Origin of the sequence: Luteolibacter flavescens, from assembly GCF_025950085.1 — a bacterium.
GTDB classification, from domain to species: domain Bacteria; phylum Verrucomicrobiota; class Verrucomicrobiia; order Verrucomicrobiales; family Akkermansiaceae; genus Haloferula; species Haloferula flavescens.
In genome coordinates this window covers 171,703-228,893 of sequence record NZ_JAPDDS010000007.1, presented here as the reverse complement: position 1 = coordinate 228,893, position 57,191 = coordinate 171,703, and the positions used below count along the sequence as shown (strand labels likewise).

At 62.7% G+C, this 57,191-nt stretch carries 52 protein-coding genes and 1 tRNA gene (2 of these 53 only partly in view); 25 read left to right on the top strand and 28 right to left on the bottom strand.

Features of this window, described 5'->3' with window-relative positions; genetic code table 11:
- Positions 1-545 carry the 5' portion of a sensor histidine kinase gene (locus OKA04_RS14465; RefSeq protein WP_264501894.1) on the bottom strand. It extends 412 nt beyond the left edge of the window, so 545 of the gene's 957 nt are visible here — the first part of the coding sequence; the start codon lies at positions 543-545; the stop codon falls past the left edge of the window.
- Positions 546-938: 393 nt separating this feature from the next.
- Here OKA04_RS14465 and OKA04_RS14460 point away from each other — a divergent pair, with 393 nt between their 5' ends.
- The gene (locus OKA04_RS14460) at positions 939-1,670 is read left to right on the top strand and encodes a CAP domain-containing protein (RefSeq protein WP_264501893.1); all 732 of its coding nucleotides are present in this window, start codon (positions 939-941) and stop codon (positions 1,668-1,670) included.
- A gap of 110 nt (positions 1,671-1,780) precedes the next feature.
- Here OKA04_RS14460 and OKA04_RS14455 read toward each other — a convergent pair whose 3' ends face one another.
- The 4 genes from OKA04_RS14455 to OKA04_RS14440 all read right to left on the bottom strand — a co-directional run bounded on the left by OKA04_RS14455 (position 1,781) and on the right by OKA04_RS14440 (position 6,164).
- Complete coding sequence (locus tag OKA04_RS14455; RefSeq protein WP_264501892.1) at positions 1,781-2,305, bottom strand: GNAT family N-acetyltransferase; 525 nt, start codon at positions 2,303-2,305, stop codon at positions 1,781-1,783.
- Between the two features lie 92 nt (positions 2,306-2,397).
- Positions 2,398-2,931, bottom strand: a complete 534-nt coding sequence (locus OKA04_RS14450; protein ID WP_264501891.1) for a hypothetical protein — start codon at positions 2,929-2,931, stop codon at positions 2,398-2,400.
- Between the two features lie 82 nt (positions 2,932-3,013).
- Positions 3,014-3,544: a hypothetical protein gene (locus tag OKA04_RS14445; protein ID WP_264501890.1), complete on the bottom strand. Its 531-nt coding sequence runs from the start codon at positions 3,542-3,544 to the stop codon at positions 3,014-3,016.
- Between the two features lie 289 nt (positions 3,545-3,833).
- Positions 3,834-6,164: a Tex family protein gene (locus tag OKA04_RS14440; protein WP_264501889.1), complete on the bottom strand. Its 2,331-nt coding sequence runs from the start codon at positions 6,162-6,164 to the stop codon at positions 3,834-3,836.
- A 129-nt stretch (positions 6,165-6,293) separates the two neighbouring features.
- On the opposite strand from OKA04_RS14440, the gene OKA04_RS14435 reads away from it, so the two are divergent.
- Entirely contained in the window at positions 6,294-7,094 is an 801-nt protein-coding gene (locus OKA04_RS14435) for an ABC transporter ATP-binding protein (protein ID WP_264501888.1), read from the top strand.
- Positions 7,095-7,121: 27 nt separating this feature from the next.
- On the opposite strand, the gene OKA04_RS14430 is transcribed toward OKA04_RS14435, so the two are convergent.
- Positions 7,122-8,102 (bottom strand): hypothetical protein, encoded by a 981-nt coding sequence (locus OKA04_RS14430; protein WP_264501887.1) that lies wholly within the window; start codon positions 8,100-8,102, stop codon positions 7,122-7,124.
- 133 nt (positions 8,103-8,235) lie between these two features.
- Between OKA04_RS14430 and OKA04_RS14425 the strand changes: the two genes are divergently transcribed.
- From OKA04_RS14425 to OKA04_RS14405, 5 genes are all read left to right on the top strand, one after another.
- Positions 8,236-8,592: a hypothetical protein gene (locus OKA04_RS14425; RefSeq protein WP_264501886.1), complete on the top strand. Its 357-nt coding sequence runs from the start codon at positions 8,236-8,238 to the stop codon at positions 8,590-8,592.
- A gap of 113 nt (positions 8,593-8,705) precedes the next feature.
- Positions 8,706-9,410, top strand: a complete 705-nt coding sequence (locus tag OKA04_RS14420; protein ID WP_264501885.1) for a succinate dehydrogenase cytochrome b subunit — start codon at positions 8,706-8,708, stop codon at positions 9,408-9,410.
- Positions 9,411-9,446: 36 nt separating this feature from the next.
- Entirely contained in the window at positions 9,447-11,417 is a 1,971-nt protein-coding gene (locus OKA04_RS14415; RefSeq protein ID WP_264501884.1) for a fumarate reductase/succinate dehydrogenase flavoprotein subunit, read from the top strand.
- Positions 11,418-11,467: 50 nt separating this feature from the next.
- A complete protein-coding gene (locus OKA04_RS14410; RefSeq protein ID WP_264501883.1) occupies positions 11,468-11,695 on the top strand; it encodes an addiction module protein in 228 nt (75 codons plus the stop codon).
- Positions 11,692-11,991, top strand: a complete 300-nt coding sequence (locus OKA04_RS14405) for a type II toxin-antitoxin system RelE/ParE family toxin (RefSeq protein ID WP_264501882.1) — start codon at positions 11,692-11,694, stop codon at positions 11,989-11,991. The genes OKA04_RS14410 and OKA04_RS14405 overlap by 4 nt, the downstream gene beginning before the upstream one ends.
- Positions 11,992-11,997: 6 nt before the next feature.
- On the opposite strand, the gene hemB is transcribed toward OKA04_RS14405, so the two are convergent.
- Positions 11,998-12,981, bottom strand: a complete 984-nt coding sequence (gene hemB, locus OKA04_RS14400) for a porphobilinogen synthase (protein WP_264501881.1) — start codon at positions 12,979-12,981, stop codon at positions 11,998-12,000.
- A gap of 134 nt (positions 12,982-13,115) precedes the next feature.
- On the opposite strand from hemB, the gene hemW reads away from it, so the two are divergent.
- Entirely contained in the window at positions 13,116-14,201 is a 1,086-nt protein-coding gene (hemW, locus tag OKA04_RS14395; protein WP_264501880.1) for a radical SAM family heme chaperone HemW, read from the top strand.
- 2 nt (positions 14,202-14,203) lie between these two features.
- Here hemW and OKA04_RS14390 read toward each other — a convergent pair whose 3' ends face one another.
- The 11 genes from OKA04_RS14390 to OKA04_RS14340 all read right to left on the bottom strand — a co-directional run bounded on the left by OKA04_RS14390 (position 14,204) and on the right by OKA04_RS14340 (position 24,223).
- Positions 14,204-15,691 (bottom strand): glycoside hydrolase family 75 protein, encoded by a 1,488-nt coding sequence (locus OKA04_RS14390; protein WP_264501879.1) that lies wholly within the window; start codon positions 15,689-15,691, stop codon positions 14,204-14,206.
- Positions 15,692-16,153: 462 nt separating this feature from the next.
- Positions 16,154-16,230 (bottom strand) — tRNA-Asp (locus OKA04_RS14385).
- 98 nt (positions 16,231-16,328) lie between these two features.
- Positions 16,329-17,255 carry an ACP S-malonyltransferase gene (fabD, locus tag OKA04_RS14380; protein WP_264501878.1) on the bottom strand — a complete coding sequence of 309 codons (927 nt, stop codon included), beginning with the start codon at positions 17,253-17,255 and terminating at the stop codon, positions 16,329-16,331.
- Positions 17,256-17,268: 13 nt separating this feature from the next.
- Positions 17,269-18,378, bottom strand: coding sequence for a glycerate kinase (locus tag OKA04_RS14375; protein WP_264501877.1), 1,110 nt, complete (start codon positions 18,376-18,378; stop codon positions 17,269-17,271).
- A gap of 19 nt (positions 18,379-18,397) precedes the next feature.
- Entirely contained in the window at positions 18,398-19,108 is a 711-nt protein-coding gene (locus OKA04_RS14370) for a YebC/PmpR family DNA-binding transcriptional regulator (RefSeq protein ID WP_264501876.1), read from the bottom strand.
- 48 nt (positions 19,109-19,156) lie between these two features.
- Entirely contained in the window at positions 19,157-19,585 is a 429-nt protein-coding gene (locus OKA04_RS14365) for a hypothetical protein (protein WP_264501875.1), read from the bottom strand.
- Positions 19,586-19,592: 7 nt separating this feature from the next.
- Positions 19,593-21,641 (bottom strand): xanthine dehydrogenase family protein molybdopterin-binding subunit, encoded by a 2,049-nt coding sequence (locus OKA04_RS14360; protein WP_264501874.1) that lies wholly within the window; start codon positions 21,639-21,641, stop codon positions 19,593-19,595.
- Complete coding sequence (locus tag OKA04_RS14355) at positions 21,638-22,111, bottom strand: (2Fe-2S)-binding protein (protein WP_264501873.1); 474 nt, start codon at positions 22,109-22,111, stop codon at positions 21,638-21,640. Before OKA04_RS14355 ends, OKA04_RS14360 begins: the two co-directional genes overlap by 4 nt.
- A gap of 164 nt (positions 22,112-22,275) precedes the next feature.
- On the bottom strand, positions 22,276-22,725 hold the full coding sequence (locus OKA04_RS14350; RefSeq protein ID WP_264501872.1) for an Hsp20/alpha crystallin family protein: 450 nt from the start codon (positions 22,723-22,725) through the stop codon (positions 22,276-22,278).
- Between the two features lie 277 nt (positions 22,726-23,002).
- Positions 23,003-23,263 (bottom strand): hypothetical protein, encoded by a 261-nt coding sequence (locus OKA04_RS14345; RefSeq protein ID WP_264501871.1) that lies wholly within the window; start codon positions 23,261-23,263, stop codon positions 23,003-23,005.
- A 60-nt stretch (positions 23,264-23,323) separates the two neighbouring features.
- Positions 23,324-24,223, bottom strand: a complete 900-nt coding sequence (locus OKA04_RS14340; RefSeq protein WP_264501870.1) for a TIGR01777 family oxidoreductase — start codon at positions 24,221-24,223, stop codon at positions 23,324-23,326.
- 93 nt (positions 24,224-24,316) lie between these two features.
- Here OKA04_RS14340 and OKA04_RS14335 point away from each other — a divergent pair, with 93 nt between their 5' ends.
- From OKA04_RS14335 to OKA04_RS14305, 7 genes are all read left to right on the top strand, one after another.
- Positions 24,317-26,881 carry an LPS-assembly protein LptD gene (locus OKA04_RS14335; protein WP_264501869.1) on the top strand — a complete coding sequence of 855 codons (2,565 nt, stop codon included), beginning with the start codon at positions 24,317-24,319 and terminating at the stop codon, positions 26,879-26,881.
- 43 nt (positions 26,882-26,924) lie between these two features.
- Entirely contained in the window at positions 26,925-27,563 is a 639-nt protein-coding gene (locus OKA04_RS14330; RefSeq protein ID WP_264501868.1) for an NAD(P)H-dependent oxidoreductase, read from the top strand.
- A gap of 46 nt (positions 27,564-27,609) precedes the next feature.
- Positions 27,610-28,017, top strand: coding sequence for an ester cyclase (locus OKA04_RS14325; RefSeq protein WP_264501867.1), 408 nt, complete (start codon positions 27,610-27,612; stop codon positions 28,015-28,017).
- A 172-nt stretch (positions 28,018-28,189) separates the two neighbouring features.
- Positions 28,190-29,203 (top strand): 2-hydroxyacid dehydrogenase, encoded by a 1,014-nt coding sequence (locus OKA04_RS14320; protein ID WP_425503684.1) that lies wholly within the window; start codon positions 28,190-28,192, stop codon positions 29,201-29,203.
- On the top strand, positions 29,203-31,326 hold the full coding sequence (gene glgX / locus OKA04_RS14315; protein ID WP_264501865.1) for a glycogen debranching protein GlgX: 2,124 nt from the start codon (positions 29,203-29,205) through the stop codon (positions 31,324-31,326). The genes OKA04_RS14320 and glgX overlap by 1 nt, the downstream gene beginning before the upstream one ends.
- Before the next feature lie 51 nt (positions 31,327-31,377).
- On the top strand, positions 31,378-34,485 hold the full coding sequence (locus tag OKA04_RS14310) for a discoidin domain-containing protein (protein ID WP_264501864.1): 3,108 nt from the start codon (positions 31,378-31,380) through the stop codon (positions 34,483-34,485).
- An 11-nt stretch (positions 34,486-34,496) separates the two neighbouring features.
- Positions 34,497-38,255 carry a GH36-type glycosyl hydrolase domain-containing protein gene (locus OKA04_RS14305; RefSeq protein WP_264501863.1) on the top strand — a complete coding sequence of 1,253 codons (3,759 nt, stop codon included), beginning with the start codon at positions 34,497-34,499 and terminating at the stop codon, positions 38,253-38,255.
- 4 nt (positions 38,256-38,259) lie between these two features.
- Here the strand turns inward: OKA04_RS14305 and lnt are convergent, their stop codons facing one another.
- Both lnt and OKA04_RS14295 read right to left on the bottom strand, forming a co-directional pair.
- Positions 38,260-39,996, bottom strand: a complete 1,737-nt coding sequence (lnt, locus tag OKA04_RS14300) for an apolipoprotein N-acyltransferase (RefSeq protein ID WP_264501862.1) — start codon at positions 39,994-39,996, stop codon at positions 38,260-38,262.
- Positions 39,997-40,008: 12 nt separating this feature from the next.
- Positions 40,009-41,937: a phospho-sugar mutase gene (locus OKA04_RS14295; RefSeq protein ID WP_264501861.1), complete on the bottom strand. Its 1,929-nt coding sequence runs from the start codon at positions 41,935-41,937 to the stop codon at positions 40,009-40,011.
- Positions 41,938-41,983: 46 nt separating this feature from the next.
- Between OKA04_RS14295 and OKA04_RS14290 the strand changes: the two genes are divergently transcribed.
- Positions 41,984-42,877, top strand: coding sequence for a class I SAM-dependent rRNA methyltransferase (locus OKA04_RS14290; RefSeq protein WP_264501860.1), 894 nt, complete (start codon positions 41,984-41,986; stop codon positions 42,875-42,877).
- A 10-nt stretch (positions 42,878-42,887) separates the two neighbouring features.
- On the opposite strand, the gene OKA04_RS14285 is transcribed toward OKA04_RS14290, so the two are convergent.
- The 3 genes from OKA04_RS14285 to OKA04_RS14275 are packed head-to-tail and all read right to left on the bottom strand — an operon-like array spanning position 42,888 to position 44,691.
- Positions 42,888-43,451 carry a sugar O-acetyltransferase gene (locus OKA04_RS14285; protein ID WP_264501859.1) on the bottom strand — a complete coding sequence of 188 codons (564 nt, stop codon included), beginning with the start codon at positions 43,449-43,451 and terminating at the stop codon, positions 42,888-42,890.
- A 53-nt stretch (positions 43,452-43,504) separates the two neighbouring features.
- Positions 43,505-44,509, bottom strand: coding sequence for a glycosyltransferase (locus OKA04_RS14280; RefSeq protein WP_264501858.1), 1,005 nt, complete (start codon positions 44,507-44,509; stop codon positions 43,505-43,507).
- Positions 44,510-44,520: 11 nt separating this feature from the next.
- Entirely contained in the window at positions 44,521-44,691 is a 171-nt protein-coding gene (locus OKA04_RS14275) for a zinc ribbon domain-containing protein (RefSeq protein WP_264501857.1), read from the bottom strand.
- A gap of 127 nt (positions 44,692-44,818) precedes the next feature.
- On the opposite strand from OKA04_RS14275, the gene OKA04_RS14270 reads away from it, so the two are divergent.
- From OKA04_RS14270 to OKA04_RS14255, 4 genes are all read left to right on the top strand, one after another.
- On the top strand, positions 44,819-45,142 hold the full coding sequence (locus tag OKA04_RS14270; RefSeq protein WP_264501856.1) for a hypothetical protein: 324 nt from the start codon (positions 44,819-44,821) through the stop codon (positions 45,140-45,142).
- Between the two features lie 149 nt (positions 45,143-45,291).
- On the top strand, positions 45,292-46,314 hold the full coding sequence (locus tag OKA04_RS14265) for a peptidyl-prolyl cis-trans isomerase (RefSeq protein WP_264501855.1): 1,023 nt from the start codon (positions 45,292-45,294) through the stop codon (positions 46,312-46,314).
- A 21-nt stretch (positions 46,315-46,335) separates the two neighbouring features.
- Positions 46,336-47,193: a 4-hydroxythreonine-4-phosphate dehydrogenase PdxA gene (pdxA, locus tag OKA04_RS14260; RefSeq protein WP_264501854.1), complete on the top strand. Its 858-nt coding sequence runs from the start codon at positions 46,336-46,338 to the stop codon at positions 47,191-47,193.
- A gap of 4 nt (positions 47,194-47,197) precedes the next feature.
- On the top strand, positions 47,198-47,986 hold the full coding sequence (locus tag OKA04_RS14255; protein ID WP_264501853.1) for an MBL fold metallo-hydrolase: 789 nt from the start codon (positions 47,198-47,200) through the stop codon (positions 47,984-47,986).
- Positions 47,987-48,035: 49 nt separating this feature from the next.
- Here OKA04_RS14255 and OKA04_RS14250 read toward each other — a convergent pair whose 3' ends face one another.
- The 5 genes from OKA04_RS14250 to galE form a co-directional block, all read right to left on the bottom strand.
- Entirely contained in the window at positions 48,036-48,731 is a 696-nt protein-coding gene (locus OKA04_RS14250; RefSeq protein WP_264501852.1) for a hypothetical protein, read from the bottom strand.
- 252 nt (positions 48,732-48,983) lie between these two features.
- Positions 48,984-49,928: a PulJ/GspJ family protein gene (locus OKA04_RS14245; RefSeq protein ID WP_264501851.1), complete on the bottom strand. Its 945-nt coding sequence runs from the start codon at positions 49,926-49,928 to the stop codon at positions 48,984-48,986.
- A 14-nt stretch (positions 49,929-49,942) separates the two neighbouring features.
- Complete coding sequence (locus OKA04_RS14240) at positions 49,943-50,668, bottom strand: prepilin-type N-terminal cleavage/methylation domain-containing protein (protein WP_264501850.1); 726 nt, start codon at positions 50,666-50,668, stop codon at positions 49,943-49,945.
- Positions 50,669-50,678: 10 nt separating this feature from the next.
- Entirely contained in the window at positions 50,679-51,347 is a 669-nt protein-coding gene (locus tag OKA04_RS14235; protein ID WP_264501849.1) for a pilus assembly FimT family protein, read from the bottom strand.
- Positions 51,348-51,439: 92 nt separating this feature from the next.
- On the bottom strand, positions 51,440-52,441 hold the full coding sequence (gene galE / locus OKA04_RS14230) for a UDP-glucose 4-epimerase GalE (RefSeq protein ID WP_264501848.1): 1,002 nt from the start codon (positions 52,439-52,441) through the stop codon (positions 51,440-51,442).
- 122 nt (positions 52,442-52,563) lie between these two features.
- Here galE and OKA04_RS14225 point away from each other — a divergent pair, with 122 nt between their 5' ends.
- From OKA04_RS14225 to OKA04_RS14205, 5 genes are all read left to right on the top strand, one after another.
- Positions 52,564-53,472: a hypothetical protein gene (locus OKA04_RS14225; RefSeq protein WP_264501847.1), complete on the top strand. Its 909-nt coding sequence runs from the start codon at positions 52,564-52,566 to the stop codon at positions 53,470-53,472.
- A gap of 136 nt (positions 53,473-53,608) precedes the next feature.
- On the top strand, positions 53,609-55,003 hold the full coding sequence (locus tag OKA04_RS14220; RefSeq protein ID WP_264501846.1) for an efflux transporter outer membrane subunit: 1,395 nt from the start codon (positions 53,609-53,611) through the stop codon (positions 55,001-55,003).
- A gap of 21 nt (positions 55,004-55,024) precedes the next feature.
- A complete protein-coding gene (locus OKA04_RS14215; protein ID WP_264501845.1) occupies positions 55,025-56,326 on the top strand; it encodes an efflux RND transporter periplasmic adaptor subunit in 1,302 nt (433 codons plus the stop codon).
- A complete protein-coding gene (locus OKA04_RS14210) occupies positions 56,323-57,033 on the top strand; it encodes an ABC transporter ATP-binding protein (RefSeq protein ID WP_264501844.1) in 711 nt (236 codons plus the stop codon). The genes OKA04_RS14215 and OKA04_RS14210 overlap by 4 nt, the downstream gene beginning before the upstream one ends.
- Positions 57,030-57,191, top strand: the 5' end (the start) of a protein-coding gene (locus tag OKA04_RS14205) for an ABC transporter permease (protein ID WP_264501843.1). The gene runs 1,050 nt beyond the window's last position; the window shows 162 of its 1,212 coding nt (coding positions 1-162); its start codon is at positions 57,030-57,032; its stop codon lies off the right edge, out of view. The genes OKA04_RS14210 and OKA04_RS14205 overlap by 4 nt, the downstream gene beginning before the upstream one ends.

Below are 57,191 nucleotides of genomic sequence, written 5' to 3'. Positions count from 1 at the left end.
GGCCGCAGATCAGCGGAGATGGACTGGACGGCAGCGAGCAACTGCTGCACCTGCCCCTCCATGTCCACGAGGCGGTCGATCAGCGGATTCACCGGCGCGGCATCATTCAGCTTTTCCAGCCGCCCTTCCATCCAGCGAAGATCGAGTGCGAGCACGGTGAGGGATTGCCCCAGTTGATCATGCAGCTCCCGGGAAAGGCGCGTGCGCTCCTCCTCGCGCAAGCGCTCCGAGCGCCCGGAAAGCTGGCGAAAGCAATCGCTCATCTCCACGACCAGATTGCGATTCCGCCGCTCCGCTCGACGCCAGCCCCGGTAGGCGCGTCGCAGCACGAAAAACAGTAGCAGCGAGGTGGTGGCGATGAAGTTCAGGCCTTTCAGCGCCTGCACCCATGCCGATCCATCTGGCCAGACCGAGCAGACCAGGTAGTCCGACAACACGACCCACAGGCCCGCGGCCAGAAGGTATGCGGCGGTGATCCGCCACTCGGGCCGCGGCATCACATCCGGCCACTCGGCGTGGATGTTTGCTAGAATTTTCTTCGACATCAATGGGTTGTCATTTTCCAGGGTGTTTCCTGTATATCGAACGAAATCGCCAAGTCAAACATGTGTCCCGACTTGCAGGCTTCATGCCGAATTTGATATCCTTCGTTTGCGTCGATGTTCCAAGTCGTCGAAAATGAAAGATGGCTGCAAAACCACGCTATACCGCCGGCCCGCAGAAAGCCGGACGCCCCCCGCTGAATGAGCCCCCCAACGACGGCTTTCCCGCGGAAAAGGACGTTTCAACCCCGCCGCCCGGCACTGACCGGGCAGAGGACAAGGGACAGGCATCCACCTCCGCGGAGAAACGACGACATCGCGAACCCGGATAAATATGCCATGAAAGCGACCCACCCTTGCATCCCAAACCCGACCCAAAATCGATTCGCGCCGATCGTGACCTGCCTGCTCTCCCTTGCAGGCGGCGCCATGGCGGCAGTCCCGCCGGAAGGCATCGTCTTCGTCCCATCAGCGAAGGAATTCGAAACCTACCGCCTGATCCGCGATCACCCGGATCAAAAACGCGTCCAGATGGTGCTGGATCCCCGCCTTTGCCTCGCCGCCCGCAAGCACGCCGAGGATACGCAGCGGCGAAAATTCTTCGCCCACATGAATCCCGATCAGGTGAATTCAAACCAGCGGGTGCTCAACGAAGGCTATCCGCTGCCCGCCAACTACACACCGTCGAGCAATTTCGTGGAAAGCATGCGCGGCTCCGGCGTGGACACGCCTGCCGACTCCGTGGCCGCCTGGCGAGCCTCCTCTTCACACGCGCCGCACGTCTTCGGCCAGACGGCATTTTATGCAGGTCAGGTGGTATTCGGAGTCGGCCATGCGCCTCCGTCCGGGCATCAGTATGCGACCTACGTTTTCCTGTCCGCTCCGCTCCCGACAGGAGAGCAAGGCTCGCCACTTCAGATCCTACGCCCAATGGTGGAAGTGAGATCCGGCAGCGTGGCGCTCACACAATTGCCTGCGCAGGCGATCGTGGAAGTGTGGAAAGCAGGGCCATCGCTCAACAACTTCACCTTCGACCGAACCGCCGTGGTGGGATCGAACCAGCGCATCCCGGTCGGGACTGCAACGGGCAACTCAGGCTTCTTCCGTCTGACCTATTATCGCCCGTGATGCGGCATCGTGTGCCGATTGCCTCGCCCGCCTGCAACTTGCAGAGGCCAGGCAATCGAAGTCGCAGTGAATGGCATTCCCTTCCTCCTGGGCCATTCGGTTAAAGGATGTCACAGCCGCCTCGCATACCTCAGCTCCTGCACGGGACAGCCGGAGATATCTTCGGTCTTCACGACACCATCCGGTGCGAAGCCGATGCTCTCACAGAAGCGCCGCGAGCGGTCATTCGCACCGATCACCCACTGCGTGATCTGTGAGAAGCCACGGCGCTTCGCCTGTCCCATCACCTCCTCCGCGAGATCCCGGCCCGCACCGCGCCCCCATGCGAGGGGGTCCACGAAGAACGAACCGATCTCGGCGGTTGCGGGCGCGGCTTCGGGGTCGGTGGATTCTGAAAAGGTGCAGAAGCCCGCCATGCGGTTGCCCTTCATCGCCACCAGCACGGTCTGTTGGCAAGGAGTGCCCAGCGCGTCCTTCCACTCCACCGCCCGACGCGACGCATCCATCTCCTGAAGCTTCGTTTCCGGTACCAATCCCTTGCACGCGGCCTGGCACGAGCGGATCTGGATCCCGGCGATCCGGGTGGCGTCACGGCCCGAGGCGTGACGGATCAAAAAACGATCAAGGGTTTTCACGTTGCACTACTTTGCACAAGCCACCCCCGCACCGCAACCTGACAACTGTTACGATCGATCCGTGGTTTCGCGTAAGCAAAATTCCTACTCTCTTACCTTTTCCGAAGTCCTTCGATCTGGCGCAGCAAGGCAGACCTCTGCCTGCTGACTTGCCTTTCCGCGTTCCGATAGTCGGACGCCTTTGAAGCGCCGCTGACCGTGCCGAAGATCGCGAAGCCAATGAAGAGCAAGCCGAACAAGGGGAACGGAAGCGGCGCTTCCATCCAAGAGGTTAATACCATCCAGACAATACCGAACAACACCATCGCCCCGCCGCCGAGCAGGCTACCTGTCTCGGTCGGCAAGAAACGGTGACCGTTCTCCCCGGTGACCATGAAGGATTCCCTCCGCAATGCCCACTCCCGGTCAAGTCGTGCCAGGTCGTTCTGGAGTTCGATCACGCGCAGGTTCCCGGCCATCTGCTCCGTGGTGCGGCCGATGTGCTCCAGCATCCTCGTGTGCGTCACCGTGGAATCGTGGACGATTTCAAGGCGGGCGTGGCAGTAGTTGCACGTGACGAAGCGGATCGACTCGTCGACCTGCAAGTCCGCGCCGCAACCCTGACAACACACCTTGGTCACTTTCATCGCATGGAGGATGAACGAAACATCATCCGGTCGGCACGTGGAATTTCACGCCTTGTGTGGAGTCCCCCGGGCAAGGATGCGCCTATCTTTTCCGGATTTCCTCGATCCGCTGCATCAGCTTGTAGCGCCTGCCTTGATAAGCCGAGAGCGCCTTTTTGTAGGCCGATGCCCGCTTCTCCGCATAGACGTGCATGCATGCTGCTGCCGCGATCAGAACGACCGCCCAGATGGGAGCACCGCCACCAATGAAGAATGAAAACGGAAGCGCAATCACGCCGAGTCCGCCCATGATCCAGCCGAATGCATAGTTGTCGAAAGAGGTGGGAAGAGCCTTGGGCCGGTTCTTTCCGGTGAAGATCTTGTGGCCATTCTCCTCGTGCTTCCATTGACGATCCATGCGGTCGAGATCGTTCTGGAGTTCGAGCACCGAGAGGCTGTCGGCAGCTTGCCCGGTGTTCCGCGCGATGGTCTCCAGCAGGCGGGTGTGGTCCGCCGCGGCGTCCCGGGTGATCTCTTGGCGGGCGTGGCAGTAGGTGCAGTTGAAAACACGGATCGAGTCCTCGATCTCCAGATCCGCACCGCAGCCAAGGCACCGCACCCTCGTGATTTTCATTTCGTGCAAGCTGGATGAAACGCCCCGCCGCCTGCACGCGGAAACTCGCAGCGGCTCGTCGATATTCCAAAGATGTGGCGGCGCATTTTGATGTAGCGAAACGACTGCGTCGTTTCGGCTGGGTGCGGTCCGCGGAGGTGATCAAGCTTACTACTTTGGCTCACGCTCTCCCCAGCCAGAACGGCGCAGCCGTTCTGCTACGAGGGACGGCCACGTCATGTAAAAAGAACAGGGCGCCCTCTCTGAAAAGAGGACGCCCCGAAATCCTGCCTTCGGCGAAAAAAGCCGCTTACTTCTTCTTCGCTTGGCCCATGGCCTGGCTGAACCAGTCATTGCCACCGCCGCCGCCCTGCTGCGGGCGATTGTCGCGGCGTTCCGGGCGCGGGCCGCGGTCATTTCCACCACCACCACCCGACGGGGCGCGGCGAGGTTCCATGTCTGGCTTCGACTTCATGGAGAGCGAGATGCGATTCCGGGGAAGGTCCACTTCCATCACGGTCACATTCACGTGCTGGCCCACCTTCACCACCTCGCTCGCGTCGCGCACGAAGTGATCCGCAAGCTGGCTGACGTGGACGAGACCGTCCTGGTGGACACCCACATCGACGAAGGCACCGAAGGCTGCGACATTCGTCACGATGCCCGGGAGCTTCATGCCGGCCTTCAGGTCCGAGGGCTTCTCGATGCCCTCGGCGAAGGTCAGGTGCTCGAATTGCTTGCGCGGGTCGCGACCGGGCTTCGAGAGTTCGGCGAAGATGTCCTGCAGCGTCGGCAGGCCGACATCACCGGAGACATACTTCTTCAGGTCGATCTTCTTCCGCGCGGCTTCATTCGTTAGCAGATCGGCGACCTCGCAGCCCACGTCCGCAGCCATCTGCTCGACCAGCGGGTAGCGCTCTGGGTGAACCGCAGAGCCGTCCAGCGGGTGCTTGCTATCGCGGATGCGAAGGAAGCCCGCCGCCTGTTCGAAGGCCTTGTCACCGAGGCGCGGAACCTTCTTCAGCTCATCGCGCGAGGTGAAGCCACCGTGCTCCGTGCGGAAGGCGACGATGTTTTCCGCGAGCGAGGCATTCAGGCCGGAAACGTAGGCCAGCAGTTGCTTGGACGCGGTATTCAGCTCCACGCCCACGGCGTTCACGGCGCTCTCCACGGTATCGTCCAGCGAGGTCTTCAGCGCGCGCTGATCCACGTCGTGCTGGTACTGGCCGACGCCGATGGATTTCGGATCGATCTTCACCAGTTCGGCGAGCGGGTCCATCAGGCGGCGACCGATGGAGACGGCACCGCGGACCGTGACGTCCTCGTTCGGGAATTCTTCACGGGCGACTTCCGAAGCGGAGTAGATGGAAGCACCGGACTCATTCACCATGATCACCGGGATGCCGGCGGGAAGCTTCAGCTTTTTCACGAAGGCCTCGGCCTCGCGGCTGGCGGTACCATTGCCGATCGCGATGGCCTCGATCTTGTACTTCGTGATCATCGTGGTCAGCTCGACCGCGGCTTCGTAGAGCTGGTTGTTCGAGCCCGCGGTCGCGTAGAGCACGGTGTGGTGCAGCAGCGCGCCCTGGGCATCCAGCGCCACGGTCTTGCAGCCGGTGCGGAAGCCGGGGTCGATGGCGAGCGTGCGCTTGCGGCCGAGCGGCGAGGCCAGAAGCAGCTCGCGGAGATTGTCGGCGAAAACGCGGATGGCCGTTTCATCGGCGGCCTTCTTGCCGGCGAGGCGCATCTCCGTCTCCATGGATGGCATCAGGAGACGCTTGCAGCCGTCCTCGACCGCCTGCTTCACCTGATCTCCCGCCGGGCCGCGACCGGTGACCCACTCGGGCTCGGCCATGCGGCTGATGCGCTCCAGCGGCACCTCGATGCGCATGATGAGGAAGCTCTCCTTTTCCCCGCGGCGGATCGCCAGCATGCGGTGGGACGGGATGCTCTTGAAGGGCTCGCTCCACTCGAAGTAGTCGCGATATTTCGCGGCTTCGGCATCGGTGTCCTTTCCATACATCACCTTCGAGGCCACGGTCGCCTCTTCCTCGTAGATCTTGCGGACGCGTCCGCGCAGCGCGGCATCGTCCGCCACGCGCTCGGCGATGATGTCGCGGGCACCGGCCAGCGCTTCGTTCGCATCGGCGACCTTCTTTTCCGCGTCCGTCTCGGTGTCGGCATTGACGAATTTTGCAGCCTCCTCGGCGGGATCGGCACCTTGATTCGCGAGCAGCCACTCGGCGAGCGGCTCCAGGCCCTTCTCCTTCGCCTTCGTCGCGCGGGTGAGGCGCTTCGGGCGGAAGGGCGCGAAGATGTCCTCCAGCACGGTCATCGTCCCGGCGGCGTCGATCTTCTTCTTCAGTTCCGGCGAGAGCAGGTTGCGCTCTTCCAGCGACTTGATGATCGAGGCGCGGCGCCCATCGAGCTCGACGAGCTGCACCATGCGGTCGCGCACGGCCTGGATCTGCACTTCATCCAGCGAGCCGGTGGCTTCTTTCCGGTATCGGGAAATGAACGGGACCGTTCCACCCTCGGCCAGCAGTTTGGCGGTCGCAGCGACCGAGGTCACATTGATGCCGGTCTCCTTGGCGATGGTGATGATGTGCTGGGCTGCGGCTTCGTTCGGGACGTCACTCATGGGCGGGGGGCGAAAGTAGGCGTCTGCCGTCCGCCGTGGCAAGCGGGGGAAAATTTCAAGACCAAAGACGCACGGAAGTACGATGCTTTTTTCCGTGCCGGGTGGTTTGTGTCATGCTTTGTAAGGCGCGTGGCCTACCTCGAAATCCGCGACCTGCAGACCCATTTCAAAAAGCGCGCCGGCACGATCTTCTCCCCCACGGTGGAGACGATCCGCGCGGTGGACGGCGTGAGCCTGTCGCTGGAGAAGGGCGAGATCCTCGGCCTGGTGGGTGAGTCCGGCTGCGGGAAGTCCACGCTTTCCCGCACCGTCATGCAGCTTCTGCGCCCCACCGCCGGCTCGATCGTGCTGAATGGCGAGGACCTGGCGCAACTGCCGCCGTCCGAGGTGCGCAAGCGCCGCCTGGACTTCCAGATGGTCTTCCAGGACCCCTACGCCTCGCTGAATCCCCGGATGACCGTTTTCGCCACGCTGGCCGAGGCAATCCGCCAGCGTCACCCGAGCGTGGGCGGCGCAGATCTGGACGCGCGCGTGGCCAAGCTGATGGAAACCGTGGGCCTCGATCCCCGCTTCCAGAAGAAATACCCGCACGAATTCTCCGGTGGCCAGCGCCAGCGCATCGCCATCGCCCGCGCCCTCGCGCCGGAACCGAAGCTAATCATCGCGGACGAACCGGTCTCCGCCCTCGACGTCTCGATCCAGTCGCAGATCCTCAATCTTTTGAAGAAGCTGCGCGCGGAACTCGGACTGACGATGATTTTCATTACCCACGACCTCGGCGTCGTCCGCTACCTCGCGGACCGCATCGTGGTGATGTACAAGGGGAAAATCGTCGAGGAAGGCGAAGCGGAGGCACTTTTCGACAACCCGCAGAACGCCTACACCAAAAAGCTCCTCGCCGCGATCCCAAAGCTCGCGGCGACGGCGTGATGCCGGGTAGCTGCTCCGCCAGCCTCGTCACGCAAGTGGCAAGGAACTATCCGCCCGGCACAATCGGTCATGCAGGGCTCGCACCGCCTCGGCGTGCGGATGCACGGTCTGACTGCCGAGACGTTCAATAAACCGGCATGAGGCGAAGCCGGAAGCCAATGCCTCGTATCCTTCCACCCAGCGCTTCCGGCGGGGAACCTCCTCGGAGGGAAAGGGCCACTTCGATTTGGGCAGCCATTCCTTTGGCCTGTAACCGATGCGCCAGTACTTCGGGCTGACCCGGGCACGAAAGCAGTCCTGCAACGCACACAACCGGGAGAAACGCGGGTCGGTGTTGACCGCCTCGAACGCCTTCTTTGCCGAATCGCCCTGTGGATCGAAAACATCGTGCATTGCAAGCACCCGGTAGCCGGCAGGGGTTTCGTAGACGCGAAGGTGCCAGTCGGGATGGGCAGAAGCAAAGGCGCGGACCTTTTCAAGGTTTTCCTGCTTCGCGCGGGCCTCGCCGTCACTGCGACGGGCGCGGTTGATCCGCCACAGGACGTGAGACCAGATCCAGGGAATTCCGATGGCGAGGGCCGCGCCGATCCAGAGAGACTTCAGCACCAACCCCGCAACAACTCCCGCCAGAACAACTGCCAGGCAGCCAACGAACGGGACATGCAGGGCTCCGCGCCACGGGGCATCGACATCGGCGAACAGCACGTCGGGCGTATTCAGGCAGAGAGACCCGTAGCTATTGCGGGTGACAATGGCGTGGTCATGGCGGGACACGACCTCCTCGCGGATCGGGACGCCTTCCGCAGTGCCGTAGGTGTCCCTGGGTTCGCGCCGCCGGAGCGACTCGCCGGCGAGGATACGCTCCATGGCCTCTTTTGCCCGCTGTTCGGCGAGCGCTTGGGCATCCTTCTGGCTCATCTCCGACCACCCCCAGCGCCGCACGGTGACCTGACGCCCGGCACTCTTTGTCTGCAAGCGCGCTTCAGCCCAAAAATGCGGTATGATCACCTCCCGAACATGCTGGGGCCGTGACAGCCGTGTCAAAGACAAGAGAACGGACTCCGTGGCACTCGCCGAAAGTAGCATGATACGCGGGGAGGTTTCCCTTGCCCAGATGTCCTGCCCGGCCAGACTCGCGGGGATGAATCCTTTCCTCCTCAAAACCCTGCACCTGGCCGGTGCGCTGGGCGTTTTCACGGCCATGGGCGCCATTATCGCAGCTTCCGGTGAGAATACCAAGAAGTGGGCGAATATCCTCCACGGCGTCTCCCTCATGCTCCTGCTGCTCATCGGCCTGCACATGCTCTTCGGCCCGCCCTTCAAGTGGGCGACGAATGCCCCCGGCGGCTGGTGGCACGCGAAGATCGTGCTGTGGCTCGTCCTCGGTGCCGCTCCGGCGCTGGCGAAGAGGAAGGTGATGCCCGCCCCCGCCCTGCTCGGTGTGGTGCTCCTTTCCGGCATCGGGGCCGCCTACCTCGGCCTCGCCAAGCCGTTTTGATCCGCTTCAATCGCTTTTTTCACCGCCGATCCTGTGGCCGCGGGACTCTCCCCTTGCATGGCCACGGGGGCACCCCGTAAATCTCGCGCGCGCCGGTCCAGCAACCACCGTCCATGAACGCACCCGCCTGCTCCTCTTTTCCCATCGTCTGTCGTGTCTGGAAGTCCTCCATCGGACGGAAATACATCGTCGCCATCACCGGCCTCGCCCTCGTCCTCTTCCTGGCCGGTCACCTGACGGGCAACTTGGTGGTCTTCCTCGGCCGTGAGGCATTCAATGACTACGCGCAGTTCCTCCACCACTTCCTCCACGGAGCCGGGGTATGGGTCGCACGCATCGGCCTGCTGGGTGCCGTGGTCCTCCACGTGGCCGCCACGGTCTCGCTGACCGCGGAGAACCGGGCAGCCCGCACCGCCTACGAGAAGGAGACGAACATCCAGACGAGCAAGTCTTCCCGCATCATGATCTGGAGCGGCATCACGATCCTGGTCTTCGTGATCTACCACCTGATGCACTTCACCCTGCGGCTGGGGAATACCTACAGCAGCTACCGCGATGAACTGGGCCGCCACGATGCCTGGCAGATGGTCGTCGATGGCTTCTCGGTGTGGTACGTCTCGGCCTTCTACGTCCTGGCCATGACGCTGCTCTGCTCGCACCTCAGCCACGGCGTGGGTGCCATGTTCCAGACGCTCGGCCTGCGCTCGAAGAAGTCCGCCCCGCTCATCACCGTGGTCTCGAAAGGCTACGCCGCCTTCATCTGGATCGGCTTCGTCTCCATCCCCGCCGCCATTTACATCTTCGGATTCGGCCGCTGATTCCTCACCGAACGCCTTTCCCACACCTTTCCAGCCATGGCTCTCGACAGCAAAATCCCGTCCGGTCCGATCGAACAGAAGTGGTCCAAGCACAAGATGGACTCCAAGCTGATCAACCCGGCGAACAAGCGGAAATTCACCGTCATCGTCGTCGGCTCCGGCCTCGCCGGCGGTGCCGCGGCCTCCTCGCTCGCCGAGATGGGCTACAAGGTGAAGTGCTTCTGCTACCAGGACAGCCCGCGCCGCGCCCACTCGATCGCCGCGCAGGGCGGGATCAATGCCGCGAAGAACTACCAGAACGACGGCGACTCCGTGCGCCGCCTCTTCTACGACACCATCAAGGGCGGCGACTTCCGCGCCCGTGAGGCGAACGTGTATCGCCTCGCCGAGGTCTCGAACAACATCATCGACCAATGCGTCGCGCAGGGCGTGCCCTTCGCCCGCGAATACGGCGGCCTGCTGGACAACCGCTCCTTCGGCGGCGCGCAGGTTTCCCGCACCTTCTACGCCCGCGGCCAGACCGGACAGCAGCTCCTCATCGGCTGCTACCAGGCACTGGAAAAGGAGATCCACAAGGGCGGCGTGACGATGTACCCGCGCACCGAGATGCTGGACGTGGTCCTCGTCGATGGCCACGCGAAGGGCATCGTGGTCCGCGACATGGTCACCGGCAAGATCAGCTCGCACGCGGGCGACGCCGTCATCCTCGCCACCGGCGGCTACGGCAACGTCTTCTTCCTCTCCACGAATGCGATGGGCTGCAACGTGACCGCGGCCTGGCGCGCGGCGAAGCGTGGCGCGTATTTCGCGAACCCCTGCTACACGCAGATCCACCCGACCTGCATCCCGGTCAGCGGCGACTACCAGTCGAAGCTGACGCTGATGTCCGAGTCGCTCCGCAATGACGGCCGCGTCTGGGCACCGAAGACTCGCGAGATCGCCGAGAAGATCCGCAGTGGCACCCTCAGCCCGTCCGACGTGGCCGAGGACGACCGCGACTACTATCTGGAGCGCAAGTACCCATCCTTCGGCAACCTTGCCCCGCGTGACATTTCCTCGCGTGCTGCGAAGGAAGCGTGCGACGACGGTCGCGGCATCGCGAAGACCGGCCTGGGTGTCTACCTCGACTTCCGCGACGCGACCGCGCGTCTCGGCGAGGCGACCATCCGCGCCCGCTACGGCAACCTCTTCCAGATGTACGACAAGATCGCCGGCCAGGATCCGTACAAGCAGCCGATGATGATCTACCCCGCGGTGCACTACACCATGGGCGGCCTCTGGGTGGACTACAACCTGATGTCGAATGTCCCCGGCCTACACGTGCTGGGTGAGGCGAATTTCTCCGACCACGGCGCGAACCGCCTCGGTGCCTCTGCCCTGATGCAGGGCCTCGCCGACGGCTACTTCGTCATCCCCTCCACCATCGCGAACTACCTCGCGACGCAGAAACCCGGCACGATCAAGCCGGACCAGCCGGAATTCAAGGCGGTGGAAGCCGAAGTCACCGAGCGCACGAACAAGCTGCTCTCGATCAATGGCAAGCGCACCGTGGACAGCTTCCACAAGGAGCTTGGCGGCATCATGTGGGAGAAGTGCGGCATGGCCCGCTCCCGCGAAGGCCTCACCGAGGCGATTGCGAAGATCCCGCAGGTCCGCGAGGAATTCTGGCAGAATGTCCGGATCCCCGGCTCCGGCGCACAGGCGAACATGGAGCTGGAGAAAGCGGGCCGCGTGGCCGACTTCCTCGAATTCGGCGAAATGATGTGCTACGACGCCCGCGACCGCGAGGAAAGCTGCGGCGGCCACTTCCGCACGGAGCACCAATTCACCGACGCCGACCCCGAGGTGCAGGCAGGCAAGACCCAGCCGGGCGAGGCCAAGCGCCACGACGACAAATTCTGCCACGTCTCCGCCTGGGAATACAAGGGCGCGAACTCCGAGCCGGAACTTCACAAGGAACCGCTTTCCTTCGAGGCGGTCCACCTGTCGATCCGCAGCTACGCGTGAGGTGGAAACTTCAACTTTCCTCCCCTCGGGAGGAATGATAGTTTCCGCCCATGGACGCCCTCACCCTTGAGGAAGAAGCACTCAAGCTGCCGCCCCTCGCGCGCATCCGCTTGGCCGACCTGCTCTACACGAGCCTGGAGGTCGAAGCGGATCGCGACTGGAAGCGGAAGGCTCAGGATGAGTGCGACTCCCGATGGGAGGCCTACAAGCGTGGGGAGATCGCGGCGGTGGATGCCGCCGAAGCGATCAAGACGCTTCAAGCGAGGTTCGGTCGATGAACGTTCGATTCCTCACGGTTTGCCTCGCGGAAATCGAAGAGGCCTTGACCCGGTATGAGGATCAAAGTCCGGAACTACCGGAAAGGATACTCAGCGAGATCGCGGACGCGGTTGAGAAACTCAGCCCGTTTCCCGAAGCTTTTCATCTGTTGAGCCCGCCCTATCGCAGGGTTTTACTCTCGAAGTTCCCCTACATCCTCTTTTTCCGGGTGGATCCAGATGAGGTCGTTGTGGTGGCGTTCTTCCACCAACATTCCGACCCCAAGAAGTGGCGATCCCTCTTGAGGAATCGGTGAGCGCCATCAAGCCTTCAACCACTGCGACGCCCGTTTCGCGTAGTAGGTCAGGATCATGTCGGCCCCGGCGCGCTTGATGCCCATGAGGCTTTCGAGCGCGATGGCCTTGCCATCCACCCATCCGGCGGCGGCGGCACTCTCGATCATGAGATACTCGCCGCTCACCTGGTAGGCAGCTACGGGAAGCGTCGTACTTTCCCTTACCCGGGTGATGATGTCGAGGTAGGGGCCGGCGGGCTTCACCATCACCATGTCCGCACCTTCCGCCTCGTCCAGCAGCACCTCGCGGATCGCCTCGCGGGCATTCCCCGGGTCCATCTGGTAGGTCTTCTTGTCGCCCTCCTTCGGCGCGGAGTCGAGCGCCCCGCGGAAAGGTCCATAGTAGGCCGACGCATACTTCGCGGAGTAGCTGAGGATGGACACCTGATCGAAGCCCGCGCCATCGAGAGCCGCGCGCATCGCTGCCACCCGGCCGTCCATCATGTCGCTGGGAGAGACGATGTCCGCCCCCGCGTGCGCGTGGCAGAGCGCCTGCAGGCAAAGGATCTCAACCGTCTCGTCATTCAAGATCTGCAGTTCTCCCCGTTCGTCCCGCTTCACCACGCCGTCGTGGCCGTCGGAATTGTAGGGATCGAGCGCCACGTCGGTGATCACACACAGCGTCGGGTAGGCCGCCTTCAGCGCGCGGATCGTCCGCGGCACGAGTCCTTCGGCATTGTATGCCTCCTCGGCGTGCGGGGTCTTCAGGTCTTCCTCGATCTTCGGGAAAAGCACCACCGCAGGGACGCCCAACGCGTGCGCCTCGCCCGCCTCCTTCACCAGTCCCTCCAGCGACCAACGCGTGACCCCGGGCATCGAGGCGATCGGCGTGTCCTCCGCATCCTCGTGGAGGAAGAGCGGCAGGATGAAATCCGCAGGGCTGAGGGTGTTTTCGCGGACCAGCGAGCGGATCGCCGGCGTGCGGCGGTTGCGACGGGGACGGATGTGCATCGTGCGTGGCGGGCTGTGAGGAACCCGCCCCATGTTCCCCCTCCCCGCCGGACTTGCAAAGGGCATTTCGCGCCCGGACACTGGTCATCTCGCCGCCGCCGTGCTCTCCTGCCCGGCCCGCCGGTCCGGGTCCGATGCTCCTCTACCTCCACATCCCGTTTTGCCACCGGGTCTGCCCCTACTGCTCCTTTTACAAGCACACGCCGGGCGACACCTCCATCGGCGCGTTCACGGATGCGCTGCTGGAGGAGGCACGCGGCAGGATTGCCGCGCTCGGGGAAAAGCCGCGCACGCTCTACCTGGGCGGCGGCACACCCTCCATGCTCTCGCCCACCCACCTACGGAAGCTCTTCGGCGGGCTGGGTGAAATCCTCGATCTCCACTCGCTCGACGAGGTCACGCTGGAAGCAAATCCCGCTACCTTCGACGTGGCGAAGGCCCGACTCTTCCGCGATCTCGGCGTCACCCGCGTCTCGCTCGGCATCCAGTCCTTCACCCCGCACGTGCTCCAGACCCTCGGCCGCGAGCATGATCCCGCCCAGGCGGCGGAAGCCGTGAAGGTGCTCCGCGAAGCCGGGATGCCCGTGGTGAACATCGACCTGATGTTCTCCATTCCCGGCCTCTCGAATGACGACTGGCGGCAGACGCTGGAAACCGCGATCTCGCTGAAGCCGGATCACATCTCCGCCTACAATCTGACCTACGAGGAAGACACCGCATTCTTCGAGGGCCTGCAGCGCGGCGACATGGATGCGGATGAAGACCGTGACGCCACGCAATTCTTCCTCGCGAATGACCTGCTCGGTGCCGCGGGCTACGAGCACTACGAGACCTCGAATTACTCGCAGCCCGGCTTCCGCTCCTCGCACAATCGCGGCTACTGGCGCGGCGAGGACTACCTCGGCCTCGGCCCGTCCGCGGTCTCGACGCTCGGTGGCGTGAGGACGCAGAACCTGGCCGACACCGCAGGCTACGTCCGCATGATCGGCACGCTCGGCAATGCGATCGTGGAAAGCGAATCGCTCGATCTGGAGCAACGCCGGCTCGAGCGCATCGCGCTGATGCTGCGCACTGAGGAAGGCGTCCCGCTTTCGCTCGTGGACGGCGGCGCGGTTTCCCGCCTGTTAGAGCAAGGCTTTGCCGAGATCCGCGGCGACGCGCTGGTGCTCACCCGCGAGGGGTCACCACTGGTCGATCCCATCGCGGCCGAGCTCGCGTGAATTCATTGCCCCGGAGCCGGGGTTGCTTCCGGCGTCGGAGTTGGTGCCGGTGGCGTCAGATCCGGCAGCAGGTTTTCCCAGCGATGCAGCTCCACGCCCTCGCCGAGACCGCCGCATTCCTTCAGCAGTTCACCGCAGCGCTCGCGCCACTTCTCGTAATCCGGCGGCCCCTTCTTCTCCTCGCGCGAACCGGGGAAGACGAGGTAGGTCACGACCAGATCGGACTCCGGCCGACTGTAGGGTGATGCCCGCGAATTGATCTGCTTCGCCATGCGCAGCGAGGCCTCGCCCACTTTAAAGGATGGACCGCCATCGCCGACGATTGCCGGGTAGAGCTTGTCGCCGTGCACGACCACCGCGTAGTCGCCCGCCTTTGGCGCGAAGGATTCGCGGGCCGTGAGCAGGTTCACGGGGATGACGATGAAGGGATCATACTCCGCGATCAGGAAGCTGCGCGACTTCATGTCCGCGATGCCGCGCTGGAGTTCCTTGATGCGGTTGCGCAGCCAGGTCTTGCGCTCGGCGGTGGTCGATGATTCCGCGATCTCGCGGTTGGCATTGCCGATGCGCTTCTCAAAGCCCGCGATCATCGGGTTCGGTGTGGCTGTCTGCTTCGGCCAGCCGTAGCTCGTGTAGGGCTGGTAGTGCGTGGAGTTCACGATGGCATCGGGCATCGTCGGCAAGCGGTCGCCATCTGAACCATCCGAGACCACGTCCATCTCCGCCTGAAGCAGGAAGACCTTACGATTCGTCTCCGGATGCGTCAGGTTCAACATCGTCTCGCAGTCGTAGTAGTTGTGCTTCGTCAGGAGCTCGTTGAGCTTCGTGGACTCGGCGCGGAGGCTTCTCGTCTTCCGGTCGTAGAGCTCGTAGAACCAACGGGAGACCTCCGCCTTTTCCATCATCACCGGGAGGCCGGGCAGCAGCTTGGCCAGCCGCGGATTCACGGTGTGGAGTTCATCGAGCGTCTTCGATGGCTCGGGCACGCGGATCTTCAGCGTGTATTCGGCGGTGTAGGAATTCGCGTCCTTTCGCTCGATCGAGGCAATACCGCCCTTCTCCACCTTCACCTCCGTCTTGAAAGGAATGCCGGAGCGCAGCGTACGCACATCGCCGCCGCTCTGGGCGGTGTGCGAGGACAGCGGGGGCTCGGGCGCGGTGGCTCGCCGCTCGGCATCGTCCGCCTGCTTTTTCAGCGCGGCGAGGTCGCGCTGGTAGTTCTCTTCCAGCTCCTCCATCTGCTGGCGGTGCCGGGCTTCCAGATCCTGGAGCTGGTCTCCTGAGTCGTCATTCTTCACCACCACGGCCGGTGCCGATGGTGGTTGGAGCAGGTTCTTCACCCCGCGGAGGATTTTCTGACCGGGCTTCGTGAAGGGCAGGATGACGCCGGCAAGGACGATGATGAATGCGGATGCTCGCAACCACGGGAAGCCGCCCTTGGGAGAGTGCCGTCGCAGGCCTTCGATGTGATTCGGGTCTCCAGAACTCATGTGCGGGATACTACGAGCGGAAATCGCAGACTTCCAAGTGGAGAGAGGTTAAAATGCTCCACCTGCTTGAAATGGGGCTGCCGGGATTTTGGGACGGGCAGAGGGAGACAACGAAACGGTCGAAATTGACGAAAGAAGAGGAAGGCCCGTGATGCGGCTCACCAGTGTTGCCGGACTCGCTCGTTCGTTCGCCATCGCCCTCCGAAGAATGAGAAAAGGAGGCATCGCGAGCAGAGGAACGCTCGTGAACGAGAGAGCAAGGAGGACCACTCGGGCCGGTCTAATGACCGGCGCTCCCAGGAAGCCGTCTGTTAGAACTTGAAGACCTTTGCGAAGCTTCTGCCTTTCGCCGGTTTCGTCGTCGTTGAGATCACGCCGTCGTCATCGCGCAGAAGCCGACTCATGGGCAAAAAGAAAGCCGCCCCGAAGGGCGGCTCTTTAACCTAAACCACTCTAAAAGAGTGGCGGAGCGGACGGGACTCGAACCCGCGACCTCCGCCGTGACAGGGCGGCATTCTAACCAACTGAACTACCGCTCCACTGGTAGTTTGTCTTGCTTGGTGCGCCTTGCGGCGTGCGCAGAGGCTACTCAGCAGCCCGCCTCAGCGCAACACCTAATTTGGCTTTTTCATCACATTTAACCGAGCGCTTCGGCGACCGCTTCCAAAGACGACAGATCCTCAACGGAATACACCGTTGCGTCCTTCGAAATTTTTGCGACGAGACCCGCCAAAACCTTGCCGGGACCAAGCTCGATGAAGGTGCGATGGCCCTTTTCGACGAGCAATTCAATGGATTCCGTCCAACGAACGGAGCCCGTCACCTGCTTCTCTAACATGCTGCGGATCTCGGCAGGCTCCGAAACGACGGACGCACCGAAATTGCACACCACCGGAAGCACCGGGGACTGCACGGAAACACCCGCCAGCTCGGTGGCGAGCTTGTCCTGCGCGGACTGCATGAGGCGGCTGTGATAGGCACCGGCGACATTCAGCTTGATGGCGCGGCGGATGCCGTGGTCGCGGGCCTTTTCCACTGCGGCGTCGATGCCCGCCACGGTGCCGGAGAGGACGATCTGGCCGGGTGCATTGAAGTTCGCCACATCCACATCGCACTCAGCAGCGAGGGCTTTCACCGCGGCTTCCTCGCCACCGATCAGCGCGGCCATCGAACCCTGCGTTGCCTGGCATGCCTCTTCCATGAAAAGACCGCGGCGCGCGACAATCTTCAGGCCGTCCTCGAAAGAGAATGTGCCCGCCGCGGCGTGCGCGGTGAATTCACCCAGCGAGAGACCCGCGGCAGCCACGGGATTCAGGCCACCCACCCGCTCCTTCAGCAGCGCATAGGCGACGAGCCCGTGGAGATACAGTGCAGGCTGGCAGCGCGAAGTGCGGGTCAGCTCGTCATCCGGCCCCTCGAACATCACCTCGGAAAGCGCGAAGCCCAGTGCCTCGTCGGCTTTCTTGAACAACCCGCGCGCCGTCTCCGACGCCTCGTGGAAGTCCTTGCCCATGCCCACTTTCTGGGCGCCCTGTCCGGAGAAAAGAAGAACGACGTCGCTCATGTCGCCGCCTGTCCTAGCGGGCGGCCAACCCGCGGAGCAAGTCCGCATGCTGGGCAACGAGGGCGGTGACAAGCTCCGGCGCCCGCGCGATCGACTCGGCAACCGGCAGGCCGAAGCTCTCCAGGGAAAGGCAGGCATCGAAAAGAGGCCGCACCGCATCCTCGATGCGACCGGCCACTGCGGCCACGGGAATGCCCGCCGCTTTCGCCATCGCAGCGACACCCGCAGGCCCCTTTCCGCCCAGCGTCTGCACGTCCAGCGAGCCTTCGCCGGTGATGACCAGATCGGCGGACCTCAGGCGATCCGCCAGTCCGAGGGCATCCGCGACAAGGTCGAAACCCGGCACCAGCTTCGCACCGGCGAAACGGAGCAGTCCGAATCCGAGACCCCCGGCTGCACCGGCACCCGGAGTTGTGGCTTCGGCTTCCCCCTCTGAAATCGTGGCCAGTTTTGACAGCACGGCATCCAGGAATTCCACGTCTTCCGGCGTCGCGCCCTTCTGAGGGCCAAATACCGCCGAGGCACCGCGCGGACCGGCAAGAGGATTGTCCACGTCGCACGCGACGATGATTTCCGGCAACGGGATCCGCCCGGAAAAATCGATTGCATGGAGATTCGCGAGATCGGCGGGTATCGGCTGAAGCTCCCTGCCCTGCTCGTCCAGAAACTTCACGCCGAGCGCCGCGGCCATGCCCGCGCCGCCGTCATTCGTGACGCTGCCGCCGATGCCGATCAGCAGCTTGGTCGCCCCGGAGACTTTGATCGCGTGGCGCATGAGCAACCCTGTCCCATGGGTGCTGGCCAGCCGCGGCTGTCGTTCCCCCGCGGGGATTCTCCAGATGCCGCTGGCGGCGGACATCTCCAGCACCGCCACGACTTCGTCATTGCTACGATAGACACCGTAGCTCGCGCCGATGGGGCGGCCCAGCGCATCGGCACAGGGGGCGTTGACCGCATCGCCACCACTGCCTGCCAGCATCGCATCGACAAATCCCTCGCCGCCGTCGGCAATCGGGCAGATGTCGATGCTCCAGTCATCGGGCAGGCCGGCACGAATCGCCTCGCAGGCCTCCGCCGCGCCCAGCGAGCCCTTGAATTTGTCGCAGGCCAGCAGGACGCGCATCGCGGGAAACTGACAAGGGTCAGGAGAGATTCGTGAAGACGACCTGCACGTCGTCATCCTCCTCGATCTTCTCGAGGATCACTTCCACCTCCGCCATCTGCTCTTCGGTGAGCTCGATCGGCTGGGTCGGGATGCGCTCCAAACCGGCTTTCTTCGTGGTGATGCCGAGCTTTTCCACCGCGGTCGTTAGATCGGAGAAGCTGGCGTATTCACCGATGGCGCGGGCGATGCCGTCTTCCACCTCCAGCTCTTCCAAGCCACCGTCGATGAGTTCCATCTCGATTTCCTCGAGGTTCATCTCCGGCGTCACTTCGAATTCCACCACCGCCTTGCGGGTGAACATGAAGTCGAGCTGTCCGCTGTTCACGATCTGGCCGCCGTTCTTGTTGAAGATGGTCTTCATGTTCACCACCGAGCGGTTCGTATTGTCGGTGGCGCACTCGATGTAGAAGAGCGAGCCGTGCGGGCCCTTGCCCTCGTAGGCCACTTCCACGATGTCCGCCGCGTCCTTGCCGGCGGCGCGCTTGATGGCAGCGTCGATCTTGTCCTTTGGCAGGTTCTGGCCCTTCGCATTGGCGATGGCGAGGCGCAGCGGCGCATTGGCCGCCGGGTCCGGGCCGCCGTTCTTCGCAGCCATGGTGATGGATTTGGCGAGCTTCGGGAAAACGCGGGACATGGTGTCCCAGCGGGCTTCCTTGGCTCGGCGTCGGCATTCGAAGGCGCGTCCCATAATACGTGGAGAATTTCTTGGCTGGCGGGAATTGAAGCGGATCGACGGTTACGGGCAAGTGCGCAGTGACCGCCGCCACAGGAACCGGCGCAGCCAAAGCGCCGCGATCACGGCGACCGCGGCCGTCAAGATCAGAACTGGATGGCTCAGCGTGACCGTGGATCTTTCGCTCCAAGGATCGTATTTGAGATCCGAGGGATCGCGAAAGTGGACCAGGAAGTCCTGATGCCCGGAGCCAAAAGGATCCCACGTGTCCAGGGTCTCAAACACGCCCGGACCTACGAGGAAAAGCGCACTGGCGTAGAACGACACCCCGTCCGGATGGACCACGAAGGTCGCATGAGGGAAGTCACGCACGCCCAAGATCGTGGTGAAACCGGTGGCATCGCGCCACAACCAGACCAGGAAGGCGATGACACAGAGACCGACCCAAAGGATAAGGGAGCGGTGGAGCGGAGACCGGACGGGGAGGTCCACGGGAAAATCAGAGCTTCATCGGCAGGGCTCTCAATCGCCTGCCGGTGGCGGCGAAGATAGCGCTGCCGATCGCCGGGGCAATCCCGAGGATCGGCGCCTCCCCCGCTCCTGCGGACGGCAAATCCTTCCGGTTCACCAGCACGATATCGATCGGCGGGACATCGGAAAACCGTGGCACGCGATATTTCGAGAAGGCCGGGTTGAGGATCTTCCCCTCGGCGAACTGGATCGACTCGAACAAGGCCCCGCCGAGCCCCATCACGATGCTGCCCTCGATCTGGCTTTTCAGATGCGCGGGATTGACCACCGCGCCGCACTCGAAGGCGGCGACGATGCGGACGACCTTCACGTTCTTCCCCTTCACATCGACTTCGACGCAATTGGCGAGATAGCCGCCCTTGTCGATGCCGCAGGCGATCCCGCAGTGGCCCTTGCGGTCCTTCCAGCCGAATCGGGCAGCGGCAGCCTCAAGCACCGCCCGCAGGCGCTCGTCCGTCAGGTTCTTCAGCCGGAAATCCAGGGGATCCATCCTTGCAGCCGCGGCGAGTTCATCCATCACGGACTCGCGGGCGAAGCAATTCGCCGCCGAGGCGAGGCCGCGGTAGGAACCCTGCCGCAGGGGTGACCTGCTGCCGTGACTGCGGACGTTCTTCGCCGTCACCTCATAGGGCGTATCGATGGCCGCGCCGCCGGAATTGTGATTGTGGAAATCCCACGCGACCAGCTTGCCCTCCGCATCGATCCCCGCCTTCACCTCCAGCACGCCCGCCGGGCGGAAATACGCCCAGACAAACTCCTCCTCGCGGGTCCACACGATCTTCACCGGCTTGCCGGCAGCCTTCGCGAGCCGTGCAGCCTCCACGGCGGCCTCGCCGCTGTGCTTCCCGCCGTAGCCCGAGCCGGTGTCCGGGACGATGACCCGCACCTTCTCCGGAGGCAGTGAAAATGCCTGAGCCAGCTCGTCCTTCACGCCAAAGGGCCGCTGCGTGCCGGTCCATGCCGTGACCTTGCCGTCCTTCCACTCCGCCACGCCGGAGCGGCATTCAAGCGGGGCATGGGCGATGTATTCGACGGTGTAGGTCTGCTCCACGCGATGGGCCGCGGTGGCAAGCGCTTCATTCACTGCCGCATTTCCCTCACCCGTGTTGTTCTTCAGCAGGGCAAAGAGATCGCTGTTAGACGGACCGCCGCCGCCTTCCCATTCCGGCTTGAGGGCATCGAGCGCCTTCTGCGCGAGCCACGGCGAGGGAGCGACCACGCCGATGAAATCACCGTCCCGGATGACCTCGACGCCCTGCATCGCCTTCGCGGCGGAATCGTCAAGGGACTTCAATTTCGCACCGTAGCGTGGCGAGCGCAGCACCTTGCCATGGACCATTCCCGGAAGCTTGAGATCGCTGGTGTAGTGATGCTTTCCGGTGACGAAGTCCGGACCATCCACCTTCGGAACGGATGTGCCGAGCACCTTCCAATTCTCGGCGGAACTCAGAAATGATTCTTCCCTGATAATGGCGACGATTTCCTTGCCCTTCACCAACTCTGCGTAGCTCAGAGGAGCACGGCGGGGAGGAGGATTACCGGGTCTGGGCATGTAATAAACGATCCGTCCATCCTCAGCGAAAACGTGGTGGGTCGTGATGCCCCACCGTTTCGCAGCGAGCTTCCGTAGCTCTCCCTTCATCGCAGCAGCCGCTTTCCTCAGATGCAGCGCCATGTCCGGTGTGCTGCGACTGCCGAAAGTCCCTGCATCGTAGGGCACCAGGTCCGTGTCTGCCATCACCATGCGGATCGAGGAAATCGGCGTCTCCAGCTCCTCCGCCACTGCCTGCGCGAGGGAGGTGCGGATATTCTGCCCGACCTCCGTCTTGCCCGTGTAAACTTGGATGATGCCGTCCTCGCCGATGTGGATCCATGCGGACAGCTCCATCGGTCGGGCACCGCCGCCACGCCTGCCCTGTGCGGCCAGCGGACCGGCGAAGCAAACGGCGAGCACGCCGCCGCCAAGCACCTTGAAGAAACGCCTGCGATCAAAGCCGATGGCCGCGGTCTCGTTCATCGGCTCGCCAGGGTTTCCGAGGCCTTCTTCACGGCCGCGCGGATGTTGTTATAGACGCCGCAGCGGCAGATATTCCCGTCCATGGCTTCCAGGAACTGCGCCTCCGTGGGCTCGGGATGTTTTTCCAAAAGCGCGACCGCCGAAAGTATCATCCCGCAGGTGCAATAGCCGCACTGCAGCGCGTCGGCATCGAGAAATGCCTGCTGTACCGGGTGCAACGTGTCGCCCTCGGCGAGGCCCTCGATCGTGCGGACCTTCCCCTTGCCCACGCTGCCGACCGGCGTCAGGCAGGAGCGGACCGGCTTGCCATCCACCAGCACGGTACAGGCGCCGCATTGGCCTTCTCCACACCCCGGCTTGCAGCCCGTGAGGCCAAGCTCATCCCGCAGGATGCCGAGCAGTGGCCGCTCACCGTCCGCATCCAGCGGGACGTCGCGGCCATTGATGTGGAGTCGGGAAATCGTGGCCATGGAGGAAGCTCGACCTTTGCCCGGATGATCCCGGGATCAAGGTAAACCTGCCATCGTGGCCCGCGGTTGCGTCCCGTGGAAAACGAGTCGGGGTCGGCAGCAGGGCCCCATGAAAAGCCCTGCCACCCACCCCTTGAATCAATCCACCGATACTACTGAAAAAGTTAGTTGATCTTCACCTCGATCTCGCGCGGCTTCGCCTTCGCCTGCTTCGGCAGGTGGACGAAGAGCACGCCGTCCTTGAACTCGGCGCCGACCTGCTCGGCATCGACGTTTTCCGGGAGGTTGAAGCTCCGCACGAAGTTCCCGTAGGAGCGCTCGACGCGGTGATATTTCTTGCCGGGCTCCTCCTTCTCGAAGCGCCGCTCGCCCTTGATCGTGAGGCGGCCGTTTTCGACCGTCACATGGACATTCTCGCGGGAGACCTCGGGAAGCTCGGCTTTGACGAGATATTCCTTCTCATCCTCGATGATATCGACGACGGGCACCCACTCGGCGACGGCCGTGGACTCACGCTCGCCGGTGGCATTCGCAGAGGTTCCCAGCGCGTTGAGCACGCGGTGTTGGAGTTCGTGGATTTCGCGGAAGGGATTCCAATGGGTCAGAACTTTCATGATGTCGTAGTGCGTTTGGGGGACGGATGCTTGAGTCATTCACGGAAGCACCGGGACCGTCCGCCCCTCTTGCTTCCGGCACTCGGGACCCCCGCTTTACGCTGGCGGTGAGTTCCAAGTGCGAATCCCTAATCGCAAGCGGGATGCCATCGGCACGAAACCCGCAAACCATTGATTTACAGCGCCCACACATCAAGGAAAGCCGCTGCAAATGCGTCAATCCGATCCATCACCGCGACATCCGCGGTCCTCTGCCGCGCCAAGCTGTCCCGTCAGCTCAATCGTAGGCCATCGGCCGCGAAAGCTCATTGAAAAGGACATCGTCCTTCGCGGCCCGGCGGGCGTCACTCCACGAGTCGCCGTGGCGGAGATGCGAGCGAAGGGCCTCGCTCTCAAAGTCATCGTCGTCGCGGTCAAAAATGCCGTCGATGACGCTATCGACCGCGGCTGAGGCGAACCCCTCGGCCATCTGGGCGCAACTGGTAAGAGATCCGCAGGCGACGACGGCAAGGAGCATCAGATAGGGAGAAGACTTCATGGGAGACAGGTGTTTCAACTCCATGAAACGCCCGTCCCCACGAATGGTCGCGCCTTATCTTCAACGCCTTCCCACCAGCTCCTCGAGCGCCAGATCCAGCGTGGGATAGCGGAAGCGGTAGCCGCTTTCCAAAAGCGCCCGAGGCACCGCCCGCTGGCTTGACAGGATCACGGAGGCGAAGTCGCCGAGCGCGAGCTTCAGGGCAAAGGGCGGCACGGCCATGAAAGCGGGCCGCTTGAGTGCCTTCGCCAGCTTGCGGGTGAAGTCGGCATTCCGCTCGGGCTCCGGCGCGCTGCCATTCACGGGGCCGACGAGCGACGGATGGCCGATGCCATGGAGGATGGAGCCCGCCAGATCCTCGACGTGGATCCACGGCATCCACTGCCTGCCCGACCCGAGACGTCCGCCGACACCAAGCCGGAACGGCAGCACCATTCGCTTGAAGGCGGCACCATCGCGACCGAGCACCACCCCTGTCCGCCATTTCATGACGCGCAGGCCAAGAGCGGCCACCTCATCGGCGGCGGCTTCCCAGTCCCGGCACAGGTCCACGGCCAATCCACTGCCCGGGCTTGCGTCGTCCTCCAGGATCTCGTCGCCGCGGTCGCCGTAGATTCCCACGGCAGAGCCATTCACCAGCACGCGCGGCCCCTCGCCATCGGCCAGCTTTTCCAGCCCTCGCCGGATAGTCTCGGTGACGCCGATGCGGCTTTCGTGGAAGAGGCGGCGGTTCTTTTCGGTCCAGCGCTTGTTGATCGGCTCGCCTGCCAGATTGACCAGAGCGGTGAGGCCCCGGAAATCCGGATCGTCCGACCACTGCCGCCACGCGGGTATTCCCGACTCCGGCCCTCTCGCCTGACGGCTGAATCCGCAGACTTTCCAGCCCGCCGCGGTTGCTTGGCGCGCCAATTCCCGGCCGATGAAGCCAGACGCACCGACGATGCCCAAGGATTCTGCCATTTCCGTCATGTTCCTGCCGTTCCCAAGGTCCTGCAACCGCTTTCGGGCTTTGACCTTTACTTGAATCCGGCGACCCCGTCTCATCCTCCCACGATGAGGGTTGCAGTTGTCCCGGCCATTTTTCTCACCACGCTCCGGCTCGCCGGGCAAGAGCCTGAAATCCAGCCCGAGGCCAACCCCGCCCCGGTGATCGAGGAAGCGCCCCTGCCCATCGCCCCGGTGCCCGTGCCCGAAGGGATCGCCGCCCTGCCGGACAATCCCGTGGCCGCCAATTTCGGCATCCCGGAGGACATCACCATCCGCGACGAGGGCCCCTCGGTCGAATACGACGCGATCACCGGCGTCGCCCTCTTCTCCGGCCCCTTCCACGTCAGCACCGACAACGGCATGAAGCTGCGCTCCGACAAGGCGCGCTGGGAGGGCAAGGAGGCGAAATTCTACGTCGATGGCGCGGTCAAGATGACCACGGAAGACGGCACCGAGATCTTCGCGGATCGCGCGGTGGCCGATACGAAGACGGAAACGGTCGTCCTGATTGGAAACGTGAGCGTCTATCGAGGCAGCCTGCTCCAGCGGGGCGATCAGGTGACCTACTCGTGGGGCGAGGGCAAATTTGACGCGACCGGCCTGCGCGCGGGTGTCGATCCACTGCTGCTTGAAGCCGGGCAATTCACCATCGAGGAACGCGACGGCAAGCAGGTCTATGTGGGCCGCGACGCCGGCGTGACCACCCACGATGTGGAGCAGCCGGGCTTCTGGCTGCGGGCGAAGGAGACGACCATCTACCCGGATGACAAGGTCACCTTCAAGAACCTGCGCCTCTACGCGGGTGAGACGCCGATCTTCTGGCTGCCCTACCTTTCCCAGCCGCTCGACAGCGACCTCGGCTACCACTTCGTACCCGGTGCGCGGTCGAATTGGGGGGCCTTCCTTCTCAATAGCTACGGCATCATGCTCGGCGGTCGGCCAAACCCGGAGACCGGCGAAAATGAGGACGCCTGGCTGCTTTCGCGCTGGCACTTCGACCTCCGCACCCGCCGTGGCGTGGGCACGGGCGTGGACCTGATCGACCGCCGCCAGGAGGACAACCCGAACCTCACCGGCCTCTCGCTCTACTACACGAACGACCTCGATCCCAATGTCAGCCGCACGGGCGTCAGCCGCGGCTTCGTGAATGAGGACCGCTACCGCTTCGCCCTGCAGCACCGCGTGCCGCTGGAATTCGAGAAGGACGCCGAGTGGCGGCTGGATGCGAACCTGAACATCCTCAGCGACAATTACTACCTGGAGGACTTCAATCCGGACCTCTTCCGGAACGATCCCAGCCCGGACAACACGATCGGCCTTTTCCGCCGCGACGACGGGACGCTCTTCAGCCTCTTCGGCCGCGTCCGGCCAAACGAATTCTACCGCTCGGACACGCGCCTGCCGGAGATCGCGATGGACTTCGCCCGTCGCCCACTCTTCGACCTGCCCATCCTGCACGAGGGCTCGGTGTCGTTCGGCATCGTCCAGGAGGAAATCGGCCATGCCTCCATGTCGGCGGTCCGCCCGCTGCTGACACTGCCGCCGGGCGACCCGAGGGTGCCCTTGCTGATGGCCCAGCTCCCGGCGTACGAGCGACGCATCCTCCAGACGATCCGCTCGCTGCCTCCCGGCAGCGCCGCGATCCCCGGACTGGTGAACCAGCTTTTCAGCCCCGGCTACAATCGCTTCCACACCTATCAGGAAGTCTCCATGCCCATGAACGTGGGCGGCTGGCTTTCCCTCACGCCGGAGATGGGCATCGGCTACAGCCGCTACTCGGATGTCGATGGCGCGGCGAAGTCCGCGGACCGCACCCACCTGCACGCAGGCATGGAGGCCTCGATGAAATTCTCGAAGGACCTCGGCGACGTCCAGAATCGCAAGCTCGGCCTGGATCGCCTGCTGCACGTCGTCCAGCCCTACGCGCGCTTCTCCTACATCTCGACGGACGATCTCGATCCGCTCTTCCCGTCCGTGGACCGCGAGACCTTCAGCACCCGCCCGCAGCCGCTGGCCGTGCCGAATTTCACAGCCATCGACAGCTTGCGCGACTGGAGCATCGTCCGCTTCGGCATGCGGAACAAGCTGATCACCCAGCGCGACGGCCAGAGCTTCGACTGGCTGGCGATGGACACCTACTTCGACACCTTCATCACCGACCCGGACTACAACCGGAACTTCTCCAACCTCTACAACGACCTGAAGTGGAATCCGCTGCCATGGTTCGGAATGAGCCTGGAGACGCAGTTCCCGTTCATCGATGACGGCTCCGGCTTCTCGGAAGTCGCGGCACGCGCCAATTTCATGCCGAATGAGAACCTCGAGTTCTCCGTCGGCCACCGCCTGCTGGACAATCACCCGGTGCTCAGAGACTCGCAGCGCCTCGACCTGCGCACCTACGCCCGCCTGAATGACAAGTGGGGCGTCGGGGCTTTCCAGCTCTGGGAGCTGGATGACGGCACGCTGGAAGTGCAGCAATACACGCTCCATCGCGACTTCAACTCGTGGGTCGGCTCCGTCGGCATCACCCACCGCGACAACCGCCTGGAAGACGAATTCGGCGTGATCTTCAGCTTCACCCTGAAGGACTTCCCGTCCGCCTCCGTGCCCTTCAAGCTGGACGCACAGTAATCCGCCGGCCTCACCCGATCCCCGCAGCTTTCCCTTTTCCAACATGACCCCGTCCCAGCTCCTCGACTCGCTCAATTTCCGCTACGCCACGAAGAAATTCGACGCGACCCGCCAGATCCCCGCGGAGGAGTGGGACACCTTGGAGAAGTCGCTGGTGCTGACGCCATCGTCCTTCGGACTCCAGCCGTGGAAGTTCCTCGTGGTCGATAGCCCGGATCTCCGCCTGCGCCTGCAGAAGCACTCGTGGAACCAGTCCCAGATCACGGACGCATCGCGACTCGTCGTTTTCACCACCCGCACCGATACCACGGAGCCGGATGTTGACCGCTTCATGAGCCGCCTCGCCGCGGTGCAGGGCCGCGACGCCTCCAGCCTGGAAGGCTACCGGAACATCATCGTCTCCTTCGCCTCCACCATGAGCCGCGAGGCGCGCCATGCCTGGAATGCCCGCCAGACCTACATCGCGCTGGGCCAGTTCATGACTTCGGCCGCCGTGCTTGGCATCGATACCTGCCCGATCGAGGGCTTCGATCCCGCTGGCTACGATGCGGAACTGGAACTGGCGGACAGCGGCTACGCGACCTCCGTGGTCTGCGCCGTGGGCTACCGCTCGCCGGAAGACAAGTATGCCGAAACGCCGAAGACCCGCTTCCCGCACGAGGAACTGGTGGAGCACCGCTGAAGATTGATCGTGCTTTTTCCCACAGCCTCATTAGGTTACGGGGTTGATGAGCACGAGAACCCCCTCAGAAGTTGCGCATCTCTGGTTCGGAGAGATGTGGAATAGCCGGGATACCGGCATGATTCACGAGCTGATGGCCCCCGCGGCCAAAGGCATATTCGAAGGCGGCCGGACCATGACCGGTCCGGAGGATTTCATGGCATTCCAGAAGGACTTTCTGGATGCCGTCCCCGACCTCAAGGTCGAGCTGTTGCGAACCATTACCGAAGGCGACGAGATCTGCGTCCACTGGCGCGGATCCGGCCTCCACTCCGGTGTCGGCCTCGGATGCGCGCCCAGCGGCAAGCAGATCGAATTCGAAGGCATCACCTGGCTCACCGTGAAAGACGGCCAGATCGTGGAAGGCCGCGATTTCTGGAATCAGGGAGGGCTGATGGAACGCGTGGCCGGGTGAGGAAACCGGCGGCAATGGCGTGGCCGTCATAGGTGGTGACCGGCCACGCTCGGAGCTTGCGACATTCTAACAGTCGGCGAGGTTTGCACGGGCAAGATGCATGATGTGATGTTATCCCTCGATGCGCATCCTTCATGCTACTCCCGCACCCTGAATCACGCCTTCATCCATGATCCGCACCGTAGCCTTCGACGCCAAACCCTATGACCGCGAGCACCTGCAACAAGCCTCGGCGGGCTCGGACATCGAGTGGCGCTTCATGGATTGCCGACTCTCGGCAGACACGGCGGCGGCGGCCTCGGATGCGCAGGCGGTCTGCATTTTCGTGAATGACCACGCCGACCGGGCGTGCTTGGAGCGACTGAAGGAGTACGGCGTGAAACACATCGCGCTGCGCTGTGCCGGATTCAATGGCGTGGACCTGGTCGCGGCCAAGGAGCTGGGACTCTCCGTGACCCGCGTGCCCGCCTACTCGCCCTATGCCGTGGCGGAGCATGCGGTCGCGCTGTTGCTGGCGCTGAACCGTAAGATCCCTCGCGCGAACAACCGCGTGCACGATCTCAATTTCTCGCTGACCGGACTCGTCGGCTTCGATCTGCACGGCAAGACCGCGGGCATCATCGGCACGGGCAAGATCGGGCGCATCACCGCACAGATCCTCCGCGGATTTGGCATGCGGGTGCTGGCCTACGACCCCTACCCCTCCGAGGAATGGGCGACGCAGCATGGCGTGGAATACGCTGACCGTGACACGCTGGTGGCCGAGTCGGAGGTGCTCTCGCTCCACACCCCGCTGACTCCGGAGACGCACCACATCATCTGCCGCGAGATGTTGGCACGCATGAAGCCCGGCGCGGTGCTCATCAACGTGAGCCGCGGCGCGCTGATCGATACCCGAGCCCTGATCGATGCGCTGAAGACAGGACGTCTCGGCGGCGTCGCGCTCGATGTCTATGAGGAAGAGGAAGGCGTTTTCTTCGAGGACCTGTCAGGGAAGATCCTGCAGGACGACGACCTCGCGCGCCTGCTTACTTTCCCGAATGTCCTGATCACCTCGCACCAGGCCTTCCTCACGAAGGAAGCGCTGGCAGAGATTTCCCGAGTGACCGTGGCGAACCTGACCCAAGGAGCGGAGGGACTGCCCTTCCTGCCCGAGACCGCCCTGGTCGATGCGAACTCCCCGTGATGGACGAGCACCAGTCATCGCCAGAAGCAGCAGCAACGGTATGGCCAGGCAGGCCTTCGCCGCTGGGTGCCACCCACGATGCCGAGGGAGTGAATTTCGCGATCTTCTCCGACCACGCGACGATGGTGGAGCTATGCCTCTTCGATTCCGCGGACTCGACCGAGGAATCGCGGCGCATCGTCTTGCCCGAAAAGACCGACCAGGTGTGGCACGGCTACGTCCCGGGAGTGCAGCCGGGACAGATCTACGGCTATCGCGTTCACGGCCCTCACGATCCGGAGCAAGGCCACCTCTTCCAGCCTGCCAAGGTGTTGTTAGATCCCTACGCCAAATCGATCGCGCGCGATGTACGATGGACATCGGAGATCATGGGAGACGACTACGACACTTCCGCATGCGCTCCGCTGGCGCGTGTGGCGGATACTTCCTTCGATTGGCAAGGCGACCGACCGCCCCTCACCCCGTGGCATGAGACGGTCGTCTATGAGCTGCATGTGAAGGGCTTCACCATGCAGCACCCCGGCGTGCCAGAGCGCCTGCGCGGCACCTACGCGGGCCTTGCTTCGCCCACGGCCATCGCTCACCTGAAAAACCTAGGCATCACCGCGGTCGAGCTCCTGCCCGTCCACTATCACGTGGACGAACATCATCTGGCGATGTCCGGACGGACAAACTACTGGGGGTATAACACGCTCGGCTACTTCGCCCCGGACCCGAGATTCTCATCGGGCGGCCCCGATGCTGCCGTGTCTGAGTTCCAGGAAATGGTCCGCACGCTCCATGCGGCGGGCATCGAGGTGATCCTCGACGTGGTTTACAATCACACGGCGGAGGGCGATCACACCGGACCGATGCTTTCCTTCCGCGGCATCGACAATGCCGCCTACTACCGGCTGAAGGACGACCGCACCCGCTACCTCGATTTCACCGGCTGCGGGAACTCGCTCAATGTCGCCCACCCGCGAACGCTCCAGCTCATCATGGACTCGCTGCGCCACTGGGTGCAGGAGATGCATGTGGATGGCTTCCGCTTCGACCTCGCCAGCGCACTCGCCCGTGAGCTGTGGGAAGTGGACAAGCTGGGTGCCTTCTTCGACATCATCCACCAGGATCCCGTGCTCTCGCAGGTGAAGCTCATCGCCGAGCCGTGGGATCTAGGCCCGAATGGCTATCAGGTGGGGAATTTCCCCGTGCTGTGGACGGAGTGGAATGGCAAGTATCGCGACTGCGTGCGGCGCTTCTGGACCGGACGCGGCGGGGCGGCCGGAGAATTCGCCACGCGCCTCGCCGGCAGCAGCGACCTCTATGCGCACAATGGCCGGCGACCGAGCGCGAGCCTGAACTTCATCACCGCGCACGATGGCTTCACCCTGCGAGATCTGGTCAGCTACGATCACAAGCACAACGAGGCCAACGGTGAAGGAAACCGCGACGGCAGCGATCATAACGAAAGCTGGAACTGCGGCGTCGAAGGCCCGACCGATGATCACGCGATCAATGCCCTGCGATTGAAACAGCAGCGGAATTTTCTCGCCACGCTGGTCCTCTCACAAGGGGTGCCGATGCTGACCTCCGGTGACGAATTCGGACACACCCAGCTCGGCAACAACAACGCCTACTGCCAGGACTCGCCCCTCGTCTGGCTGGATTGGAATCACTGCCCGGCGCAGAAGGCGCTGCTGGAATTCACGAGGAATGTCCTGACCCTGCGCCGCACCCAGCCCGTCTTCCGCAGGCGCCGGTTTTTCCAAGGCCGCGCCATCCATGGAGAGACGATCAAGGATCTCTATTGGCTCAAGCCGGACGGTCACGAAATGACCGACGAGGACTGGTATGCGGGACATGTCCAATGTCTCTGCATGGGATTGCCCGGCAACCAGATAGAAGAGACCGGTGAACGCGGCGAGCGTATCACGGGTGACAGCTTTGCCATCCTCTTCAATGCCCACGATGAGGCCGTTTCTTTCCGGCTGGCTTCGCGTGATCACCGGGTGACGTGGGCGGTGGAATTTGACACCGCGGACGCCGGTGCGGAAAGCAGGCAATTCTACGGCGAGGAAAGCTATCCGTTGCAGGGTCGCTCGTTGGCGGTATTGAGAGTGGTGGCATCGGGCCCCGTCTAGGCGTCCATTGACGCCACTCCGGACGGCTGGCATGTTTCTAACAAACCCACCATGAAAGAGCTCATTCTCGACGACTTCACCCGTGCGGATGGCTGGCAGGCCTATGCTTCGGGAGAGGCGGAGATGAAGGTGACGGTGGAAGATGGCGCATTGCGGCTCGACTTCGATTTCCATGGCGGCGGCGGCTTCGTCGTCGCCCGGAAGGAATTCCCCATGACGATGCCCGTGGACTATGCCTTCGCCTTCCGCGTCCGCGGGAATGCGCCGAAGAACAAATTTGAGTTCAAGCTCGCGGACCCGTCCAACCAGAATGCGTGGCGATGGCAGGAGGACGCCTTCGACTTCCGCGACAAGCCGCGGGAACTCCACCTCCACGGCAGCAGCATCGACTTCGCATGGGGACCTGCCGGGGGTGGTGCGATTGAAAAACTGGGCGCGATCGAATTCGTCCTAAGCGCCGGCCCGGGCGGCAAGGGCACGGTGTGGATCGATCAATTCCGCTTCGAGGATCGCACGAACCGGCGCAAGCCGCACATCGCGACATCAAGCTCAGCAGCGGGCTCGAACGCCTCATGCCTCCTCGCCGAAAAGCCGATGTGCGAATGGCGTCCCGATCCTGCGGACAAGCGTCCCTGGCTCAACCTCGACTTTCACCTGCCGCGTGAAATCGGCGGCCTCATCATCGACTGGCTCCCCCGCCCCGCGAAGCGCGCCTTTGCCATCGAGGCCTCGGACGATGGACAGGAGTGGAAGCAGATCCACCGCGTGGGCGACGCACGAGGAAATCGCAGCTTCATCCACCTGCCAGTGACGCGGACTCGATTCCTGCGGCTGTGCTTCTCGATACCGGCACCCGGCTTGAAGCGCGTCGCGGTGCAGTCCTATACCTTTTCGAAGACGCTGATCGATACCTTCCACTCGATCGCGGCAGCCAGCAAGCGAGGCTACTATCCGCGCTACCTGCGCCGCGAACAAAGCTACTGGACCTGCGCCGGCAGCCCCGAGGGACACACCTGTGCCCTCATCAATGAGGAAGGCATGGTCGAACCGGACAAGGGAAGCTTCTCGCTGGAGCCCTTCTTGCAGATGGATGACAAGCTCATCACCTGGGCCGATGCGCGGCGCTCCGTGGACATGGAACCCGATGGCTTGCCCATCCCATCCGCCTATTGGGCATTGCCCGGGCTGAAGCTCCAGACCACGGCATTCGCCACGGGCACGGGACACGAGAGCGTGCTCTTCGTCCGCTACCGGATCACCAACTCGTCGGCAAAGGAGATCGCGCTGAACCTGTTCGTGACGATCCGGCCATTTCAAGTGAACCCGCCCTGGCAGGAGTGGCATCACCTCGGCGGCGTCAGCAAGATCTGCACCCTCCGGCGATCCGGCGACGCTGTCTGCGTGAACGGAGAGAAGGCGGTGATCCCGCTCACCACGCCGACGGGCTTCGACTGCGCGACCTACGAGCAAGGGTCCATCGTCGATCACATCGCAACGGATACCATGCCCGGGCAGGACAAGGTAAAGGACGACTTCGGCTTTGCATCGGGCGCACTGGGCTTTGCGATGACGCTGGCTGCGGGCACATCGCATGAGGTCTTCGTTGCCGTGCCGTTTTGCCGGACCACGAGCCTCGCGAAGATCCGGAAGATCGCCTCGATGAATGGAGCGGTCCAGTTTTCGCAAGCCGTCCACGACCTGAGATCGCGCCTCGATGAAGTGAGGTTCCGCATGCCCTCCGGCCCTCCCCGCGATGCAGCGGAGACCTTCAAAACCGCTGCAGGGCAGATCCTCATCAATCGCGACGGCCCCGCGCTCCAACCAGGACCGCGACGTTACACACGCTCCTGGATCCGTGACGGCGTCATCATGGGCGCGGCACTGCTGCGCGCTGGCGAGACGGACGCGCTGAAGGACTTCATGCGCTGGTATGCGCCCCATCAGCGCTCCACTGGATTCGTCCCCTGCTGCGTGGATCGCAGCGGGCCGGACTGGCTGGTGGAGCACGACAGCCACGGGCAGCTCATCTACGGCGCACGGGAGTGCTTCCGCTTCACGGGTGATCTCGCCTTCCTCCGGGAGATGTGGCCCCATGTGAGAAAGGCCGCATGCTTCATCGAGAGGCTGCGGGCGCGCCGACTCACGCCGGAGTATCAGGCGAAGGAGAAGAAGGATCGCCACGGCCTGCTGCCCGAGTCCGCGAGCCACGAGGGCTACCTCGCTCATCCGGTGCACTCTTACTGGGATGACTTCTGGGCACTGCGCGGATTGATCGACGCCGCCGCCATCGCTCGCGAACTGAAGAAGAACAAGGATGCGGATGCCTTTGAGAAGATCGCCGCATCGCTCCGCCAGTCCATCAACGACTCCCTGCGCCTGGTGATCGCGGAGCGGAAGCTCGACTACATCCCCGGCTCCGTGGAATGGGCGGACTTCGACCCCACCGCCACGTCGAATGCGATCTCGCTGCTGCAATTCGACGACCTGATGCCGCGCGAGCAACTCGACGCGATGTTCGATCTCTTCGTCCACGATTTCCGCCGGAAGCATCGGGGGGAGATGGAGTGGAAGAACTATACGGCGTATGAGATCCGTATTGTCGGAGCCCTCGTCCGCCTCGGCAAACGGGACGAAGCTGCAGAGCTGTTAGAAACTTTCCTCGCGGACCGACGACCGTTGCGCTGGAACCAGTGGCCGGAGATCTCCTGGAAGGATCCGCGCAGTCCCGGCCACCTCGGCGATGTGCCTCACACGTGGATTGCGGCGGAGTACATGCTGGCATTCGCCAGCCTCTTCGCGTGGGAGCGCGAGAGCGACGAGTCACTGATGATCGCATCCGGCATTCCTGCCGCGTGGCTGGATGGACCTCGCGGCGTGGAAGTGAAGGGCTTGCACACTTGGCACGGCACCCTTGATCTCACGATCAAGCAGGATAATGCTTTGCTCATCGAACTGTCCGGAGATTTGCGGATACCTCCCGGTGGCTTCGTTCTGCGCCCTCCCTGCCCCGGACCGATCAGGTCGGCGACCGTGAATGGCAAGGCGATTCCGTCGATCTCCCCGGATGAGATCGTGATCCACGATTTCCCCGCGAAGATCTCGATCAGCTTCAACGAGACCCGCCAGAAAACCCGCCGCCAAGCTGCCAAGGAAGCCTGAAACCCGTTGCCATGAAACCCGACCCCCTGCTCCCCGCGCCGCACGCCTGCCTGCTATCGAACGGCAGCTACTTCACCTTCATCACGTCCGCCGGGACCGGGCAGTCGCGCCGTCATGGCCATGTGGTGAACCGCTGGCACGGGGACCCGGTGGAAGATGCGCAGGGGCAATTCATCTACCTGAGGGATCTCGAAAGCGGCGCGCTCTGGTCCGCGGCCATGCAGCCGATGAAATGCGAAAGCACCAGCTACCGGTCTGCCAGCCCTTGTGGAACCTTCTGGATTTCCAATGAGGCGAATGACGTCCGCGCGGACCTGATCATCGCCGTGTCCCCCCATGACGACCTCGAAGTGAGGTGCCTGAAGCTGACCAACCTAACAGGAAAAATCCGGAGGATCGAGGTGACGAGTTTCATAGAGACCGTCCTCACATCGCAAGGTGCGGACGTGGGCCATCCGGCCTTCTCGAAGCTCTTTGTCCAGACGTCGCGCGAAGAGAACGCCTTGTTCGCGGAGAGAAGGCCGCGGGGTGCCGACGAAACCTGGCCGTGCCTTTTCCACTCGATCACGGGTGCTACCGCGGACTCGTGGGAAACGGACCGGATTCGATTTCTCGGACGCGGGCGAACCGTGGCCAATCCTCAGGCTTTCGAGAATGAGGCATTGTCGGGATCGGTTGGCAATGTCCTTGATCCGTGCCTGAGCCTTCGGACGATTGTGACGCTCGGACCAAATGAAGAATCGGTCGTTTGCTTCATCACCGGGATCGCGGAGAACAAGGAAAGCGCTTCGTCTCTCGTCGGAAAATACTCGGGACTCGGAGCCATCGACCGCATCCTTGTCGAAGCCAGGAAGGCCGAGGAGAGTTTGAGACGCGAACACGGGATCGACGATGCGATGGCAGCGAAGTTCCAAGCACTCGCCGCCGCGATGCACTATGAACATCGTAGTTTGAATCCATCTCACAGAGAAGCATCCGCATCGGCGATGCCACCGGTGCCGCGCGATCGGCCCACCGTGGTTGCTTGCGACGGATGGTCGGGCGCATCCACGCAGGATGCCCTGAAAGCGCGGAGCTACTGGGCTATTAAAGGCTTCTTCACGAACTTCGTGGTGCTCGACGAGGCAGGCACGAATCCACAGGGCCACGACGACCGCGTCTTCACCCTCGCTCCATCTACACTCGGAGAGTCTGGTAAATCTTCCTTGTTGGCCATCGCCGCCTTGGTGGTGGAAGGCTCCCTGCCGGAAGCCGCGGGCAACCACGCACCCGGACCACCGCCCCGGATCAAGGAAGCAACTAAAGGCGGCAAGATCCCCGAAAGCGAGAGCCTGCGGTTTTTCAATGGCTACGGTGGCTTCAGTGAGGACGGCAGCGAATATGTGATCCGCCTGCCACGCGAAGGAAAGAGGCCGCCGATGCCGTGGATCAACGTGGTGGCGAACGAGCACGCCGGATTCCTCGTCAGCGAGAGTGGAGCAGGCTGCACCTGGGCACGGAACAGCCAGGCGAACCGGCTGACACCTTGGTCGAACGAACCGGCGAGCGATCCTCATGGCGAGGCCCTTTACCTGCGCGACGAAGCGAGCGGCGAGGTTTGGTCGCCGCTGCCCGGGCCGGTTTGCCAGCAAGGCGACCACGAGGTCCGCCACGGCTTGGGAGCCACCCGCTTCCTCTCGTCTCAAAGCGGCATCGATCAGGACACCGTGATGTTCGTCCCGCGGCATGACGCGGTGAAAATCGTGATCGTGCGACTGGCGAACCGGAGCGGCGAAGATCGCAAGCTCTCCATCACCAGCTACCAGCGACTCGTCATGGGCTCGCTACCCGAGGCACGCAGCCTCATCGTCACCAGACAACCGGATGATGGCAGCCTCCGGGCGAAGAATCCTGCAGCGGGTGATTTCACGGGAGGCATCGCCTTCGCCGCGCTGTCCCTCAACGGAGTCACGGCGAATGGATCATCCATCGGTTGCGACCGGCTTGGCTTCCTTGGTCGGCACGGCACGCCTGCCAATCCCGCCGCACTGTGTCCCGGAGGTGAACTCGACGGGGCCTGCGGAGCCGGCCTTGATCCATGCTTCGTCCAGCAGTCCGCTTTCACCTTGCCCGCAGGGGCTACGGCGGAGTGCGTGATTCTGTTAGGCGAGTCGATGTCGGACCAGGGTGCCGACCAACTCGTCGCACGATATGGCGATTTTGCGACTGCCCGGGCCGCATTGACCGAGGTCCAGGAATTTTGGAAAGCGCTGACAGGCACCATCAAGGTCACCACGCCCTCGCCGGTGCTGGATCTGATGGTGAATGGCTGGCTGCCCTATCAAACGCTGTGCTGCCGAATGTGGGCTCGCTCCGCCTTCTACCAATCCAGCGGGGCCTTCGGCTATCGTGACCAGCTTCAGGATTCAGGCTCGCTCCTGCAACTCGACCCAGCCATCGCCCGGCGGCAGATCCTGCTGCATGCGGAGCAGCAATTCGCGGAGGGCGATGTGCTCCACTGGTGGCATCCGGCACCCATAGACCGGGGGCTACGGACGCGATTTTCCGATGATCTGCTGTGGCTTCCATTCATCACCTGCGACTACCTCCGCGCTACCGGGGATGCCACGATCCTCGATGAGGAGATACCCTATCTAAAAGCCGCGATTCTGGCCGATGGACACGATGAGAACTACCTGACGCCCGAGCCCGCGGGCGAATCGGGGTCGCTCTATGACCACTGCTGCCGCACCATCGACCGCTCGCTGGCCACCGGCGCGCACGGTCTTCCTCTGATGGGCACGGGCGATTGGAATGACGGCATGAGCCGGGTAGGCCGAGAGGGAAAGGGTGAGAGCATTTGGGTAGGATTCTTTCTCTATCGCATCCTCGGCTCCTTCATCCCGGTATGCGAGAGCCGTGGCGATTCGGACCGCGTCGCTATCTACGAGGAGCATCGTACCAAACTGCTCGCCGCGCTGAACGATGGCGGCTGGGATCGCGAGTGGTATCGCCGCGCCTACTACGACAATGGCGCGCCGCTCGGCTCGAAGGAGAGCGACGAATGCAAGATCGACACGCTGGCGCAATCTTGGGCCATCCTTTCCAAGGCTGCATCACCGGATCGCGCCGCGCTGGCCATGGAGGCGATGGAGCGGGAACTGGTGTCGGAGCAGGAAGGCATCATCCGCCTGCTCACCCCGCCTTTCATCAATACCCCGAACGACCCGGGCTACATCAAGGGCTACGTCGCCGGAGTCCGCGAGAATGGAGGCCAATACACTCACGCTGCGTGCTGGGCCGTGCAGTCCATCGCCGAGCACGGGGAGAACAACCGCGCGCTGCGCCTGTGGGAAATGCTCGCACCGGTATCCCACTCGCTCACACCCGAGGCGGCGAATCTCTACAAGGTGGAGCCCTACGTGGTGGCTGCAGATGTTTACGGAGCGCCTCCGCACATCGGCCGCGGCGGCTGGACGTGGTACACCGGCTCTTCCGGATGGATGTATCGCGTCGCCATGGAATCCATCCTCGGCCTTCGCATCGAGGACGGCGCGACGTTGGTGATGAAGCCCTGCATTCCGGACGAATGGCCGGAATACTTGATCGAGGGCAGGCTGCCGAATGGATCGGCGGGCTACCGGATCACCGTCCTGAACCCGGAAGGCTTCGCGAGATCCGTGCAGGCCGTGACCTTGGATGGCGTCGAGCAAAAGATCTCGGAAGGCATCGCCAAAATCCGCCTGCCCCGGGACGGAGCGGAGCACGACATCCGCATCACCTTGGGATAGCCATTCAGGCTTCCTTCACCTCCTGCCGACGCTCGCGCAGGGCGGGAATCGCGCCCATCAGGAATCCGATCAACGTCAACACGATGACGCCCAAGTCGCCGATCCTCGCATAAAGCGTGGTCGGTGGATCGACAGGAATGTCGAGTTGAGTGAGGAGGTGCCCGCGGGTGAAGTGGCTGCCATTCTCATCGCGGAGTTCCTGGAGGCGGCCACCTTCGGGATGCATCGTACTTCCGGTGGAGCTGATCGCGGCGCTGACGCCGGTATTCGCGCAGCGGATCATCGGTCGGCGCAGCTCGATCGCGCGAAAGCGGGCATTCGCGAAATGCTGGGCCGCACCCGGGCTCTCCTTGAACCAGCCGTCATTCGTGATGTTCACGATGATCTGCGGGCCCTCGCGGACGAACTTCCGCAGCAGGCGCGGCACGGTGTCTTCAAAGCAAACGGACGGGATCACGCCCACCTTTTCATCGCCGATTGCCACCGGCAGCGGCTCCAGGCTTTCGCCCTGACTGAAAGCGCCGGAATACTTCGCACCGGACTGCTGCTCGTAGATCTTCGCGAGGAAAGGCAGCTTTTCCACGAGCGGGATGTATTCACCGAAGATGACCAAGTGATGCTTCCGGAAAGTCTGGAGCGAGCCATCGGCCGGCATCACCGCGAGCGAGTTCCACGCGCGCGCATCCTTCTTCATGATGGGCTCGTCCCCTTGCCATTCCGCTTCCAGCTCGGTCAGCCCCAGCATCAGCGTGAAGTCACCTCCGCCCTGGCGGATGCGCTCGAGGGTGGTCCAGTTCTCCTGCGCTGTGGCCCAGTCGCCGTCATCCATGCGCAGGATGCGGCCGGTCAATGCCGTCTCCGGCCAGATCACCCAGTCCGGTTTCGGTGCTGAGCTTCCGGGGGAGTTGAGTGAATGAATCACCTCGCCATCCACGACGCCGAGCCCCTCAAGCGTTTCGTCCTCATAGCGCAGATGAATCTCAAAACCTTCCACAAGCTGACGCGAGGCCTCCTGTGGAATGTTGAGCTGCACCAGCAGCGCATTCAGCCGGATCGACTCCACCTTCCGCGCGGAAAAGATCCGCCACATGCCGTAGCCGTAGGTGGCGAACATCGCGGCGATGACGCACGTGAAGGCCAAACGCTTCCGCAGGCCGCTGGAGTGAAACTGCGAGACTCGACGGACGAACACTTGCAACAAGACCGCCTGCACGAAGATCGGCAGGATGGACAAGCCGGTCGCGCCCAACAGATCCGCCGCCTGCGCGAAGACGAGCGACTCGGAAAACGCGGTGCCATAAGTATTCCACCCGAAGCCCGTGAAAAGCCATCCGCGGAGCAGCTCCAGCCCCGTCCACACCAAAGCACAGGCCAGAGCGTGACGCGGCACATGGAAGAACCCCTTCTCCTCCCCGCGCCATGGATTCCCCCACGTCGCCGCGAAGAGAGCCCAGATCGCCGGAAAAAGCGCGAGGTAGATGGAGAGCGCCGCCCACCCCGCATCACTGACGGTGCGGAGCCACGCCAGATTCGGCAGGAAGAATGCGAGACCTGTTAGAAGACCGAAGCCGAAGGCCTTGCGCTTCCGCTTCCCCTCCCCCAGCGACCACAGCGCGAACAGCAGCGGCAGGAAAACAATCCAGACGAGCTGGCTGTATCCGTGGGGCGGAAACAGCGCGGCCATGCCAAGTCCGCTGGCCACGGCGGCCAGCGGTCGGAGGAAGAGATGCGTGACCTTCATGCAGATGCAGCGTCAGGCCATGCGGCTCTTGGCGTCCGCCTCGATGGACGACCACAGGCTATCGAGCGATGCGGCCACCTGTGCCTTTGAGGCAGCGAGGTCGGCTGCAGGAGCGGCCTTGCCAAAGAGGTAGAACTTGATCTTCGGCTCGGTGCCGGACGGGCGCACCGCAAAGGAGCGACCGTCGGCGAGATCGACGAAGAGCATCTTTTCCTTCGGCAGGGCATCACCCTCGGCATCGAAGAGATCCTGCGTGGCGAAGTCGCGGATCTTCGCGACCGCGGAGCCGTCCACTTCGGTCGGCGGGTTCTTCGAATAGGAAGCAGCCAGAGCGGCGATCTTCGCGGCACCGTCGGCACCCTCCATCACGAGCGACTTGCCGCGCTCCTCGTGGTAGCCGTATTCGGTGAAGATCTCATCGAGCAATTCGGCCAGAGTCTTGCCCACGGACTTTGCATAGGCGGCCACTTCCGCGAACATCACCGCCGCGCCATTGCCGTCCTTGTCGCGGACGAAGTCACAGCCGAGGTAGCCGTAGCTCTCCTCACCGCCGAAGAGGAAGAAGCGCGAATACTCCAGCCGCAGGTTGCGGGTGGTCGTCTCGTCGAGCGAGCGGTAGTCGCCCTTCTTGTCGGCGGGGATGGCTTCCTCATACTTGCGGAGCTTCTCGGCGATGTACTTGAAGCCGGTGAGCGTATCGACCACGCCGATGCCATAGCGGTGCGCGATGGCGCTCTGCAGCTCGGTGGTGACGTAGGTCTTCACGAAGAGAGCGCGGGCACGGGTGGTGTCATTCAGCCAGCCGATCTCAAATGCGGTCTTCGCACGATACCATGCCATCAGCGAGCCGATCTGGTTCCCCGTCAGCAGGCGCATCTGGCCGGCGGAGTCGCGGACCACCACGCCCATGCGGTCATTGTCCGGGTCGGTGCCGATCACGATCTCCGCACCTTCCTTGATCGCGAGATCCACACCCATCTTGAGTGCCGGGGCGTTTTCGGGATTCGGCGAATCGACCGTCGGGAAGCGTCCATCCTGCACGTCCTGCTCTGGCACGGTGATGACGTCGAAGCCCAGCTCGCGGAGCATCGGCACGATGATCACGCCACCGACCCCGTGGAGATTCGTGTAAACGACGCGCGTCTTCGCGCCTTCGAGCAGTTGCGGCTGCATCAGCAGGGACTTCAGGCGATCCATGTAGCGGCGGTCCATTTCCGCACCCAGCGTGGTCACGGTGCCATGCTCGGCTGCAGGCAGCGCCTCATAGATCTCGCTCTCGAGGGCATTCACCTCGGCGATGATGCCGGAGGCGTCCGGCTCCACGATCTGCGCGCCATCGGTGAAGTAGGCCTTGAAGCCATTGTCATGTGCGGGATTGTGGCTGGCGGTGAGCACCACGCCGGCATCCGCCCGCAGCTCGCGGATGGTGAAAGAAAGCTGGGGTGTCGCACGGCCCGACTCATAGAGATAGGCATCGCAACCAAGCTCGGTGCTGACCTTCGCGCAGAATTCCGCGAAGTCCCGGGAGAAGTGGCGGCTGTCGTGGGCGAAGACGAGCTTCGGCTTCCGCGACGGGCCGACGTGCTTCTTCGTGTAGGCGATGAGGCCGCGGACGGCGCGGGAGACGTTGAAGAAGTTCATCGTCGCGGTGCCGAAGCACGGGTGCTCCGGGCGATCGTTCGGGCCGCCCTTCCCCTGCTCCGCGGTGGTGACCACCTTGCCGATGGTGCGACCGCGCAGGCCGCCGGTGCCGAAGGCGAGGGTCTTGAAGAAGCGGTCGTTGATTTCCTCCCACTGGCCCGCTTCCGCAAGCTCGGTGATGGCGGCCTCCGCCAGAGGCGAGGCCGAGCCGCGGAGCAGCAGGTCGATGTTCTTCCGAGAGCTTTCGAGGATCTGGCCGGAGGCGAGGGCTTGGTCGAGAAGGGAGGCGAGGACGCTCATTTCGCGCTGGATGCTAGCGCCCTGATGCCCCATGGCAATGCCTCCCATGCGACATCTGCTCGAAGCCGCCCTCGCCCGCCGCGCCCCGCTGCGGCAGCCCGGGACCAATGCCTTGCGGCTGATCGACGGGGATGGCGACGACCTGCCGGGTTTGGAACTGGAGGATTTCGCGGGAAAATGGCTCCTCTCCACCCGGGATCGCCACCCACCCGCGCCGCTGGTGGAGTGGCTGAGATCGAAGGGACACGCGACCTACTGGAAGCAACTCGACCAGCAGCAGAAGGAATCGCCCGCGCACCTCTGTGGACCGGAGCAGGATGAGCCGTTTCCCATTCAGGAGAGCGGGCTGAACTTTGAGATCTCGTTCCAGTCCGGTTATTCACAAGGAATCTTCCTCGATCAGCGCGACCGCCGCGCCGAGCTGAGATCGCGGCTATCTGCCGGGCAGACCCTGCTGAATACCTTTGCCTACACCGGAGCATTCTCCGTCTTCGCGGCAGCGGCGGGAGCCACCACGACCACGCTGGACCTGGCCCAGCCGTATCTCGACTGGGCGAAACGGAACTTCGAGCTCAACGGCTTCGATCCTTCCGCACACTATTATTGCAAGGGCGATACCTTTCACTGGCTGGCCCGCTTTGCAAAACAGGGCCGGACATTTGATGGCATAGTGCTCGATCCTCCCACATTTTCCCGGGATAAGGACGGGAAGGTCTTCCGTGTAGAAAAGGACTATGGCCGCCTCGCCGAGTTGGCCATGAAATGCCTCACGCCCGGCGGGTTCCTTTTGGCATCCACGAATTGCCGCACGCTGTCTCCGCGAGACTTTGAGGCGCAGCTCCGCGGCGCGTCCCGCAGGCCGGTTAAGATTCGCCATAACGACATGCCTGCCGACTTCACCGGCGAGCAGTATCTGAAAAGCGTCTGGGTGGACACCTGATTGTAGCGGCTCAGGCGACATCCAAGTGTCGGATGATCCGCGCCGGGACACCGGCCACCACGACATTGGCAGGGACATCTTTCGTCACCACTGCTCCGGCTGCGATGACAGCATTGTCTCCGATGGTGACACCGGGATTGATCACCGCATGTCCGCCGATCCAGACATTGTCGCCGATCGTGATCGGCTTCGCATATTCCAGGCCGCTAATGCGAGTAGCGGCATCGAGAGGATGTGCTGCTGTGAAAATAGACACGCGCGGCGCGATCATGCAATTGTCACCTATCCGGACCTCACAGCAATCCAGCACTATAAGATCGTAATTCGCATAGAAATTCCGGCCGACATGGAAATTGTATCCATAGTCGCAGCGGAAGGGTGGCTCGATGAAGACATTCTCTCCTGTACTGCCGAGCAACTGCCCGAGAATATCGCCCCGCTCTGCCATCTGCTCCTCTGTGGTCGCATTGTAGCGGCGGCAGAGTTGCTTGGCCTGTTGGCGCTCATTGAAAAGCTGTTCGCCGAAAGACTGATAAAGTTCACCGGCGATCATCTTCTCTTTCTCCGTGGGCATGGCGTGGAATCTAACCGAAGGCGGCTATCCCACCAGCGGATAGGTGCCTACGCCTAACAAACGCACCAGAAATCCAGACTTTCCACATACCCAGCCCCGATGGCCAGCCCGCGGATTTCCTCCCGCACGCCAGCGAGACCCACCGCTGAAAGCAACACCGCGTCCCGCCAGCGCCGCCCCAGATCCTCCAGACCCGCCACCTCCGCACCATGAATCACCTCGCCGATCCGGCGCGGGTGAACATCGATGAACCCGTGGAGGCGGACCCCGAGTGCGAGCAACTCCCGGGCGAGTGACTTCCCAATGGGTCCCGCCCCGGCAATGACCACTCCTCTTTCCCGCACCTCATCCAAGGCCGCCAGATGAAAGGCGCGCATCTGCTGGCGTGCTTTCTCACCGTAGCGGGAATCACTTCGGGTGAGCCTGCTGGTAGAGTCCCGCCAATCCAGAAGCACTTCCGGGACTTTCGCGAATCGGGCGCCGCGGTGAAGCATACGAAGCCAGACATCGTGGTCTTCCGCCCAAGGAACATCCTGATACCCGCCGACCGCTTCAAACGAGTTTCGCCTAACGAGCACGGTCGGATTAATGACGGGATTTTCAACGAATCGATTGATTGAAACAGCATCGTGATCAAGCAGTCGATTTGCCCAATCCACATACCGAGCCATGCCATTTCCCAGTGATCCAACGATCGAAACGTTTGTTGTAATCACATCCACATCACCCACCATCGCCCTTCCCCACTGAAGCTGGAGACGTTTCGGGTGACTACGATCATCAGCATCCATACGTGCGATCCAAACAGAGGAGGCGATTGAAAACCCCGATTGGAATGCACCAACAACACCGGATGATCGTTTGTTTGAAATCAGTTTAATCCTTCCATCCAAACGACTCAGCCCGGCGACAATTTCGGCAGAACAATCGCTTGAATGATCATCCACAGCGATCAATTCCCAGTTTTCAAACGTTTGGTTACGCAAGCTCTCCACCGCCTCCTCGATGGTAGGAGCGGCATTCCGGAAAGGCAGGACGATGGAAATCGCGGGTGACATCTCTGACCCACTCATTCCCCGAGCCCGCGTGCATAGGCACCTGATTCATCGATGACCAAGACCATCGGTCGGCAGCAGATCTCGCAATCGTAGTCCATTTCCGCAGGCAACTCCTCCGGCGGAGGCACCACCACCTCAAAGGTCTCAAAGCAGGTCGGACACTGGACGAGTGCGGTTTCCATGTCGCGGAGCGTAAATGACTCTGTGAAAATTCGCCAGTTTGACCCGTAGAAAATCCAGTGCTATGAAGTACCCGTCGTGAAGTCTCCTTTCACAAACGCAGCACGACAAAAACCGATCTATACCACCATGAAACTCCACCATTTCATTCTAGCCGCAGCCATGCCGGTCGCATTCGCAGCCTGCAGCGAAAGCGACGTCGAAAAAGCGAAGGCCGAGGTGAAAGCCAATACTTCGGACCTTGAGGCGAAACTGAAGGACGCCGCCGCCAATGTCGAAACGAAGACCAAGGAAGCCACTGAGAAGCTTGGCGACGTCGCCGACGAAGTGACGAAAAAGGCAGAGTCCGCCACGTCGGAAGCCGGAGACAAGCTGAAGGAAAGCGCCGAAAAGGCCAAGGCTGCCACTGCCGAGAAGCTGCAGGAAGCTGCCGACAAGCTCCGCGAGGAATAAGACCGTATTCCGCCTTCACCTGTGACCGGGCGATCCGAGCGATCGTCCGGCCTTCTTGTTTCAACCGTCAAACGGACGCCGACACGCGGTTTCGCGCCTTGCCAATCCACCGGCCACGGGAAACAGTCATGCGTCCACCGAGACCCGTCATGAATTCCCGCATCGCTTGGCTCGCACTATTCTCCGCCGCCGGCCTGTGCCCGGCCCAGCAGCCCGCTGCTCCGTTGGCGCTCCCGAGCGGCCCTTTCGAGGTCAATGGCATCGCGGCCCGCGTCAACAGCACCGTGATCACTAAGAGCGAACTGAATTTCCGTCTCGCCCCGATCTACGCGCAACTCGCCGCGCAATTCCCGCGCCGCGGCGCTGAATTTGACCGTCAGGTCGGAGAAGCCCGTGAGAAGCTCCTTCAGGAGATGATCGACCGCGAGATCATCCTGTTTGAATTCAAGCAGTTGGAAGCGAAAGGCGCGAAACTCCCCGATCACGTCGTGGACAAGGAGATCAAGCGGAACATCCAGTCCACCTTCAACGGCAGCGAGGCGAAATTCGACGAGGAACTGAAGCGCGCCCGCATGACCCGTGACGGCTACCGCCGCATGACCCGCGAGCAGCTCATCGTGCAGGCGATGCGCGCCGAGCACTTCTCCGACGCCCCTCCTCCGCTGCCCGGCGAGATCCAGAAGGAATACAACGAGGTGAAGGACAAGATGCGCGACACCTCGAAGGACCTCATCACCTTCAACAAGATCTTCATCCCGATGGCGGACATCGACAATGCTCTCGCGACCCCTGAGAGCCAGCTTGAGCTCGCCGAAAAGCTGACCGCCGATATCAAGGGCGGCGCGGACATCGCTGAACTGGCGAAGAAGCATTCCCGTGACGCCTATGCTGCCGAGGGTGGATTCCAGGAAAACGTCCCGCGGACCGACCTTCAGCCTGAGTTCGCCTCGATCATCTTCAACGGCAAGACCGGTGACGTGGTCGGTCCGCTGGTGGACCCTGCGGGCTTTACCATCGTGAAGATCACCAAGATCACTCCTGGCCCCCATCCACCGCTGAGCGAGGTGCGCGACCTGATCGAGGACCGTGTCCGGACGAAGAAGAACTCCGTCACCTACGAGAAGTGGATCGCGAACAAGCGGAAGACGGCGATGATCGAAAAGAAGCTCTGAGCCTCTGCCCCGCTGGGCTCCATGCCTCGCATCCTGATCACCCTGGGCGACCCCGCCGGCATCGGCCCTGAGGTCGTCGAGAAGGCATTGGCGTCCGGCCAACTGCCCAAGGGCTTTGATTTCGAGGTGCTGGGGGACGCCAGCGGGATCAATCCCGGGAAGCCGGATGAGGAATCAGCAAGACGAGCGCTGGATGCGCTTGAAGCGTCCGTTCGAATTCTAAAGTCAGATTCTGATGCATTGGCTGTCGTAACAGCTCCTGTTTCAAAGGCTACCCTTCAGGCAGGTGGCTTTCCATTTCCGGGGCAGACGGAATTTTTCGCACATCGCTTTGATATTAATGAATATGCGATGTGCTTGAGCGGCCAGCGGCTGAGCGTGGGATTAGCCACCATTCATATTCCCCTCGCATCCGTTTCAAGCTCCCTGTCCGTTGAATCAATTGTTTCAGTCGGCGGACTTTTGGAAGACTTTGCTCGCCGTCGGGCGCGTCGTACTCCCCGGATCGCTGTTGCTGGATTGAATCCACATGCTGGAGAAAACGGTCGTTTCGGTGATGAGGAGGACAGGATCATCAGTCCGGCGATTGATCGATTGAATCAAACGTTTCCAGGCGTATTCAGCGGACCTCATGTCCCCGATGCCATTTTCCGTCAGGCCGCCGAGGGCGAGTTCGATGCGGTGCTGGCCATGTATCATGACCAAGGGCTGATCCCTCTCAAGCTGCTGGATTTCGACACGGGGGTGAATGTCACCCTCGGTCTGCCGAAGCCCCGGACCAGCCCAGACCATGGAACCGCCTTCGGAATCGCGGGCAAAGGGATCGCCCGGCCCGACTCGATGATCCACGCGATCAAACTCGCCTGCGAACTCGCTTGAAACGATGCTCTACGACACCACCTCCGATGTGATCCGGAAAGCCCTGCGCGGGCTCGACCTCGCCCCATCGGAGGCCGCCGCGCGCTCAGACCTGTCCGAACGCGAGGTGATTTCCGCGAGTCGCGGGCCTGCTTTCCGCGAGACGCTGCTGCTGCTCGCGCCATCGCTCGGACTGGATGGCCCCTCCCTAGCCGGGCTGCCGGAATACGTTCCCCCAGCCTCCGACTTGCCGGAGATCATCCGCTTGGAACTTCCGTTTGATGATGAGACGGTGAATGCTTGGTTGGTTCAGGCGGGTCCTGATGAATATCTGCTTTTCGACACTGGCACCCGCGCCCCACACGTCCGACAGGCGCTCGATGACCGCGGTATCCAGAAGGTTCACGTCCTGATCACCCATCAGCACGGCGACCATATCGACGGCCTCCAAACACTCGAAGGCCGCACGCTGTCCGTCACGATCCCCCCAAACAACGCCAAGCCCGGCGATGTCCTGACTTTCGGCGATCTCACTGTCACGGTCATCGACCTTCCCGGACACTGTCAGGATGCGGTCGGATATGTCATCGAAGGCTTGGCGCATCCCGTCTGTGTGACCGGAGACGCACTCTTCGCTGGCTCCATGGGCGGCTGTGCCCCCGGTGTCCCCTATCAAGCGGCACTCAAATCGCTCCATGCTCATGTGCTATCCCTCCCGGATAACACAATCCTCCTCCCCGGCCACGGCCCGGAAACCACTGTTAGGTCAGAAAAGATCGGGAATGCCTTTCTAGCCTCCGGAACACCTCAGTAGCAAAATAACATCGGATCGCCCAGCTAAGATTCAGGAGATCCATCTCACTTCACTTGGGGGCCATATCGGCCACGCGAGCCCCTTTGCAAAGGGGATACTGATCCATGAAATCCTTGATGAGCGGCTTCATCACATTGATTGAGTCGCCATAGATATAGAGCGCAGTTTCGGTTGGCCCCTGCCAGTGGGACTCAATCTCTCCATGTCCTTTGAGTCGCGCATCGATCTCGGCGATGACTACATTGATGTCCGACTCCTCGTAGACGTCGTCGGGAAGATTCACTCCGTCGAGGTAGATCGCAAATCCTTCGCGGACCCCGAAGGGAATCTCTCTTATCATCTTATCCCCATCGAACACCCTGATCTTTGATCCTTTTGGCGCGCCACGCCCTTCAAGGAATTCGGCAACGAAAGGAATGCTCTCCTCGGGCGAGGATAAGACCATGTGCACATCGATAAACTCGATCTCACCTTCCTTGCTCTGCATCGTTCCGCCACCGTCGGTGCTACCGTAACCCCTTGCCCTGAGGACTTCGTCGAGAGGTTCTTCGTAACGCTCACCTCGATCCATCGGCCCGATCTTGTGATTGAACTGTGCCGTGACAGAAACTTGGGAATCCGGAGCGACCGCTTCGCCGGCATCTTTGCTGCACCCGAAGCTGCCGAGAAGTGATGAGAGGAGACCCATGGTGAGCAGTAGATTCTTGGCTTGGGAGCGATTCACTTTTCCTTCGCAGAACAGCATCAATCAGCCAGTTTGAATCCGGGTATCCAACGATTCTGACAGAGCTGAGCTTCCGGGAAATCCTCAAACAGAAGCCCCCTGGATTGTCAATTCAAGAGCAGGACCAGCTCACTTGAGATGCAGCGGATCCGTAGCCCTATTGCTGGCCAGCCCAGTGAACTCAAACTGACATCGTCTTGAGCCGGAGCACGAAAAAGGGGAGGCCCTGCGGACTCCCCTCTTGGGAAATGAACTGGAGTTTCCTGACCCTGTTTACATGCCCGGCAGCTCGACGGTGCGGGAGTATTGGAAGGACTCCTGGGCGAGGATCTTCTCGCGGACCTTCTGGTCGAGGGCGGCGTTGTTCAGGCGGATGACGGCCGAGTCGGAGAGGACGGTGATGCCGATCTCCACGCCGGTCAGGCGGCCGGCCTTCAGCTCCTCGCTCGTGACCTGCGGGGAAAGGCTGCCAGTCGAAATCTTCTGGGCATCGATGCCATTGCCACGGAGGCGGATCTCATTGCCCGCGCCGGAGTCACCGAGGGTCACGCGGACCGGGAAGGTCTGAGGGGCACCGCCACCGCTCGCAGGCTTGGTCACCTCGACCTGATAGGTCAGGGTGAACTGATAGACGTTCTCGCAAACGAAGTTCTCCACGTCCGCAACCTTGGAGGAATACTTGCTGGAGAATGCCTGCTCGAGGTCTTCCTTTCCGAGCAGATCTTGGAAGGTCTGATCCGGATTCACCAGCAAGCGGTAGAGGACGAAGGTGGCGGACTTGTCATCCTCGTCACCTTGCACCGGATCCTGCCACTTGAGCTGGTAGCCCACGGCGGAAACGTCGCCGCCGAGGTCCTTGGTGCCGCCGATGTTGCCCTCGTAGCGGTCGGTGGCTGCGGTGAAGAAGATCAGTTCCGCGGCATTCGTGCTCTGATTGGCGCTCGGACCCGGGAGCTGGGACTCGACCTGCGTGTAGAGCCACTCGAAATTGTTGCCACGACGGGAGACCAGCGACTCGAAGTCCTTGGCCATGGTGTCGAGCATCGACTTCGCCTGACGGGACGCGCGGATCTCGGAGCGACCGCGCTGCCAGGTATCCACGGCGACACCGGTGATGGACACCAGCACCGCGACGATGACGGTGGTGATGGCCATGGCCACCAGCAGCTCGATCAGGGTGAAACCGCGGCGGCGCGCGGAGGAAAGCGGGTTTTTCATGGTGAGTGATCCGCTCAGCGGCGGACGGCAAGATTGCGGGTGAAGACCGGCTTGGTCATGGTGGAAGCATCAAACTTACCATTCGGGCCGACAAACTCGACGGAGCTGTTTGGAACGATGAAGAACTCGGCAGCGAAGGCGATGACAGCCTCCGGGTAGGAGCTCGATCCGGAACCGGTGCCGGCGGAGTCGCCGTCATCCGGGGTGGGATCATTGATCTCGCCGGCGGTGCCACGGGTCAGTTGGCCGCCGCTGAAGACGAGCTGGGTGAGCTTCACGCTGAAGATGCGGCCATCCAGGGCCTTCAGGTCTTCCAGCAGTTCGCCATCGTTGCGCTGGCGGACGGCAGGCTGGACGATGAAGTCCTTGCCTGCGACGCCACCATTGCGGGTGAAGGGCTCCATGGTGCCGTCCGAGCGGAGCTGGGTCGGATCACCGCGGTATTGGTATAGGAGGATCTCCTTGCCCTTGTCCGGGGCGGCCTTGATCCACTCGTAAGCCTTGTCGAAGCCGGTGGAGTAGGAAGTCGAGCCGGAGCCAGGACGGACCGTCACGAGCTCACGCTCGAGGGCGGAGGCCAGCCGGTCCGCTTCCTGCACGCTGATCGCGCGGCGCAGGTTGCTGGTGGCGGGGCCGAAGACGGCGAGGAAGGCGGTGAGCAGTAGCGCCAACACGCCGATCGCGATCACGGTCTCCATCAGGGTGAAGCCGCGAGCAATCCGGGATTTGTGGAATTTCATGACCATGAATTCAGAAAGTGGTGACTGTGGTGGGGATATTCATTTCTTCCGGACCACGGAAAAGAGAAGTGCGACCATTTCGCCACACGACGAAACCGGAGAAGTCGCGCTTGGCCGAGCCGGTCACGTGAGGCTGCTCGCCAAGCGGGCGGGTGCCGGTGCCGAGGATGAAGCTGGCTCCGGCGGTCTGGCAGATGCCTTCGGAGTTGAATTCGTAGGCGATGTAGTTGCCATTGAATGCCTGCTTGTCGGTGTCGATGTTTTCGGTGTCGAGATTGCCGTCGCCGGATTTGTGGTTCTTCTTGCTGTAGGTCTCGCTGAAATAGACACCCTCGGGCAGCATGATAGCCCGGCTCGAAACCACCCACTTGTCCTTCTGAGGTTCGCCTTGGGGGTTGAGTTCCTCATACACCACGACCATGCGGCGCTTGTAATTGTCAGCGTCACGCGGGTTGTTGACATCCACGAGGACCCTGGATCGCGTGCCCTTGCCCACGGCGATGGCGCGGGCTTCATCGAAGACTGCTTCCGCGGTCGCGATGCCGGTGGTGGTCCCCTTCCCGCCCATGCTTTTCAGGCCGACGGCCCCCATGGTCAGGAGAACGGAAATGATGAGGATGACGACGAGCAGCTCAATGAGGCTGAAGCCCCGGGCTGGACGAGCGGTTTTTTGGTGCATGACAGGTGTGGTTTTTTTGAATCTGTGCTCCGGGACGACCCGGATTGCAAGTCGGAATGTGTTTACATCGCGATTACGTAGAAAACGGTCATTCAAGATGCGTAGCGACCTTTCCGCGGTCCATCCATCCAGGCCCAGGCCGAGCGGACCATGTCGCGGACGTCATGGTGCTTCGCTTCCCAGCCGAGGACTTCCTTGGCGAGGGAAGGATCGGCCAGCAATTGCGGCGGATCGCCAGCACGGCGCGGACCATACTGGACCGGGACCGTCTTGCCGGTGATCTCTTCCACGGCGGAGATGATCTCCTTCACGGAGACCCCGACGCCCGTGCCGAGATTGCAGCGGACGGAGTCTCCCCCGGCAGCGAGGTGGTCGATCGCCTTCGAGTGGGCTGAGGCGAGGTCGGCCACGTGGATGTAGTCGCGGACGCCGGTGCCATCGGGCGTCGGGTAGTCTGTGCCGAAGACATCGACGTGCGGGATTTCCCCGGTCACGGCCATCAGGACGCGCGGGATGAGGTGGGTTTCGGGATTGTGGTCCTCACCGATCACGCCGTCCTCGGCGCAGCCGCTGGCATTGAAGTAGCGGAGGCAGACGCTTTTCAGGCCCCAGCCACGATCACAGTCGGCCAGCACCCACTCCAGCATCAGCTTGCTGCGGCCGTAGGGGTTGATGGGGTTCTGCGGATTGGATTCGGAGATCGGGATGGTCTCCGGCACACCATAGGTGGCGCAGGTGGAGGAGAATACGAAGCTCTTGCAACCGTGGGCCTGCATCACCTCCAGCAGCGTGAGCGGCTCGGCGGTGTTGTTCCGGTAGTATTTCAGCGGATCCGTGACCGACTCGCCGACGTAAGCGTAGGCGGCGAAGTGGACCACGGCACCGAAGCCATGCTTCGCGAAAAGCTCCGTCAGCAGCGCGCGGTCCCCCACATCGCCCACGACCAGCTCCACGCTCTCGTCAACGATCGCCTCGGGGTGACCATAGACCATATTGTCGAGGACCACGACCTTGCGGCCCTGCGATGCGAGCAAGCGGACGGTGTGAGAGCCGATGTATCCGGCTCCTCCGGTGACGAGGACTGGGGCAGACATTCTAGAGATTTTGGGAGCTTGACGAGGCGAAGAAACGGATTCCGGAGCTTCGTGTCAATGCGCCCGCTGGACTTGGCAGGAATCCAGTGAATAATTCGCCGTTACTGACGTTCCACTGCAACATGAGCACGACATCCCGTTGGCTGAAAGCCGCTGCCGCCACGGCAGCAACCCTTTTCCTCTCCTCCTGCTACTATGACCCCTACGCCGGTGGTGGTTACAGTGGTGGAGGCGGATACTACGGCGGCGGAGGCGGGGGCGGCCTCAGCACCACCTTTGTCTACACCAGCAGCGACCAATGGCTGTATGACCCCACGGTCTATTGCTACTACGACCGCTACCAGCGCCGCTATTACGACCCCTACCTTCACGGTTACTACCCCGTAGGCTACTGCCCGCGTCCGATCTACGGCGCGCATCACCCGCATGGCTGGAGCGGACGCGGCAATTGTCCGCCACCGTCCCATTTCCGGAATCGCTCGCTGTCGAATTACCAAAACCGCATCGATAACCTGAAGGCCGCGAATTACGCGTGGGCCCAGAAGGTGCGTGAGCGGAACGACGCGACGACGGAGGCCTGGCGCAACCAGCGGGCGAAAGCCGCCGCGAACTACCAGATGGCTCGCGACAACCAAGCCGCACGGAACCAGCAATTCCGCGAAAACCAGGCCCAGCGCAATCAGCAGTTCAAGGAGAACCAAGCCCAGCGCAACCAGAACTACCGCGACCGCCAGCAAGACTGGGCTGACAAGGTGCGCGCCCAGCGCCAGGGCGCCGCCGGAAATCTCGCCACCTCCTACCAACCGCAGACCCGGCCACAGGGCAACCCGCAGGCCGGTGGTGCCACGCGCCTCAACCAGCAAGGACGCCTGGCCGAGGCCCGCGCCCAGCAACAGGCCAACCAGCAGGCACGCGCCCAAGAGCGTCAGGCCCGCCAGGCTGAGAAGCAGCAGGGCAACGCAGGCGGCGGTGGTGGCGGCGGAGCTTGGAAGCAGAAGCAACAGGAGCGCCGGGACGCCCGCGGCAACTGATCTCCACCGAACAGACGCCTGATATTCACAGCCCTCGCCATCTCCGGTGGCGGGGGCTTTTCGTTTTTCACAGGATTTTTCTGCCCGGTTTCATCCCTTCACGTTCCCTAAAGGTTGCGTCTGCCACGGTGCGGGCATGAACTTCCCCGTTCGCCTCGCCGCCTGCACTGCGACCCTGCTCGTCGCGCTGCCGGGATGCCGCGTGACTCCCGCCGCCGGCCCGGATGTGGTGCTGCCGGTCTCTTGGAGGAATGCTGCTGGCTTTCCCACGGCTTCTCCCCAGCGCGACCTCTCGACCTGGTGGTCATCCTTCGGCGACCCGCAGATGACCCGGCTGATCCGTGAGGCGCTGGACGGGAATCGCGACGTGGCCTCGGCCATCGCCCGGGTCCGCCAGGCCCAGGCGCAGCGGGATGCCCAGCGCTCCTCGCTCTTCCCCACGCTGGATTTTGACGGTGGTCGCAGCTCGGGCAAGACCTGGGTGGACGGCGGCACGGATCGCTCCAGCACCGCCTACTCGGCCGGCCTTAGTGCATCTTGGGAGGCGGATTTCTTTGGCAGCAACCGTCAGGCAATCCTCGCCTCGTCAGCCGATGCCGAGGCGGCGAAGGAAAATCTCTACTCCGCACAGGCCTCTCTCGCATCGGAGGTGGCACTCGCCTACCTCGACCTGCGCTCGGCGGAGGAACGTCTCGCCATCGTGAAGCGCAGCCTGACCACCCGCGAGGAAACCACGCAGCTCGCCTCGTGGCGCGCGCAGGCCGGTCAGATCGACCAGCTCGAGCTGAAGCAGGCCGAGTCGAGCCTGGAGAGCGCCCGTTCACAGATTTCCTCTCAGGAGCAAAACATCGCGCAGACGAAGAACCGCCTCTCGCTGCTTTGCGGACGAGCGCCCGGCGGCATTTCCACCGGCTCCGGCCGTGTCCCCTCGCCTGCTCGCCGTCTCGCGATCGGCATCCCCGCCGACACGATCCGCCAGCGGCCGGATGTCCGCGGCGCAGGCTACCAGTGGGTGGCCGCCGTCGCCCGCACGAAGTCCGCGGAGGCGGACCGCCTGCCCAGCCTGCGCCTGTCCGGCTCGCTCGGCATCGACTCGCTCACCAGCAGCAAGCTCTTCAATCCGGAGTCCACCGCCGCCAGCCTGGTCGCCGGGCTCTCCGGGCCGATCTTCGACGCCGGTCGCATCCGCGCGAACATCGTGGTGCAGGGTGCCGCCGAGGAACAGGCGCTGTATTCCTACCAGTCCACCGTGCTCACCGCACTGTCCGAAGTGGAGGACGCGCTGATCGCCTGCCGTCGCACGGAGGAGCGCCTCGCCTCGCTGGAAAAAGCCGCGGCAGCCGCACGTGAAGCCTCCACGCTGGCCAGCCAGAAGTATCGCTCCGGCGTCATCGACATCACCACCGTGCTGGATACCCAGCGCAACGACCTCTCGCTTGAAGAAACCGTGGCCGCGGTGAAAGCCGACCGCGCCGCCGCCCATATCCAACTCTACAAGGCCCTCGGCGGAGGATGGTCCGCCGGTTCCTGAACACCCGATCACTTTTCCCAAATGAGCTCATCCGATTCATCGAAAGACCTCGCCGCCGTGCTCGAAGGCGGCAAGTCGCGGCCCGTCCTCAAGTGGGTCATCATCACCGCACTGGTCGCCGCAGTGGGTGCATCCGGCTATTCCTACTACAAGAAAAACAAGAATGGCGATACCGGCCCGGAATACGTGACCCGCTCGCTGGAGCGCGGCGAAATCTCGATCGAGATCACCGCAACCGGCACGCTGGCCCCGACCAACCAGGTCATCGTCGGCAGCGAGCTTTCCGGCACCATCGCCGAAGTTTATGTCGATACGAACGACACGGTGAAAAAAGGCCAGGAGCTGGCGAAGCTGGACACCATCAAGCTGGTCCAGCAGACCGAGCGCACCCGCGCCACCCTGCGCTCCGCGGAAGCACGAGTGAGCCAGGCAAAGGCGACCCTCCGCGAAAGCACGGCCTCCCACGAACGTCAACTCGAGCTGCACAAGCTGAGCGGCGGCCAGACGCCATCGAAGGCCGACATGGATACCTCGCAGGCCACCGTCGAGCGTGCCCAGGCCGATCTCGAAAGCGCCGAGGCTTCCGTGGCCGAGGCCGATGCGAACGTGAAGGCTAACGAGCGCGACTTGGAAAAAGCCATCATCCGCTCCCCCGTCAATGGCACCATCCTGCTGCGCAAGCTGGAGGTCGGCCAGACGGTGGCAGCGTCCTTCACCGCTCCCGAGCTTTTCACCATCGCGGAAGACCTGCGGAAGATGGAGCTCGTGGTCGCCGTGGCAGAGTCGGACATCGGTCGCGTGGACAAGGGCCAGGCCGTGGAGTTCGAGGTGTCCGCATGGCCGAAGCGCACCTACAACGCCTCGGTGAAGAAGGTCTTCTACGGATCCACCATCACCAACAACGTGGTGACCTACAGCACCGAGCTGGAGGTAAACAATGACGACCTCAGCCTGCGGCCCGGCATGACCGCCACGGCGGACATCTTCATTGAGCGGAAACAAGACGTCTTCGTGGTGTCGAATTCCGCGCTGCGCTTCGATCCAGTCGCGGCGGCAAAGCTCGGCCAGGGCGACAAGGACTCCGACCGCACCTTCGTGCAGCAGCTCTCCGGCGGCGGTCGCCGCTGGGGACGCGGTGGCAGCGGCATTCCCGCCGGCCCGGAAAAGAAGGGCACCAGTGTCTGGGTGATGAAGGATGGTACGCCGGTCGAAGTGAAGGTGACCACAGGCCTCACCGACGGAAACCAGACCGAGATCTCCGGCGAAGGCCTGACCGAAGGCGCGGAGATTATCGTCAGCGCGAAGCCTCCGATGAAGTCATGAAGAACCTCATCGAACTGCGCGGCCTGACGAAGACGTACGGTCGTGGCGATGCCGCATTCCAAGCGTTGCGCGGGGTGAACATGGACATCGCGGAGGGAGAATTCCTCGCCGTGATGGGTCCCAGCGGCTCGGGCAAATCGACGCTGATGAACCTGCTCGGCTGCCTCGATACTCCCAGCACGGGCAGCTACAGCTTCGGCGGCGTGGCCGTCGAATCCCTGAACAAGGACCAGCGCTCGCTGCTCCGCCGCACTGCGCTCGGCTTCATCTTCCAAGGCTTCAACCTGCTCGCACGGACCTCCGCGCTGGAAAATGTGGAGCTTCCCCTGCTCTACCGCGGCTATTCGCGCAAGCAGCGCCACGAGATGGCGCGCAAGGCCCTCGCCAGCGTGGGCCTGCCGGACAAGGAGCGCAACACGCCCTCCGAACTCTCCGGCGGCCAGCAGCAGCGCGTCGCCATCGCCCGCGCGATCGTCACCAATCCCGGCACCCTCTTCGCCGACGAGCCGACCGGCAACCTGGACTCGAAGACCACGCTCGAGGTGATGGAGCTGCTCTGCCGCCTCAATGAAGACCTCGGCATCACCGTCATCATGGTGACCCACGAGGACGACGTCGCCCACTACGCCAAGCGCATCGTTCACGTCCGCGACGGCTTGATCGGTTCGGACGAGATCAATACCAACCGCACCCCTAGAAGACGATGAGCATGTTTTGGAATGCCTTCATCATCGCCCTGCGAGAGATCCGGCGAAACCTCACGCGCGCTTTCCTCACCGTGATCGGTGTGGTGATCGGTGTGGCCGCCGTGGTCACTCTCGTCACGCTCGGCCGTGGTGCCACGGAGACCGTAAAAGCCCAGATC

Excerpts from the sequence above, each read along its gene's own strand:
- OKA04_RS14275 (WP_264501857.1), bottom strand. The coding sequence starts at position 44,691 with ATGGAAACCGCACTCGTCCAGTGTCCGACCTGCTTTGAGACCTTTGAG.
- OKA04_RS14245 (WP_264501851.1), bottom strand. The coding sequence starts at position 49,928 with ATGAAAAACCCGCTTTCCTCCGCGCGCCGCCGCGGTTTCACCCTGATC.
- OKA04_RS14265 (WP_264501855.1), top strand. The coding sequence starts at position 45,292 with ATGAATTCCCGCATCGCTTGGCTCGCACTATTCTCCGCCGCCGGCCTG.
- OKA04_RS14305 (WP_264501863.1), top strand. The coding sequence starts at position 34,497 with ATGAAACCCGACCCCCTGCTCCCCGCGCCGCACGCCTGCCTGCTATCG.
- OKA04_RS14405 (WP_264501882.1), top strand. The coding sequence starts at position 11,692 with ATGAACGTTCGATTCCTCACGGTTTGCCTCGCGGAAATCGAAGAGGCC.
- OKA04_RS14445 (WP_264501890.1), bottom strand. The coding sequence starts at position 3,544 with ATGAAAATCACGAGGGTGCGGTGCCTTGGCTGCGGTGCGGATCTGGAG.
- OKA04_RS14255 (WP_264501853.1), top strand. The coding sequence starts at position 47,198 with ATGCTCTACGACACCACCTCCGATGTGATCCGGAAAGCCCTGCGCGGG.
- OKA04_RS14425 (WP_264501886.1), top strand. The coding sequence starts at position 8,236 with ATGAATCCTTTCCTCCTCAAAACCCTGCACCTGGCCGGTGCGCTGGGC.
- lnt (WP_264501862.1), bottom strand. The coding sequence starts at position 39,996 with ATGAAGGTCACGCATCTCTTCCTCCGACCGCTGGCCGCCGTGGCCAGC.
- OKA04_RS14295 (WP_264501861.1), bottom strand. The coding sequence starts at position 41,937 with ATGAGCGTCCTCGCCTCCCTTCTCGACCAAGCCCTCGCCTCCGGCCAG.
- OKA04_RS14325 (WP_264501867.1), top strand. The coding sequence starts at position 27,610 with ATGAGCACGAGAACCCCCTCAGAAGTTGCGCATCTCTGGTTCGGAGAG.
- OKA04_RS14360 (WP_264501874.1), bottom strand. The coding sequence starts at position 21,641 with ATGAACGAGACCGCGGCCATCGGCTTTGATCGCAGGCGTTTCTTCAAG.
- OKA04_RS14270 (WP_264501856.1), top strand. The coding sequence starts at position 44,819 with ATGAAACTCCACCATTTCATTCTAGCCGCAGCCATGCCGGTCGCATTC.
- hemB (WP_264501881.1), bottom strand. The coding sequence starts at position 12,981 with ATGCACATCCGTCCCCGTCGCAACCGCCGCACGCCGGCGATCCGCTCG.
- OKA04_RS14290 (WP_264501860.1), top strand. The coding sequence starts at position 41,984 with ATGCGACATCTGCTCGAAGCCGCCCTCGCCCGCCGCGCCCCGCTGCGG.
- OKA04_RS14355 (WP_264501873.1), bottom strand. The coding sequence starts at position 22,111 with ATGGCCACGATTTCCCGACTCCACATCAATGGCCGCGACGTCCCGCTG.
- OKA04_RS14225 (WP_264501847.1), top strand. The coding sequence starts at position 52,564 with ATGAGCACGACATCCCGTTGGCTGAAAGCCGCTGCCGCCACGGCAGCA.
- OKA04_RS14440 (WP_264501889.1), bottom strand. The coding sequence starts at position 6,164 with ATGAGTGACGTCCCGAACGAAGCCGCAGCCCAGCACATCATCACCATC.
- galE (WP_264501848.1), bottom strand. The coding sequence starts at position 52,441 with ATGTCTGCCCCAGTCCTCGTCACCGGAGGAGCCGGATACATCGGCTCT.
- OKA04_RS14220 (WP_264501846.1), top strand. The coding sequence starts at position 53,609 with ATGAACTTCCCCGTTCGCCTCGCCGCCTGCACTGCGACCCTGCTCGTC.
- OKA04_RS14335 (WP_264501869.1), top strand. The coding sequence starts at position 24,317 with ATGAGGGTTGCAGTTGTCCCGGCCATTTTTCTCACCACGCTCCGGCTC.
- OKA04_RS14410 (WP_264501883.1), top strand. The coding sequence starts at position 11,468 with ATGGACGCCCTCACCCTTGAGGAAGAAGCACTCAAGCTGCCGCCCCTC.
- OKA04_RS14280 (WP_264501858.1), bottom strand. The coding sequence starts at position 44,509 with ATGTCACCCGCGATTTCCATCGTCCTGCCTTTCCGGAATGCCGCTCCT.
- OKA04_RS14450 (WP_264501891.1), bottom strand. The coding sequence starts at position 2,931 with ATGAAAGTGACCAAGGTGTGTTGTCAGGGTTGCGGCGCGGACTTGCAG.
- OKA04_RS14340 (WP_264501870.1), bottom strand. The coding sequence starts at position 24,223 with ATGGCAGAATCCTTGGGCATCGTCGGTGCGTCTGGCTTCATCGGCCGG.
- pdxA (WP_264501854.1), top strand. The coding sequence starts at position 46,336 with ATGCCTCGCATCCTGATCACCCTGGGCGACCCCGCCGGCATCGGCCCT.
- OKA04_RS14345 (WP_264501871.1), bottom strand. The coding sequence starts at position 23,263 with ATGAAGTCTTCTCCCTATCTGATGCTCCTTGCCGTCGTCGCCTGCGGA.
- OKA04_RS14235 (WP_264501849.1), bottom strand. The coding sequence starts at position 51,347 with ATGCACCAAAAAACCGCTCGTCCAGCCCGGGGCTTCAGCCTCATTGAG.
- hemW (WP_264501880.1), top strand. The coding sequence starts at position 13,116 with ATGCTCCTCTACCTCCACATCCCGTTTTGCCACCGGGTCTGCCCCTAC.
- OKA04_RS14390 (WP_264501879.1), bottom strand. The coding sequence starts at position 15,691 with ATGAGTTCTGGAGACCCGAATCACATCGAAGGCCTGCGACGGCACTCT.
- OKA04_RS14375 (WP_264501877.1), bottom strand. The coding sequence starts at position 18,378 with ATGCGCGTCCTGCTGGCCTGCGACAAATTCAAGGGCTCGCTGGGCGCG.
- OKA04_RS14240 (WP_264501850.1), bottom strand. The coding sequence starts at position 50,668 with ATGAAATTCCACAAATCCCGGATTGCTCGCGGCTTCACCCTGATGGAG.
- OKA04_RS14210 (WP_264501844.1), top strand. The coding sequence starts at position 56,323 with ATGAAGAACCTCATCGAACTGCGCGGCCTGACGAAGACGTACGGTCGT.
- glgX (WP_264501865.1), top strand. The coding sequence starts at position 29,203 with ATGGACGAGCACCAGTCATCGCCAGAAGCAGCAGCAACGGTATGGCCA.
- OKA04_RS14250 (WP_264501852.1), bottom strand. The coding sequence starts at position 48,731 with ATGCTGTTCTGCGAAGGAAAAGTGAATCGCTCCCAAGCCAAGAATCTA.
- OKA04_RS14415 (WP_264501884.1), top strand. The coding sequence starts at position 9,447 with ATGGCTCTCGACAGCAAAATCCCGTCCGGTCCGATCGAACAGAAGTGG.
- OKA04_RS14420 (WP_264501885.1), top strand. The coding sequence starts at position 8,706 with ATGAACGCACCCGCCTGCTCCTCTTTTCCCATCGTCTGTCGTGTCTGG.
- fabD (WP_264501878.1), bottom strand. The coding sequence starts at position 17,255 with ATGAGCGACGTCGTTCTTCTTTTCTCCGGACAGGGCGCCCAGAAAGTG.
- OKA04_RS14350 (WP_264501872.1), bottom strand. The coding sequence starts at position 22,725 with ATGAAAGTTCTGACCCATTGGAATCCCTTCCGCGAAATCCACGAACTC.
- OKA04_RS14330 (WP_264501868.1), top strand. The coding sequence starts at position 26,925 with ATGACCCCGTCCCAGCTCCTCGACTCGCTCAATTTCCGCTACGCCACG.
- OKA04_RS14285 (WP_264501859.1), bottom strand. The coding sequence starts at position 43,451 with ATGCCCACGGAGAAAGAGAAGATGATCGCCGGTGAACTTTATCAGTCT.
- OKA04_RS14215 (WP_264501845.1), top strand. The coding sequence starts at position 55,025 with ATGAGCTCATCCGATTCATCGAAAGACCTCGCCGCCGTGCTCGAAGGC.
- OKA04_RS14310 (WP_264501864.1), top strand. The coding sequence starts at position 31,378 with ATGAAAGAGCTCATTCTCGACGACTTCACCCGTGCGGATGGCTGGCAG.
- OKA04_RS14370 (WP_264501876.1), bottom strand. The coding sequence starts at position 19,108 with ATGGGACGCGCCTTCGAATGCCGACGCCGAGCCAAGGAAGCCCGCTGG.